The following is a 42,577-nucleotide window of genomic DNA, read 5'->3' on the forward strand; positions in this document are numbered from 1 at the left end:
CTTACATCAACCACTCCCGCAGGAGGATTAAACGGGCCAACCCCGTCCTTGTACTGCGGAAGGGCGGTTGCGCGCTTCATGAACTGTGCCCAGATTGGCGCGGCCGTTTTTGAGCCTTCCAGCTTCAGATCGCTGTAATCGTCATAGCCAACCCAAACAATGCACAACAAATTCGTGGTATAGCCGGCGAACCAAGCGTCGTGTGACGTACCGGTCTTTCCGGCCGCGGGGGCGGTGAAGCCGTCACGGCCGCGAACTGCGGCAGCAGTACCGTAGTTGAGCACACCTTCCATCATCGTGGTGGTTACATAGGCCACGCGTGGATCGAGCACCTGACGACTATCCGTAGTGAAGTCCTGCAGGATGTCACCTTTCGCATCCCGAACCGAGGAGACGAAGATGGGAGAGATGCGCGTGCCGTTATTAGCGAAAATCGTGTATGCCCCAGCCATATCCATCGGCGTGGCATCGTAGGAGCCGATAGCCATCGCCGGTGTCGCGCGGACCGATTTGATTCCTGCCGAACGGGCAAGAGCGACAACCTTGTCGTAGCCGATCATCTCCGCAACTTTTATGGTCGCGTTGTTCAGCGAATGCGCGAGGGCGAAGCTGGCGCTTACGGGCCCGTAGTACTTGTCTTCAAAATTCTTGGGTGTATAGACCTTGTCTTCATATTGGAAGACGGTCGGTGAATCGTCGACGATGGTGGCCGGAGTGAAGACAGGCTGTCCTCCACTGAGCGCGGTGTTGACGGCTGTCGCGAAGACGAAGGGCTTGAAGATAGATCCCGTCGGACGACTCGCCACAGAGTGATTCAACTGGCTCATGCCGTAATTGCGTCCACCGGAAAGCGCGAGCACGGCTCCGGTATGGGGATCGATGCACACCAACGCGACTTGAGCGTCGGGTCCTGGCCGGACGGTGGTGACTATCTTCGCGTTCTTGCCCTTCCCTTCTCGAACTTTTTTCGTGCGCTGCTTGCGGACCAATTCGTCCACCTGCTTCATGCCAATATCAATGGCCTCAGCTGCAGCGTGTTGCAGATCCAGATCAAGCGTGGTGTAAATGCGGTAACCGTTTCCGTTCAGTTCAGTATCTTTGTACTGCGAGAGCAGCGACTCGCGAACCATGTCGACGAAGTAAGGCGCGTCGCTAGCTTCCACGTTTGGAGGAGCCAGCTTCAGTGGCGCAGCCTTGGCGGCATCTGCCTGTGCTTGAGAGATCACTTCATTGTCGACCATCGCCTGCAGCACGATGTTGCGACGCTCCACAGCACGGTCAGGGTGACGATATGGCGAGAAGTAAGTTGGGCCATTGACGATCCCAGCCAGCAGCGCCGCTTCGTGAAGAGTGAGGTCCCCGATATCTTTCCCGAAATAGGCTTGGGACGCTTCGCCGAATCCTTTGATGGTGAAGGACCCGCGCTGGCCCATGTCCACTTGATTAACGTAGAGCTCGAGAATCTGCTTCTTGGTGAGACGCTGCTCCAGCTCGGTGGCAATCAGCATCTCCGTCAACTTGCGCTTTATCGTTTGTTGGGGCGTTAGGAAGAAGCCGCGCGCCAATTGCATGGTCAGCGTCGATCCGCCCTGCTTGTGCCGGGAACGCAGATCGATCAAGACTGCTTCGATAAAGCGTAGGTAGTTAACACCACCATGCTGGAAGAACCTGCGATCCTCGATGGAGAGGATCGCGTTCACCAGAATGGACGGCATATCCTCGTAGGTGATGAGCCGGCGCTTGGATCGGTTCTCGCGATCGAACAGGCCGGTAACGAGCTGAGGCTCAAGTTCGTAAGCGTCAAGCCCGCCGCCATTCTTCTGCGTGATGCGATCTATCTTGCCGTCGCTGACATGAATGGTCGCGGATTCAGGCGTGTGATACGACTCCGGGCCAGGGTTTACCTCGATATAAGAAGCGCCCTCCTTGTAGGTGCCTACACGCGAGCCGTTGCGGTCGCTCTCTTCAGTGTACCCAGCGCGGCGAAGGTCGACGGCAATGCTGCTGACCTTGAGCGCCTCGCCTACCTTTACCGTCTCAGCGGCAGCGTAGATCTTCGCCGAGTTGGCAAAGATCGGTCCACTCAGGCGCTTATCAATGATTTTCTGATATTTGACGTAGTAGTACGCGAAGACGCCAAACAGAACGGTGCACACGACGATAAATGCCGCTACCGACGCCTTGACTATCGGGTGCGAAAGACGAGCGTGAATGCCTGTCCCGCGGGGGATTTTTAGCTTGATGGCCAATGTAAAGAAAACTTCTACCTACATAGATTAGACGAAAGCTGGCCGATGATGGCTATGGAGAACCGGCTATGTTCCATTAGACGCAAAACAAAGCTACTTAGCTGCCCCTAGGGAATTACACGGTTAGGGATCGGATCAATCTTCGTTCCGTTCTTGGCTGCGGGATGGAAGTCCATGTCGAAAGGACGAATCATGGCATCAACATGAACCGTATAGTTCACGCCGATGATGCAGTCTCCTCCACCCTTCGCAATCGAGACAAGTTCCGGATTCACCGGTACTCCGATCTCGGCGATCTGTTTCTTCACCTCGCCGCGAATCGCGTTTTCGTCCAGCGGAGAGTACTCGTTGTTACGCGAGATGCTCTGCAGCTCCTCCTGGAACTGATATGCCTGAATATATGGCGGCATCATCTTCCATAGCAGGTAGACGACCGCGACTACAACAAAGACGCCGAAGAGCGATTTGAGTCTCGCCATTGCTTAGAAATCAGAGAGCCAGAGCCTGATTTATTGCGTAATTTGCCGCAATTTTTCAGTAATTTCGCTCATGCTAGCATCCACGGATTGGCGTGTCGAGCGTTGTACCAGCTCAACTTTCCCCTCGGAAACCTTCTTGCCAACATTAACTCGATATGGGATTCCCACCAGGTCAGCATCCTTGAACTTTACCCCGGCCCGGTCCTCCCGATCGTCAAGCAACACGTCAAATCCTGCAGCGGCGAGCTTGGCAGAAACCTCTTCCCCCGCGCCGCGAATGATTGAATCACTGACATTGGTCGGCGTCACCACCACGTCGAAAGGAGCAATCCTGCGGGGAAGCCAGAATCCATCGTTGTCATTGCTCTGCTCGATCGCCGAGGTAAGAATCCGTTCTATGCCAATGCCGTAACTGCCCATGATCGGCGCAACCTCCTTCCCAGCCTGATCGAGCACTCGCGCACCCATCGACTCGGAATACTTGTAGCCAAGCTTGAAGATATGTCCAATCTCGACGGCTTTTGCCACTACGATCGGCGTTCCGCAGTTCGGACAGGCTTCGCCGGGCTCCACGTTTCGCACGTCTGCGTATTGTTTTACCGCGAAATCACGACCGGGAGTTACGTTACGCAGGTGATAGTCCTCTTTGTTAGCTCCTGCAACGAGGTTGGTGCGGCCCTCGAGGGCCTTATCAACGACCAATTCCAAGCCATTGACGCCGATAGGACCTAGGTATCCCGCAGGCGATTTGAAGGCGCTCTCGATCTCTTCCGCATGCATTGGGCGCACTTCGCGCGCTCCAAGCACGGCGAGAAGTTTGGCTTCGTTCAGCATGTGGTCACCGCGCACGAATACCGCGACCGGACGATCCGCCTTCTTGCCGTCCTTATCGTCCCATGTACCAACCAGAGCCAGCGTTTTAATCTTCTGTTTGGGAGACACGCCTAAATACCTGGCGACCTCTTCGATGGTCTTCATTCCGGGCGTGTGGACCAATTCGGGAGAGCCGTTGCCCGAGGCCTTCAGATCTTCCACGGGATCGAGCTTCGACGTAGCTTTCTCCAGGTTCGCTGCATAACCACACTTCGGACAGCTCGCGACCATGTCTTCGCCGGCATCGGTGTAGACCATGAATTCGTGCGACTGTGATCCACCCATTGCCCCAGAATGCGCCTCTACGACCACGAATTTCAGCCCGCAGCGGGTGAAGATCGCGCTGTACGTGTCGTAGTGTTTCCGATAGGACAGATCGAGCCCACTCGCGTCGATGTCGAAGGAGTAGGCATCCTTCATGATGAACTGACGCACGCGCAACAATCCCGATTTAGGACGAGGCTCGTCGCGAAACTTCGTCTGAATCTGGTACCAGATTTGAGGAAGTTGCTTGTAGCTGCGCAGTTCCTTGCGGGCGATTTCGGTCATGACCTCTTCGTGCGTCATGCCCAGGCAAAGATCGCGTCCACCGCGGTCTTTCAGGCGGAACATGTTGTCGCCCATTACTGACCAGCGTCCGCTCGATTCCCACAACTCGCGCGGATGCAGCGCCGGCAGAAGGAATTCCTGTCCGATTTTGTCCATCTCATCGCGAACGATGGAGATGATCTTGTTGACCGAGCGCTGTCCCAGAAAAAGATAGGAATAAATACCGGAGGCGAGCTGGCGAATGTATCCAGCGCGAACGAGAAATTTGTGGCTGGCGACCTCGGCCTCGGCAGGCGCTTCGCGCAGCGTGGGAATAAACAGTTGAGACCAGCGATGCATGTGGCTCCGTGAGCTGTAAGGTAAAAGATTTATTGTAGCGAAGGAATACGATTCAACGTGGTTCCGGCCGCCCTCGACCGGGTGTTTGCAGAACCGGCGTCGGTAGCGGCTGCGTGCGTTCCTAGTCGGCTATTTCGCGAGCTTGCCCAAAATCTGCTTGGCCAATTTCAGCGCTTCCCCGAAGTGCTTCTGGTATTCGGTGAACTGCCTATTCAACTCTAGCGACTGATCGGGCGCGAGCCCGGCGTGGAAGAGCATGTCACGGACTTTGACGGGATTGGGAAGTAGGGTTTCGTCGTTCAAGTCTTCCAGTGCCTGGCGCGGATCGGGGGCAGACATGGTTCTTTCCTTTTCTTGTGCTTGCGAATTGTGCGCATTCACCCACCCGCTACTGCGGGCGGTACTGACCTAAATCGACTCTGTTCCCCAAAGATCGTGCAGATGCAGGACGCCCAACAGACGCGAATCCTCTGCGGTGATAACTAAGGAGGTAATCTTGCGTTCTTCCATCAGATTCAAGGCAGTCATCGCGAAAGTGGATGCAGGCACGGTAACCGGGGTACGCGTCATGCATTCGCCCGCCTTCAGGTCCATCGCATCCTTACCACGGTGCTCCAGCAATCGTCGCAAATCGCCATCACTGATCACACCTAGCAACTTCCCATTTTGGGCGACTGTGGTCATGCCCAGCTTCTTGCGTGACATTTCGTAGATTACCTCATGCATGGAGGTGTCAGGAGCAACGCGCGGGAGGGCGTCGCCGGCGTGCATCAGCTCGGAGACGCGCATCAGTTGCTTGCCCAGCTTCCCACCCGGATGCAATTCGGCGAAGTCTTCTTCTTTGAATCCGCGCTTTTCCGCCAGTGCGACGGCGACAGCGTCCCCCAGAGCAAGCATCGTCGTCGTGCTGGCCGTAGGAGCGAGTCCAAGATTGCATCCTTCGCGGGGGACGGAACAATCGAGTACTACATCCGAAGCCTGTGCCAGCGTTGACTGCAAATCGCAGGTGAAGCAGATGAGGGCGTCGCCGATCCGTTTGATCTTGGCGAGCAATTTAAGCAACTCTTCGGTCTCGCCGCTGGAAGAGAGCGCGATAACTACGTCTCCGGTGGCGACCATCCCAAGATCTCCGTGTAGAGCCTCCGCCGGGTGCATGAAGAGCGATGGAGTGCCGGTGGAGCTGAGTGTCGCCGCGATTTTTTGCGCGATGATTCCACTCTTACCCATTCCAGTGACTACAACGCGAGCTGTGCATCGATGCAGCAGATCCACTGCCCGCTCAAAGCTCTCCTTCATAGGACCAGCGAGGCGCTCGGCCAGGGCCACGAGCGCTTCCGCTTCAATGCGGACTACGTTTTCCCCAGTAGAGGACATGGATGGTGAGATGGTAACAAAGCTATAGGGATTCCTTCGCTGCGCTCGGAATGACAAGAACGTAAGGTGGCGTTACTCCCACTCAATCGTTCCCGGCGGCTTTGAAGTAATGTCGTACACCACACGGTTAATTCCACGAACTTCGTTCACGATGCGGCTCGAGATCGTGCGCAGCACTTCGTAGGGCAGCGGGACCCAATCAGCAGTCATGCCATCCTCAGAATGAACAGCGCGGATCGCGCACGTGTACGCGTAGGTGCGATAGTCGCCCATCACTCCCACCGACATCACCGGGAGCAGCACGGCAAACGATTGCCAGATCTGATTGTAGAGTCCGGCCGACTTGATTTCAGACACCACGATGTCGTCTGCATCCTGAAGCAGCTTCACACGCTCAGGAGTGACTTCCCCGAGAATGCGCACGGCGAGTCCCGGACCGGGAAACGGCTGACGCTGAAGGATCTCCTCCGGCATACGCAGATCGCGTCCGATGCGGCGCACTTCGTCTTTGAAAAGATCTTTGAGAGGCTCGATCAGCTTCAGATTCATCTTCTCCGGCAGTCCGCCGACGTTGTGATGAGTCTTGATCGTTTGCGACGGACCGCGAACCGAGCGGGACTCGATTACATCGGGGTACAACGTTCCTTGCACCAGGAACTCCGCTTTTTTCGCACCGCGGCCGTTCGAAGCCTTCTCCTGCTGATGTCTTCGAATCAACTTTTCGGCCTCATCGTCGAAGACCGCGATGAATTCGTTGCCGATGATCTTGCGCTTCTTCTCGGGATCGGTAACTCCGGCGAGCTTCGACAAGAACCGATCACTGGCATCGACCGCCACGAGATTCATGCCCAATCTGTCGCGAAGGTTGGCTTGAACCTTCTGAAACTCATCTTTGCGCAGTACGCCGTTGTTAACGAAGACGCACGTGAGTCGATCGCCAATGGCGCGGTGCACCAGGACTGCAGCAACGGAGGAATCGACGCCGCCTGACAGCGCGCAGATTGCGTGTCCATCGCCTACGGTCTCCTTGATAGAAGCCACGGTTTCATCGATAAATCGTTGTGGGGTCCAGTTGGGCTCGGCATGGCAAATGTCGAAGACGAAATTGCGCAGCAGATCGGTACCGAGTTTGGTGTGATGGACTTCAGGATGGAACTGTACCGCCCACGTCTTCCGTTGCGGATTCTCGATTGCTGCTAGTGCGCTGGAACTTTTCGCTACGACTCGGAAGCCCGATGGCAGTTCGCGCGCTTCATCTCCGTGCGACATCCATACCGAAAGCGATGCCGGCAAATTGCGAAAGAGCGAAGACTCAGGTTCGAGGACCTCGACCTGCGCATGTCCATACTCGCGCTTCGGGCCGGGAACAACCTTTCCCCCGAGCTTATGAGTGATGAAATGGAGTCCGTAACAAATGCCCAAAACGGGAAGGCCGAGCGAGAGCACGCGCTCGTCCGCCGGCGGAGCATCATCGTCATAAACCGAGCATGGCCCGCCCGAAAGAATGATTCCCGCAGGGCGATAGCTTTGGATTTCATCAAGCGTGGCCGTGCAAGGAAGAACGACAGAGAAGACGCGCTGTTCGCGAATTCTGCGCGCGATAAGCTGCGTGTACTGCGAGCCAAAGTCGAGAATGACAATGGACTGGGGTTCCATGATTGAGTGTCGCAGAACCTGGACTTCTATTCAACCTACGCGGGAGAGGCGAACACGAAGGGCGCGAGGATAAAGAAAAGGTCACGAAGAAAATTGAGAGCACTGCTGCATTCCTACCGCAGTCTTTGTGACCTTATTGTGTTGCCTTCCTGCCCTTCGTGTTCGCCTTTCTGGTTCAATCGTAACGTAACGCCTGAACGGGATCGAGGCGAGCCGCGCGCGCTGCAGGATACAGCCCGGCAACTAAACTCACCACCAGCGAAAATCCAATTGCACCCAAGACCAGCCACAGCGGCACTAACCACACATCGTCTGGAGTGAACTGTTGCTGGCGCTGCATATAGACGCGAGTGCCAAAGTTAATAACGCGGCCGATGATCCATCCAAGCAATACCCCGAGCGTTCCCCCGAAAATGCCCATAGCGCCAGCTTCTGCGAAGAAGAGCTTCTGCACATCGCCGTCGCTGGCTCCAATTGCCTTCATGATGCCAATCTCGCGGCGGCGCTCGAGGATCGACATCACCAGCGTGTTGATGATCCCCAGCGACGCGACGGCTAGTGCGAGGCTGCCGAAGATACCGAGGAACATGTCAAGGATGGCAAAGAACTTCCGCAGGCTGCGGGTAGCATCGAGCAGCGAAAACGTGTTGTAGCCGAGCTGCTTAATCTTGTCTTCCACTGGTTCCACTTGGGCAGACCGGCCCACTCGCACGATCAGCGCCTGATAACTGTTCGAGACGGGATCGCGATCGCCCGCCAGGCGAACCTGCGTCATCTGCATCGGCTCAAGTTGCTGCGCGAAGGAGACGGGAACATAAGCCCCGGCGCTGCCCGCGCCACGTATTCCGGCATCGGCCTTCGACTCAACCAGTCCAACGACCTTCAGCTTCCGTTCCACTGGCGTCACCGCATAGACACTCAATTCGCTGGCGGGGCCGAATTCAGAAGCGCCGGAGGACGCGGCCTCATTGTCTTTGAGCAAGTGCCGAGAGGCATAACGAAGCACAATGTCTTTGCCGATCAAGTCTTCCGGCTTGTCGCTCAGACTTTTGGCCTCGTCGGCTTGCAGAATTACTTCGGCAGCGTCTGGAGCAGAGAAGTATTTGCCCTTCATGTTGTCGAAAGTCTCGAGTTGCCGGGCCGACATCGGGAGCCCGCTGACCAACTGGTACTCGCGCGTTCTGCCGCGCTCACCGGATTCGTTAGATTCTGGCGAAGCTGATTTCGTTGTGGGCGGCTCCTGCGCCGGAGGATCTTGAACGGTGCTGGCAGAGTCCAGTCTTACTTCCGCAGGAAAGCGAATGTCCGGATAGACCTCGGAGACCTCGGAAAAACTCGCCATCTTCTGGCGTGCTGGCTCATCCAGCGCAGGGGGCGGCCCCTTCCTTCTTTCCATGCGGCCGTTCGGTCCCTGCACACGTCTGCCGGAAGTCACGTAGATACTGTCGAACAATCCTGACTTTGCGAGCCGCGAGGCGGCGAGACGTTGCAGTCCTATGCCCAGCGAAAGCATCGCTACTAGTGATGCCACTCCGACGGAGATGCCAACCGTCGTGAGCGAATTGCGAAGCACCGACTCGCGCAGATTGCGCGTGGCGAGCTCGACCAGGTCGCCGGTCTTCATGCGGGCACCTCGGAGGGATCCTCGACGAGTTTCCCGTCGCGCAGAAAGATGAAGCGCGAAGCGTATCGCTCTGCCAGAGAACGCTCATGCGTGACCATCAACACGGTCGTGCCCTCGCCATGGATGGTGTGAATCAAATCCATGATTTCGCTTCCCGTGCGGCTATCGAGGTTGCCGGTGGGTTCATCTGCGAGCAACAACTGTGGAGAATTCACCAGCGCTCGCGCTAAGGAAGCTCGCTGCTGCTCGCCTCCAGAAAGTTCTGAGGGACGATGGTCCAGGCGGTGGCCAAGTCCCACACGCTCGAGAGCAGTCCGCGCGCGACTCAGGCGTTGCTCGCGGGGCACTTCAGCAAAGCGCATGGGGAGTTCCACATTCTCCAGCACAGTCATCGCGGCGACGAGATTGAATGCTTGGAAGACCATGCCAACCGTGCTGCGGCGATAGCGAGCGAGTTCCTCTCGAGACATCCGAGCAAGATCGCGCCCGGCAACTGCAACTGAACCTGTTGTTGGAGTGTCGAGTCCGGCGATGAGGTTCAGCAAGGAAGACTTGCCTGATCCGGAAGTACCCAGCAATGCGACGAACTCCCCTGCCGCGATCGAGAAGCTCACGTCGTTTACTGCGCGAATCTCTGATTCGCCCATGCGGTAGTTGCGGGAGAGCTTCTGCGCCTGGATGTCGGCGCCTGTCTTATTTTCTGTCGGCATCAAGATTTATGACTGCTGGCGAACCTTGTTATTACGCCCGCGCGAGCGCAGAAGTTGCAAGCGGCAGTTATGGTGCAGCCACAGAGAATCATGGTGAGAGCTCTCGTTTAGTAACCCGATTCTGCCTGTTGACTTTGCAATTAGCAGCGAATTATTCTGTGCTTACACGGGAAAGGAGGGCGATCCAACATATATGAAAAGTTCTGATGGTAGTAGTAATAAACGTGAGGTGGCTGAGGCTTAGGGCGTTCAGCTCTAAAGACCTGGCGAACTCCGCTACACATTGGAGGTTTGCAGAGGCCATTCGCATAGAGTGACCGCCTCAAGCCAATCCCAACAGCTTACCGGCGACCCGCTGCGGTGAATAACCCGCGCGGGTCGTGTCGTTTTGGGACGAATCTTTTTCCTGCTTCCGTACACTGCAAAATCGATTTTTCCTAGCGTTTGCAACCACATCCGTAGTTATCGAAGTAACCGGTATTCTGGCCGTCACGGGCTCGTAATTAGCCGGATTCAAGAGCGATCGAAATCGTCCGGATAAACTAAACCCTTTTAGCTGAATCACTTACGGCATCTACGATTGGCCATAGCGGATTTTACCCTCTCTCCCACTAAAGTCGACGTTACCTGAGCGTACCCTCGCGTTACGTTGACCCCTTCATAGGGCCGTCATAATCTCGCCACATCACACCCGAAGTACATAGTCCTTTCGGCACCTTCTCGGTACCAGAATGGGAATGTTGGCGGGTTGGATAGTCCGGCAGGGCGACTGGAAAGAAGATTTCCTACGCTGACTCCCCACTGTGGATTTCGGCCCTTGAAATTTGCACTTGTTTTTCCCCTAAATCCACGCGACGAAGTCGAGTGGCAACAGGGACTTCAAGAGGAGAAAGAAAATCATGAAACGCATGACACTGGCGATCTTCGCAGCCCTGTTGATGGCATCGACATCCTTCGCTGCGACACAGGCCGCAAATACCAACACCGTTGCACCGACACTTCAAATTTCGGCGACGATACAAAAAGCGGTATCACTGACGCTCGCGACCGGCACGACCGGTGGCGTGACTCACTGCGCCGTTGTTGCCACTGGCGCCGCACCGGACTACACAATGAACTTCGGCACAGTGGACGCCCTCGGCATCAATGGCGGCAACTGCAGTAAGTTCAATCCTGCGACTCCAGGCGTTACCGACGCGATCTACTGGACCGACTATCAAGTGACGCCAGTATTCACGTCGCACACCGCTGTCTCGGGCACGACCGTCACGGCGCAAGTGACCACGGATTTCGCTGCTCCACACAACATCTTTGTGGTCCGCGACACTGCTAACTCGAACACTGTGCCAGCCGGAGTAGGCAGCTTTTCGGCAATGGGCACAAGCTCAGCAGACACGATTGGTGCAGCCGGTGTCGCCAGCGGAACTGCGTTGACCCGCTTCATCGGTGTGGGCGTAAAGCCCGATAACGGTGCGACCGTGTTACAGGGCGCGCAGACCGCAACCGTGACGTTCACCTTAACTGTTCAGTAAGGCATGGGGTTCCCGGTTCCCCAAAAACCGGAACCACTAAAATGCCAGCAACGTTTCATGATCACGAGAACGCCACGCACGCACCTGCCAGAGAGATCGGTAGGGAGCGGCGTGGCTTTTCTTTTAGCTGGCTTCTTGCCGTAATTCTCACTTTCGCGCTCACGCCTTCCATGTGGGCGGCTGCCAAACTTAAGCTCGCATCTTCCGGTACCGGTTTTACGGTTGCGGGCGCATCCCCAACATATACAGCCTCATTTGGGACCATGAACGCGCTCGCGTTTGGCACACCGGCTACAAACGTGACTGCAACAGCTTTGTCGAACGGTGCGCTCTATTTCACGACATTGAACGTTAGTGTTCAGGCCATAGGCGGCGGGAACACTGGGGTTGTCAAGGCGTACGTCAGCACTAATTTCCTCGGCAACGCCTCCTCCGCAATGATTGTGTATGGGTGTGCGGCTCCGTCGGCTTGCACAAGCGCCGGTCAATTTTCCGCATTGGGAACTTCACAAGCCGGCGCAACAACTCTGGCATCGGGACTGAACAGCGGTTCTCCTTCTGCCAATGCAGGCCTGGCGATCTTCCTCCCAGATAACAACGGCGCGACGGCATTCACTGGGTTGTCGGCGTTGGGTTGCACGGTAACTTTCGATCTTTATCTCAACGGAAGTACTACCTCAACCGATACGGTTACGCTGGCCCTCCTAAACGAGACCGTGCAGAGCGCTGTACAGCTCACGGTGGGCAGCGCCGCTGGTGGTCTAGCGATTGGCAATTCTGGCGGCCCATTAGTCGACCCGTTCTCCATGAGTTTTGGGAACGTAAACGCTCTTGGTATCGGGCCGGGCGCCGGGCTGACTACAGTGGCCCAGGCGGGTGGGATCATCTACAAAACACCCTACAACGTCTTGCCGGTTTTTACCGATATGAGTCAGACGAGCGCGAGCGTGAAAGCATGCGTGAGTACTACGTTCACGCACTCCCTGGTCCTTTCGTTAAACGATTCCGCGACCGGCTCCGCGGGTTCCTTTTCCAATATCTCTACAAATTGCGGTGCGGCCACATCGCTGACTACCACGGCTGGGAATCGCTCGACGGTTGCAAGATACCTGGGCCTTTTTGTCTCGAACGTGAACGGTGCCACGGCCTTCACTGGACTCGATAACGCAACCCTTACTTATACCCTGACGGTGCCATAGTAATGAGAACCTCTCCCAAAGTTGCACTCTGCGCCCTCCTCACATTCGCCACAACAATTGTTTCCGCGCAGTCGATCGGATTGGCCCCCGCTCAGATCATCAGCGACTTCAAACCTGGAGTGGCCTTCGAACAAGAATTGAGTGTCGCGAACAACGGTGGTGAAGCCGTCGAGTTGCACGTCCAGATCACAGATTTCTGGTACAACGACAAGAACGAAAAGGTCTTCGGCGCACCCGGAACTTCGCCGCGTTCAGCGGCGAATTGGATTCAGTTCGTTCCCGAGAAGTTCACGGTTCCGGCCGGCAAGTCGCAAAAGATGAAGGCGATCATTACGCCTCCTGCGGATGCTCGCGGCGGATACTACGCCGTCCTGTTTGTGGAATCGAAACCGGTACTCACCAACAAGCAGACTGAAGACGGTAAGCGCGTCTTTACCAACATGAGGCTTGGTTGCCTCGTTTTGCTCACCGCTAAGAACAGTGAAGCTTTCAACGTGAGCGTGAACGAATTGAAACTCATCCCGCCCAGCAATAATCAGGCACTCACCTTGACATTCGTAGTCGACAACGAGAGCAATACACATGTCTTTCCGCAGGCGCGATTGGCGATTTTGAATCCTGATCACAAGCTGGTGGCGAAATCAGAGAGTGAACTGAAGCGCTTTCTGCCCGGGCAGAAAGACTCGATGAAAGTTGAATGGAACGGCGACTTGAATCCCGGAGATTACACCGGGGTGCTCTCGCTTGTGTATGGCGGCACTCACGTGGAGACACGGCAGATTGCGTTTACGGTTGCAGCGAGGACAGCAAGTAGCGGCAAATGACGGTTGCAAGGAGGACGCGTAGTACCGCGACAGCAGTGTGCCTGCTGCTCGCTGGGCTATTCGTGTGTGCTCCAAAGTCACTTGCCCTTGAACCGACAGTTCTATCCAGCGTCGATGTGTACTGGCAGTCCACGCGCACGATCGCGGCTCCCGGAGTAACCAGCGTCATTGTCCTCGATGAGGAGATTGCCCACGTCCAGCTTGGCAATGACACCATCGAATTTGCCGGTCTAACACGTGGCGAGACGGTTGCGTTGGCTTATATTGATGGAAAGCCCTTCAGCATTGTTGTTCATGTTATCCCGCATCCATTAAAGGTTGTTCCGCCAAGCCTGCAGCGCCGTGAATCTGAGTTCGCACATGGAGTTGTTGGTTCGGATGTTCAGCTCTCAAGCGTTCAGAACACCTCTCACGTGACGTGGCTCAGCAGCCTGGGATGGTCGCAGCAGGTGGGCGATCATTATCTGGATTTCAGCAGCCAGGTTGAGGACAACACGCAGTTCGGTGGGCACGAGGCTAATCTAAGAACTGCCTCGATCAATTATCGGACTCCACATCTCACGGTAAACGCGATTGATTTCAATCAGAGCCTCAGCGGTTCGTTGGGCGAAGACCGTGTCAATAACTTCTCGACGCCGAGCATCATGCAATTGCGCGGGGGAGCAGTCACACTAGGCAGCGGCAAAAACGAGTTCTCACTTTTTGCTGGCTCAACGATTCCCTACTACTTTCTCTCTTTAAACGCCACGCGCGACGTCGCCGGCTTTAGCTTCCATCGCAGACAGACGAGCAAGCTGAATTTCTTTGGCAGCACGAGTTATGTGAATATCCCGACCACACTAACCACAGGAACCGTTCAACGGCGCGAATACGCGATGCAGAACCTCGGGCTGAGCTACCGGCTTGGGCAGCACTTCCTCGTGGGAGCGCAAGGTGGTGCGAGTAATCGCGGCGGCATGGTTCGCGGAGACCTTTCCTACAGCTCCTTCCGATTTTCCGGGTATGCGAGCGTCATCTCCGCTTCACAAACGTTTCCGTTGAATCAACTGCAATCACTTTTCTCCGGAACCTCTGCAGTAAAGGGCGGGTTGAGTTATCGATGGAACTCGAGATTCACCCAGGGACTCTACGTGGATCACTCGACGATCACTCCTGGACTGATCTATCGCGTACCGGGACGCAATGATTACGTGAGTCCCTCAGCTGCGTTCACCCTCTCGCGAGGAGAGACGCTCAATTTTTCTTACACGTATAGCCGAAACACTGGAGGCTTCACCCCAGCCACCACCACGGGAAATCGTTACGATGTCTCGTTGAACTCTCAGTTGGCGCCAAGGGTAGCTAATACTGCTCAAGTCACAATTGGCTCCGTGCAAGATCCGCTACAGATTAGTTCGCAGGACCAATTCAGTGTTCGCGACTCGCTTAGCATTCCCATCAAGGGAAAATCTCTGCTCCTTGGAGTCGAGCATGATAGGGTGAATCCATCGCTGATTACCAAATTGAACCAAGAATTGAATTTGCTATCACCGCAGTTGCAAGCTCAATTCCTGGCCGATCCCGTGGCATTTGTGGACTCCACGAACTTTCCCCCTGAGGTTAAGGCACTACTGTTGGCCCAGCAGCCGATCGGAACAACGGTTTCGGCCTCCACGACGATCGTATTGAAATCGAAACTTCGGTTCAGTCCAAATGTTTCGGCAACCTATGGATCGAACGGGGCCCTTGCGAACAATTGGACGCAGTCATTCGGCTATTCACTGATCTATCAATTTCGTCCGGACCTGCAATTTCGATCTTCGCTAAACAATGTCCTGCTTTGGGACACACGCCAGAACAGCACGCTACGCACCACGATTCTCTCTGTGGGGTTCCAGAAAACCTTCACTGCGGCTCCGGGAACGCTGCCGTTCCTCCACCGGGGGCGCATCATCGAAGGCCATGTCTTTCGCGATAACAACATCAATGGCGCGTTCAATACCAACGAGCCCGGACTGCCTGGAATAGAAGTGCGGCTCGAAGATGGACAAACAGCAACCACAGACGAGCAAGGTCGATATCGCTTTAGCGGTTTGTCCGCAGACGAACATCAGGTCTCTCTTGATCTCACACAATTCCGGCAGCCTGTCCGTATGACCACTCGGGGAGAACTCACCGCCGACCTGGTCCAGCAGCACATCGTCGTTGAGAACTTCGGAATTCTCGACTTCGCACGCGTAATGGGAAACATATTCAACGATCTGCGCTTCGAAAATCGACGCCAGCCTGATTCGAAAGGCTTGCAGGGAATTGGGCTGATGCTCGAAGGCGGCAAAGAACCGAGAACAATACAGACAATCGCTTCCGGTGATTTCGAATTCGACAACGTGCCTCCGGGTGATTACAAGCTTTCGTTGGATCCTTCCTCCCTCCCACCGAATTACCTCGGTCCTGTCGATTCGATTTCAGTTCACGTGAGTCCGGTCTCGACAGTGATAGAGGATATTCCGATGCGAGCTCTTCGTTCCATTTCAGGACGAGTACTCCTGAGAGTGCCGGCCGATCTGACGAGTTCGTCTTCGACTTCAGCCAAGCTCAAGCAACCGCGCGTTCCCTTGGTGCAACCTGAAAACGAAGAGCAAGAGATGATCCCGGTGGCCGGAGTCGAGGTGACTGCTGGGCCCACTACAGCGACCACGGACAAAGACGGAAAGTTCCTGCTGCGAAATCTGCCGGCAGGCGATCTGAGCGTTTCTATCAAGCCAGTGAGATCGGTGCCTACAGGAATCAGTATCCCGACGGGCAACGTGAAGTTGCCGCCTGAGCCGGTGCAGATTCAAGGGGCAACGATCGTCGTGACCAACGCAGAGTTGCTCCCCTACCTTACGGACGACATATTAAAGGCACCGACAGGACGTGCGCAGCAAGCGATCGCTTCGGCGTATACCCGGGCGCGTGAGCGAGATAAAGAACAGCCACCCGTGGCTCTTGCAAGTTCGCCTACCGCACAACCTAAAGCAGCGTTGCCTGCGAGGACTGAACCTATCTTGCAGCGTAACCAACCTGCGCCTTCGCAGGTGGCGGCGGTTGTACCGGCTCCTGCTCAACCAATCAACAAGCAGCAGGCATCGACTGCCGCAACGATTGCGCCGCCGGTTGTCGTGCGCAGCGGCGAGAAGGCTATTTCTTACGACGCCGTCAATCGGGCAATCTGTGAATCAATGCCATCGCTTGGCGAGGCGGCTCAATGCTTCAACCAACTCAAGCGGGCCGCAGCTACGAACGCTCAAAAGTAGGCCTGAAGTCTTGAAAAGGCGACCTCACAGGATGCAGAAAAATGCTGAGGACTCGCGGTTTTTGTCAGAGCATCGACTTTCAGAAGTTGCGCAATAAATAACATCATAGTTAGCGGAGCTCCCTGATCGCTCCCTGTTATTTTTCTGAAGCCTCGCGCAAAATAGCACTAAGTCGCTTTGTTGACAGTAGGTTAGAAGGAAATCCACAGAATTCCCTGTTAATTCCCTTCGTTTACGGCAAATTTGTAGATTTTGGGCAGAATTTGATAACTTTAAGGTCTAATTCGAAATAATCGCTCTAATTCTCCTTGTTCTTGTCTTTCTGCGCAGGCAGGTCAGGCAAGATTCTCCGAAAAATTACCCCGGTCTCAGCTAGCAGAAGGGCACGGCGGTGCCGCATCGCGACCAGCCGTCCCCTTCAAAACCACGCTTGTTCTAAATCTATTTCGCACGAGACGGCAGGCTAGTCCTTCAGCGAGACCGTCATGTTGTCGACGTAGACGTGATAAGGAGAGCTGCTTCCATCTAGATCGACCTGAAAAGCATTGGTTAGCTCGAGACCATTTCCCGTGAATAGCGCACTGTGCGTAATGTTGACTGGATACGTGACACCATCCACAGTGATCGAGTCGTGAATGACCTGTGTTCCTGAAGCGTGGTACATGGCGATGATGTGATGCCATGTGTCGGGAGCAAAAGGCTGAAACGCAACACTGGTGGCTTCCCAGTGCTTGGTCGTGTAATTGAACACGCGCCACGTCTTGCTGGCATAGTCAGCCTGCCAAGCGTAGTTGTAGGTGTAGCCATTCGCGTTCTGCTGGCATTCAAATTCCAAGGCCTGCGGTGCGCTGGCGTACTGCGCAGGAATGTACAGATCGAATTCATAGCGCAGGTAGCTCACTGGATTCGGCACTGTGGGCTGCTCGATGAAGTAATACCCACCTGAATAGGCCGGACCACCGGTAATCCAGAAGTCAGCAGAGCTGCCGCTTAGCGCTGGACTCGCAAGTCCCTGGGTCACGTCGTAGACTGGCCCCGGCCCGGTGCCGCCCTCGTTGCCGCAGCCGCCACAGGTCTGCCAGCCTTTCTGATTCTGGATGCTGGAAATAATGATGGCCCCGGCCGGTGAAGCTGGTGCACTGCCGTTGTTGCTGCCGCTCGATCCAGTCAACTGCGTTGTCGTACTAGCGGAAGAAGGCTTAGCGTTCGAAACTCCACAACCAGTAATTGAGAAAATTCCAATCGATAACGTTCCTATGGCGCAGAACCCTTTCAGATTCAATTGCATCAAGGACCTTTCGGTCGGTGGGGGAGCCGACTGTCAGGTCAAAGTAGGGGAGCATCTACTCTGGATATATCCGGAGAGGCTTGTAGGTGGGTTAAAGAATTCACCTTAGCTGCGGTCTAGCACCTTAGACGCAGAAGACAAGAACGCTTACTCTCTCGCGGTTGCATCAAAAGTCTTTGTTCTGCGAGGTCCACAAAAGCTCATGTTTGGCGCGAACGTTGCTTCAGGCGAAGTGGAATTCCGAGTATGGGCTCCGAAGCTGCAGAAGCTCTCGGTGGAGTTAAATGGCTCGGCCTTCGAGCTAAGCCGCAACGATGCGGACATCTTCTCCGGCAGTCTTAAGGCCAAGGCAGGAGACCGCTATTGCTACCTCGTCGGAGACAGGCGTCTGCCTGATCCGGTCTCGCGTCTTCTGCCCGAAGGTGCGCATGGACGTACGGAGATCGTCGATCCCGAGGCCTTCGAGTGGAGCGATGAAAGCTGGACAGGTCTTTCGTTCAATGAGTATGTGCTTTACGAGCTCCATGTTGGGACTTTCTCGCCCGAAGGCACCTTCGACGGCGTGATTAACAGGCTTGACTACTTGCGATCGCTCGGCGTAACTGCGATCGAGATCATGCCGGTTGCTGCTTTTCCTGGCGAGCGCAATTGGGGCTACGACGGAGTGTCTCTCTACGCCGTTCAGGCGAGCTACGGTGAACCGGAGGGTCTGAAGCGTCTGGTGAACGCAGCGCATCACGTCGGGCTCGCTGTCGTGGTCGACGTCGTCTACAACCATCTCGGTGCAGAAGGAAATTATCTACGCGAGTTCGGCCCGTACTTTACCGATCGTTATCACACGGTCTGGGGCGACGCCATCAACTACGACGATGAAGGCAGTCAGCAGGTTCGGAAATATGTAATCGAGAACGCGCTGTACTGGATCCGCGAGTATCACATCGATGGCCTGCGTCTCGATGCCATCCAGGCGATCTACGACAGTTCAAAGACGCACATCATCAAGGAACTCGCGCGCGATGTGCAGGAGTTCGCTCGCGGTGCTAACCGACAAATCGCTGTGATAGCCGAATCAGACCAGAACGATCGCAATCTGATTTTGCCGGCCAATGAAGGTGGATTCGGAGTCGACGCTGTGTGGAGCGACGACTTTCATCACTCTGTTCACACGTTTCTGACGAAGGAAAATCGCGGCTATTACCAAGATTACGGAGAACCGGAGAAGATCGTAAAGGCACTGAACGAAGGATTTGTATTTCAAGGACAGCACTATCGCTTCTGGCGCGCCTCGCGCGGCTCGAGCACAGATGGAATTCCGCTGCTCAGACATGTCTTCTGCATTCAGAACCACGATCAGGTTGGCAATCGCTGCAACGGTGAGCGCCTTGCTCATCTAGTGCCGCGTGGGGCTGTCAAAGCAGCAGCCGCGTTACTGCTACTCGCGCCGGAGACGCCGCTGCTCTTCATGGGCGAAGAGTATGCCGAGCCCGCGCACTTCCAGTTCTTCACCGACTATGGAGATAAGAACCTGCAAGAAGCCGTAGTCGAAGGACGAAAGAAGGAGTTCGAAGACTTCGGCTGGGAGGAGACTCCGAATCCGCAGGATCCAGAAACTTTTGCGCGCTCAAAATTGACGTGGAAGACCGACGACGAGATGCTTGCCTGGTACCGGCAGCTCTTGGAACTTCGCCGCAAGTTCGTGACGCACTCACCTCGAACCTGTCGTGCACGACTATCAGATGGAGCGATCGTGCTCGAGGTCCCAGCTCAAAACTCCGAGTTGATACTCAGAGTGCGATTTCCCGGATCGGGCAAATATGTCGGCGAGAAGGAAGGAGCCGAGCAAGTCTTGTTACGCAGTCAAGAAGATGGATACGAGACCGTGATCATCAAAAGCGAGCGTACACCCCAAGCGGTGCAACCGAACCAAGCGGCTGCCGACTAGGTAGTTAAGCGCTCACTCCGGCCACGTGAGACTCTGCGGATTCGAACACTCGCTCTACCGTAGCGGGACATAGGCTGTTGTAGCCGCAGTTCTTGCAATGGAATCCCGGAGTGGGATTGAAAGCTCCTGCTCGAATTCCGTTGGCAACGTCCAGGACCTTGCTGCGAATCTTCTCTTCGTTGTTTACCCGCTCGGTTTCGGCGGTGCTGTTGTCTTCGAGGTTATAGAAGGCCAGTCTCTGAACAGTGTGACCTTCGAGCCTCGCGGCCATCGCGTAGATACCAAGCTGAACGCTTGTATCCGCATCCATATTGCTTTTGGGAGCTCCGGTCTTATAGTCCAGCACCTGGACCCCGCCTCCTTCGAGCCGGTCAATGCGATCGATGCGGCCGTTGATCATCACGTTCTCAATCCCGAAACGGAACTTTTTCTCAGTGCTGAGGACACTTGGTTTGGGTTCAAGTGCGCGCAGCGCAACAAACTGCCGCAGTTGCTCAGCCCCCTGGCGCTCGTAGAGTTTTCTTTGCAGGGGCTCATCGATCTTTGCCTGCTCGAACTCTCGCAGAAAGATCTCCACACTCTCTTCCGCCGTGCGTTCGATCCCGCGCATGGCGGCATCGTAAAAGTCTTTCAGAGTGGAATGCATTGCGGCTCCATACTGCAGGGCGGCAGAAGGCTCCTCAGGAAGCCGCCAGTGCTTTTGCAATGCATACTTGAGCGGACAAATTGCATACGTCTGGATTGCCGACGCACTTAACTCCACAGTTTGTAACGAGCTCTCAACGGCGATAGCTGCCCACGACGGCAGTTCACGCGCAATCTCCTTGCGAGCTGCGTCGCGAGGATCTCGAATTCGGAGCGCATGTCTTACGGTGGAGTCCTCGCCGAGATCGCGTAAGAATCCCGAAGGAGTTTCCTGCTTGTTTTTGCCGCCGCGCAAACGACCATAAAGCGTGAGCGCATCGCGAGCCCGAGTAATGGCCACGTAGAAGAGCCGTCGTTCCTCCTCGCGATGGATCTCCTCATCGCTCTTTCCGGCAAGAGAGTTCGCACGGCTGAGCTCGCGCGGAAATTCAAAGAGTGTCTCCTTGTAGTTCATTGGGAACGACTGGGAAACTACGCGCAAAACGAAGACATTCTTGAATTCCAGCCCCTTGGAAGCGTGGACTGTCAGCAGCTTTACTGCGTCGCGATTCGTATCGGCACTCTCGGAAGGCACCTGGTGGAATTCATCCTCTGGGCGCTCAGGAGAAGCGAGTGGAAGCGTCCCTCCGCCGGTCTTATAAAGGTCAAGGTACTCGAGAAACTCAGGCAGCCGGCCGGTCTGAGCAATGCGCTTCTCGCGCCACTTAGCGGCGAACTCCCGAAGGCGAACCAGCTCAACCGAGGTGCTGAAGATATTCAGAATCGCGGCTGCCGCATCGATGACTTGCAGCAGATCGCCATTCGCAGCATCGCAGCTCTGGGCAAATTCATGAAGCGAACGCAGCAGCTCCGATCCACCGGGCACATCTTCGAGGATCTGAGCGACCTTCGTGCCGCGTGGTGATGCGGATAATTTCGCGTACAACGTGTTGAGATCGATGCCCGAGTCTGCGCGCAAAGCGAGACGAAAGAAAGCAACATCGTCAGTGCGGGAAATCGCGCAATGCAGCCATGCGACCATGTCGCGCAACGCATCGCTCTCGAATACATCGGTATCCTGCACTTCAAAAGGAATTGATCTGGCGCCAAGCTCCTCTACCAGCCCCTCGGCATTAGAGTGGCTGCGGAACAGCACCGCGGAGTCGCTCCAGCGGGCGCCCTGAGCATGCAAGTCGAGGATACGCTCAGCAATGTCCGAGCACTCCTGCGGATATTCCCGATAAGGAACTATGTCCACGAGTTCGGTTGCGAACAGCAATGCATCTCCGGTTTGGCGATCTTCTTCGTCGCGGGCGGAGAGCAGCCTTTCGCGGTCGAGACTCAGCCGGCTACCCGCTGGGGAAAATCCTGGATTGTGGCGAATGCTGGAGAAACCGCAATCGAGGATGTTCTGCGTAGAACGCTGATTCGCCGCGAGATTGATGATGTTCTTTTGCTCCAGCCCGTCAAAAACGCTGATGAACTCAGTGAAGGCCGCGCTCGAAGCTCCACGAAAATGGTAGATAGCCTGGTCGGGATCGCCGACTGCAAATACATTCTGCTCAGCTCCCGCCAGCACGCGCGTGAGTTCGATCTGCGCGTGGTTTGAGTCTTGAAATTCATCAACGAGCAGGAAGCGGGCTTTGCGACGCTCGCGCGCAAGCAACAATCCGTCGCTTCGCAGCAACTGCGTTGCCCGAGACACGAGCGCGCCAAAAGTTAAGAGGCGATTTGAAGCTAGCAATGTTTCGACTGCAGTAAAGATCGCTGCAATCTCCTGGCAGAGCTCGAGAACCGTCTCGCGGCTCATGGTCTCAGCTTGTTTTTTCTTCGCGACACGTGGTGCAGCGACTTCGCCGGCCCGAACCCGGGCTACGTACGCCGCGTAGGTGCTCGCGTCCACCAACTCGTCAGAACAGCGGTCAAAAAAAGTGAGCAGATCTTTAAGGAAGCGACCCGGATTCGCAGCGCGTAAAAAACGGTTCAGCGGCAGATCGGCAACTCGCTGACGCAGAAATGTCCATAACTCGAATTGGTCGAGCAATTGGAAGTCTTCTCCAGCTTCACGCAGAAGTTGATAGCAATATCCGTGAAACGTGGAGGCGTGCAGTCCAGATGCAGCGATCCCCGCAGAAGACTTGGCTACCCTTGACCTGATCTCCCGCGCAGCCTTATGCGTAAACGTGAATGCTCGAATCTCGTTCGGATGAGCATGCTTCCCTGTGATCAATCGCGATATGCGATGTACAAGGACGCTCGTCTTACCAGTTCCGGCCCCAGCCAGCACCAGCATGGGTCCTTGAGCGTGATTGGCGGCCTGCTTTTGCTTCGGATTGAGCTGCGAATATGAGATTCCCATGAAGCCCGTGAACACCAGCATGCATTATGCGAAAGAAAGGCGAACAAAGCAACGGGAATTTCCTGTGGATGGGAGTGCAAGTGTGGAAGACAAGAAATCCGCTGGCTGCATGAGTGGCACAGCCGCCCTCGGCTGTGTTAGCTGGGGGACCGCTGGAAGGATTGTGCAATTACCAAAGCTGCAATGGCTGCAGTTTCGGCCCGAAGGATGGTCGGGCCGAGAGATGCCCTTAGCCATTCACTCTTGTCGAACAACGAGAGGTCCGATTCAGTCCAGCCACCTTCAGGTCCAATTGCTAGAGACAGCTCCGATGCCGACTCTATCGTCTCCGCCAGCCTATGCTCACGTTCCGTTTCGGCCAGCACGATCCGTTTCCCGGGGGCACGCGAAATTACATCCTCAATCTTTCCGGGATCGGGAATTTCTGGAACAACATCACGGCGGGACTGCTGCGCAGCTTCATGCGCGATTCGACGCCAGCGTTCCACGCGCTTTCGGGCTGCCGATACAAGATGTGAATCCGTGCGGCGCGCGATCACCGGAACAATGCTGCTAACTCCCAGCTCCGTGCTTTTTTCTATAGCCCACTCAAACCGATCAAATTTGAAGACGGCCAAGTACAGGTGAATCGGCGCTGTTTGTGGCCGAGGGTCACCTTGGGGCAGGTCACGCGTAGAAAAGACGACGCGCTCCGACTCGATCTCCACGATCTCGCCCAAGAGCACACCGGAAGGCGTTGCGATCTCGAATTGCTGGCCTATTCGCGCACGCAGAACGCGGGAGAGATGCTCGGCGTTCTTGCCCAACAGGAAGGCGCGGTCGCCCGACACCTCATCGGCAATCCAGCGACGGCGGGTCATGGGAGGTCGTTTACTGTAGGCGCGCCTTCATGCGTTCAAAGAAGCTGCGCTTGTCCTGCTTGTCGTCGATCTGGGTGATAGTCGCCAATTCTTCCAGAAGCTCGCGTTGACGCGGGGAAAGCTTCTTCGGAATCTGCACGTCGACGTGAACGATGAGGTCTCCTCGTCCCCGGCCGCGCAGCACGGGAACACCTTTGTTCCGAATTGGAATTTGCTGGCCACTCTGTGTTCCAGCCGGAATCTTGAGTGTGTGTTCGCCGTCAAAGGTGGGAACGGTAACTTCGGTTCCCAGCGCCGCCTGCGGAAACGCGATCGACACCATGCAGTGCAGATCGTTGCCGTCGCGCGCGTAGAAGGAGTCTTCCCTTAAACCGAGCACAACATAGAGGTCTCCAGGAGGCCCGCCGAAAATACCCGCCTCACCCTCGCCCTGATACCGAATGCGCGTGCCGTCTTCTACTCCGGGCGGAATATCAATCTGCATCTTGTGTTCGCGAATCACGCGACCTTCGCCGCGGCAGGTCTTGCACGGATCGGTGATCACTTGCCCCGTGCCTCCGCACGTTCCGCAGGTGCGTGCCACGCTGAAGAAGCCCTGCTGATAGCGGAGTTGGCCGCGTCCGCCACACGCATTGCAAGTAGTTGGCTGCTTTCCATGAGCAGCACCTGTCCCGCGGCACGTATCGCAGGTCTCGGACTTGCGTACCGGAATCTCGGTGCTCTTGCCGAAGATCGCGTCCTTCAGCTCAATGTTGATGTCGGCACGCAGGTCTGCGCCTCGCTGTGCGCGGCTGCGGCGTCGTCCGCCACCGAAGGCATCGCCAAATCCGAACAGATCGCCGAAGATCTCGCTGAGGTCCTGGAACGACGAAGCATCAAAGCCGCCCCCACCTCCTCCAACCGCCGCATGACCAAAACGGTCGTACTGCGCGCGCTTATCCTCATCCGAAAGGACGCCGTACGCCTCGCTCGCCTCTTTGAATTTCTCTTCCGCCTCTTTGTCACCAGGATTGCGATCCGGGTGAAACTGCATGGCGAGCTTGCGGTAGGAACTCTTCAGCTCCTGCTCGGTGCAACTCCGGCTTACACCTAGAACTTCGTAATAATCCCGCTTCACTTTTGTAGGCAGGTGGATTCTCCGTTATTTGCTGGTTGGATTTGTGGCCACTCGAACCATCGCTGGACGCAGTAGTCGCTCTTTCAGTTTGTATCCGCGCTGCAGCTCGTCGATCACTTCGTGATCCGCGTGGTCTGCGGACTCCACCATCTCGATCGCCTCGTGCACGCGGGGATCGAAGGTACTCCCCTGCGCAGGAATCACCTGCACACCGAGGCGCGACAAAGCATCGTCCATCTGCTTGCGGATGAGTTCGATTCCCGAACGTAGTGCCGGATCTGCGCCTTCACTCTTCTGGCTGCGCAGAGCCAGATCGAAGTTATCCAAAATGGGAAGGAAGTTTTTCACCGCGTCCGCAACTGCGTACTCTCGGAACTCCACTTGTTCGCGTGCATTACGCTTGCGATAGTTCTCGAATTCGGCCTGAAGGCGCGCGAGACGATCGAGCAGAGCGTCTCGCTCCTGGCTCACACGCTCGTATTCCTGACGCGAGACTCCACCTTGAGACTCCTGCGCCAGCTCCTGAGCATCAGCAGGCGGCAGAGATTCGTGCGCACCGTTTTGCTCTCCGTTTTCTTCTGTCTGTACTCTCTGATCCCGTTCTTTATCGAATGCCATGTTTATGATTACTCGTTCTCATTTAAGACCTTGTCAAACAACTGCGCTATGTAAGACACAGCCGTAATCGTGTGCTCGTAATCCATTCTCGTTGGCCCAATCACCGCCAGCGAGCCAACTACTTGCTGGCCCACTCGCGCCGGTGCTCCAATCAGCACCAGGTTGCGCATCTCGGGCAAGCGATCTTCTAAACCAATCACTACACGGACCGCCTCCTGCTTCGTATCAACGTAGCTGGAGAGCAGCTCCACGATGCGCTGCTTCTCTTCCAGAACTCGCAACATTTCGCGCAAACGCTCGCGATCCGTATCTTTGACAATGAGATTGGAGACCCCTTCTACCCATACAGTTTTGGGATCTTCTTCCTGATGCAGCGCTCCACCGCGATAGAGCTGTTCCAGCGAGCTCATCAGCTTGTCGTACTCGCTACGTTCTCGCTCGATTCGGCGCGCCAGCTCCGTGCGAATCAACTCTATCGTCCATCCCTGGAAATTCAGGTTGATGTAGTTCGCGGCATTCTCGAGTTCAGTTTGGGAAACGTCCCGCTCCATCCGCAGAACGCGATCGCGAACGACTCCCGACTTCGTGACAACCACTGCAAGAACTTTGCCGGTGCTTAGCCGCGAGAAGTAAACATGCTCCAACTCATGGCGATCGTGGCCCGGAGACGATATGGCTACACCGACCCCCCGTGAGATGAGAGACAAGACGTGCGAGGTTCGTTCCAGAAACTCCTGAGGATCCCCGATTCCGAGAAACGAACTGGTAATCAGTTCCTGGTCGGCCTGCGAGATCTGCGCCCGGCCTGTGAGCTGCTCGACGTAATACCGATATCCCTGCGGAGAGGGAACCCGCCCCGCTGAGGTGTGCGGCTGCTCCAGCAGTCCGGCATCGGCCAGGTCGGCCATTACGTTCCGGATGGTCGCCGGGCTCAATCCATCCTTGTTGGCGCGAGCGAGCGTGCGTGAGCCAACCGGTTCGCCGGTTGAGATATAAGTCTCGACAATCGCGGTCAGGATCTCCTGTTCCCGCGACCCTATGTTGGAGCTTGGCATACTGCTAAGTTATTGATTCCGCTTGGATAATACCAGAGACCCGAGATACTCCTAGTGATTAGATGATAGGAACCTGAGTGGGATGCTGTCAAGATAGCACTCCGGGTTCGGGAGTGCTAAGCCTGGAAAAGGCGAACACGAAGGGCACGAAGGAGAACATCAAGGTCACAAAGCAAATAAAGTCGTCAAAACTGGTCTTCAAAAACTGATTCTTCCGTGACCTCCTCTTTTTTCCTTCGTGACCTTCGTGTTCGCCTCTCCCTAGGTTACCGGATCTCAATCACGCTCTCAGTCTTGTGCTCGGCAGCGCTCTGCGCGATCTGGCGCGCGAACGCGAAGAATGACTTGGCGTGCGGAGAATCCTCGCCTCCGAGAACTGCTGGTAAACCCGAATCGCCACCTTTGCGGACGTCCGGATCGAGTTCCACCGATCCCAGGTAAGGCACTCCGAATTGTTTCGCCGTGCGCTCTACTCCGCCCTTGGAGAAGATGTCGATCTCGTGGTGGCAGTGCGGACAGAGGAAGGTGCTCATGTTCTCGACCACGCCAAAGACGTCCACCTTCACGCCGCGAAACATTTCGATAGCTTTGCGCGCATCCTGAAGCGAAACATCTGAAGGCGTTGAGACAACAATTGCGCCAGTGAGCGGTACGGTTTGGAACAACGAGATCACCACGTCACCGGTTCCGGGCGGAAGATCGACGATCAGGAAATCCAGTTCCCCCCACTCCACCTGCTGCAGAAACTGTTTGATGATCGAGTGCAGCATCGGTCCGCGCCACACCAGAGGACGATCACCCGGGCTGATGAACCCAACCGAGATCACCTTCACGCCGTGATTGGTGAGAGGCGCAATGCGGTTTTCGCCGAGCACGTCAGGCTGGCGATTCACACCCATCATCAGAGGCACATTCGGTCCGTAGATATCGGCGTCGAGCAGGCCAACCTTGTAGCCCAGCTTGCCTAACGCCACGGCCAGATTCACCGCCACAGTGGTCTTTCCCACCCCGCCCTTACCCGAGCCGACCGCAATTACGTTCTGTACTCCCGGAAGAGGCATTGGCCCTTGCTGCGGCGGGCCGCCACCATGCATGTGTCCCACAGATGTCTCCTTGAAATCTTAATTATACGTTTGTGTCAGTGAATGGACTTCCTTGGTTTGTTCTCCTAGATTGTTAAGGAAAATGGTCGAAGCCTCTACAGTCTTCCCTCGTAAGCCACGGCACAGTTTGCCAGGCTCATGTCCATGTCGTGCTCAGATTCGCACCCACGTAAAACACACAGAACAAACCTGAACTACCCCCAGCAATCCTTTTCTTGGTAACCTGCATCTCACAACCTTAACTTAGCGTCCCAACTTCGCTCATCTGGCCCGTCTGTACTCGCTGACTGCCATTCAGAGATCAAACTGTCTCAGACGACAAAGGATTACAGTCGGAACAGCGATGCGAAACTCCCCCAAACATCCAAACCTTCTCCACGTGAGCCGCAGTGAGTGCGCATGCGCCTAAGTTTTCGGCTGATTTGTGCGCTTGTTGTCGTCCTGACGCTCGTGTCTCTTCTTTTCTCCTACGCCCAGTTCAAAGGAGAGAGACGTGGGCTGCAGCAGGACTTGCAAAGGCGCGCTCAGATCCTCGCCGACAGCCTGCAGGAAAGCGTTGAACCCGCGCTGGAAAAACGTTCGCGACGGACTCTGCAGCAACTCGTGGAACGCTTCGGCAATCGAGAACACCTGGCTGGAATCGCGATTTACGATCAACAAGAAGTTCCCATCGCCATGACCTCCAGCCTGCGGAAGCGTTTTCCTGACGATGCCTTTGCGCCTTCCAAGATCAAGACATACAGTCGGAACGCAAGGGAATTTCTGTGGCTCAACTCTGTCTATCTGAACGTTCACGCTGTTCCTTTGGATACGGATCAAGGCCCTGCCGGCACGCTGGTCGTGGTCCACGATGCCGACTACATCAACGCGCAAAACTCGAAGTTCTGGAAGCGGGTTTCCCTGCGCATGATAGTAGAGATCTTCCTGATCGGCATTACCGCGCTGCTGATTATTCGCTGGACGATTGAAGGGCCAGCCGCCAGGACACTCCAGTGGATCAGGGCCTCGCGCGCGGGCAAGGTTTCTTCTCAGCCCGATTTATCCGATCGTGATCTGTTCATGCCGTTAAGGAACGAAGTGACCACACTCGTGCAGAGCCTGGCAGCGGCACGCGAGTCAGCGGAAAAAGAGGCGCAGCTGCGGGAAGCCGGGGAATCCACCTGGACCGCTGAAAGGCTTGCAGTACACGTTCGCAGCAAGCTCAATAGCAGCCGGCTGTTTGTTGTTTCCAACCGTGAACCCTACATGCATTCCCGCGAGGGCAAGTCGCTCAAGGTTCTTATACCAGCCAGCGGGCTGGTCACCGCACTAGAGCCAATTCTGCAAGCCTGTGACGGGACCTGGATCGCTCATGGCAGCGGCGATGCCGACCGCGAGACCGTTGACCAGAATGATCGGCTGGCGGTCCCACCCGACGAACCAAAATACACGTTGCGGCGGGTATGGCTCAGCAAAGAGGAAGAAGAAGGCTACTACTACGGCTTTGCCAATGAGGGTCTATGGCCGCTTTGCCATATCGCGCATACCCGGCCGCTGTTTAGGTCGCTGGACTGGGAACGCTATGAGCAGGTGAACAAAAAGTTTGCCAAGGCGGTGCTCGAGGAGATGGCAGGCACGAAGCAGCCGGCGCTGCTCATCCAGGATTATCACTTCGCCCTGCTGCCAAAACTAATCAAGAAGGAGCGGCCCGATGCTCGCGTCGCAATCTTCTGGCACATTCCCTGGCCGAATCCGGAGGCATTCAGCATCTGTCCGTGGCAACGCGAGCTTCTCGATGGACTTCTTGGAGCAGATTTGGTCGGTTTTCATATTCAGTCTCATTGCGACAATTTTCTGGAGACCGTGAATCGCGCCCTGGAATCGCGCGTGGAATGGGAGCATTTCTCGGTGAACCGTGAAGACCACGTAACCGCAGTCAAACCTTTTCCCATCAGTGTCGCGCCCAATATGGAACCGTCCAAACAACCTGTGGACTGGCGGGTAGCCAGCGCGGAGCGGGACGCCTTGCTCAAGGAATTGGGAGTCGATGCTCTTTATCTCGGCGTCGGCGTTGACCGAGTGGATTATACGAAGGGCATCTTGGAACGGTTTCTAGCGGTGGAGAGATTCCTGGAACGCTATCCACACTATGAGGGAAAATTCACATTCATCCAGATTGGAGCACCCAGCCGCACTCACATCCGACGTTACCACGAATTTCTCGCGGAGGTGGAAGCCGAGGCAGAGCGAATCAACTGGCGATTCCGCGCGGAGAGATGGAAGCCGATTGTGTTTCGCAAGCGCCACCACAGCCACGAGGAGATCTCCCGCTTCTACCGGGCAGCGGACCTCTGCCTGGTCACCTCATTGCACGACGGCATGAACCTTGTGGCCAAGGAGTTTGTGTCGTCGCGCGACGATGAGGGTGGCGTGCTCATGCTGAGCCGTTTTACCGGCGCCAGCCGCGAACTGCGCGACGCGCTGATCGTGAACCCCTACGACACCGAGGAGATGTCGGAGGCAATCCATTTTGGGCTGGAAATGGACTCCAAAGAGCGGCGCGCACGAATGCAACGCATGCGGCAGACGGTGAAAGAGCAGAACATCTACCGCTGGGCGGGCACTCTGATTGCGGAACTTTGCCAGGTACGGCTCGACACCGGAGGAGAGGGAAAAAAGGGAAAGGCCAACGCGAACAGCGCCGCATGAACCCAGTCCTTCCCATTCTGGCCCTGGCCTCCGACTATGATGCAACTTTGGCCTTCGAGGGCAAGATTGCTCCGCACACGCGCGATGCGCTCGCGCGCCTGAAGGCCTCGACCCGCAAGCTGCTCCTGGTAACTGGGCGGGAACTCGAAGACTTGCTCGCGATTGCCCCGGAAATTGCGCTCTTCGATTGCACGGTGGCTGAAAACGGTGCGGTCCTATACTGGCCTTCGCGCCGCCACATCGAATCGATTGCTCCTCCACCACCTAAGCAGTTTCTGGAAAAGCTGCGCCAACGAGGAGTACAACCCGTGTCCGTGGGCCGCTCCATTGTCTCCACAAAGCAGCCGAACGCCGGTACTGTGCAAGAGACGATTGCTGACATGGGACTGGCACTCGACATCATCTTTAACCGCGACTCGGTGATGGTGCTTCCTGCAGGCGTCAACAAAGCGACTGGTCTGACTCGCGCACTGAGGGAATTGGGAGTGCCGGCAGCGCAGGTGGTCGCCGTGGGCGATGCGGAAAACGATGAGGCTTTTCTCAGGTTATGCGGATTTTCTGTAGCCGTAGCCAATGCGATCCCGAGGATCAAGCAACTGGCGGATATGACCACAGAGCAGGAACACGGTCCCGGAGTGGTTGAGCTAGTGGAGAAAATCCTGGCTGGCGAACCACTCCGTCAGCCTTCCCCGCGCAATCCTCTTTGTGGCGTTTCGTCCACGCACTTGGAGAAGTGAATGTACCGCCCCTCCCAGGGCTCAGGATCTTAAAGACGCATACCCGGCACCGTGTGCGGGGCTCATGTCACTTTGTGCCGCGAAACGCGGCACACAAGCAAAGGCGAACAACATCAGTCACACCAGTTGGAAAACCTCGTGCCGCATTCACATCGCAGCAAGCCTCGTGCAGCGTTTCGCAGGATTCGAAATGAGCCCGGCATCCCATGCCGGGTAGGCGGCCCGCAGATCCCGAGCCCCGGAGGGGCAGCACCTATCTTCACGCGCGGGAATTCTTAATCCATGTTCGATCACACAGGGGCGGACCCATCATTTCCCCATCAATTCCAATAACTCCGTGACCTCCGTCTGGATCGCGGTCCTTAACGTCGGCTGAAAATCAGGAGCAAACAGTGCCGAGTGCAAGGACGGCAATTGCGCACCCGATTGCTGCGCATCCGCGAACTTCTGAGGATTGACGGCGCCGACGTGGAACATCGCTTCGGGAATACCGTCCTGAGCGTAGTAACTGAAATCCTCGCTTACCATTTTGGGCGACACTTCAACCACGTTGCCATCGCCCATGGAACGACGTAACGATCCCACCAGCCGCTCTGTAAGCTTGGGATCGTTATAAACCGCGATCGTGCCCTCAGTGATTTTCACTTCAGGAGCGCGGGGAGCCCCGGCGAGCTCCGCCTCGGCTTTGGCCACGCGCTCGATGCCCTTTAGCACGCGCTCGCGAACTTCCTTCTTGTAAGTGCGCACAGAGAGGCCAAGCATTACCTGATCGGGAATAATGTTGTTCTTAGTTCCACCATGAATCTGGCCCACGGTGACCACAACTGGATCAAGCGGATTGTTTTGCCGAGAGACCAGCGTTTGGAGTCCGCTAACGATGCGAGCAGCGATGACGATGGGATCGATTGTCATCTGTGGCTGCGCTCCATGTCCTCCTTTGCCAAAAACCGTGATGTCGATCGAATCGGAGTTGGCGAGCGCGTAGCCGGGGGTATAACCGACTTTCCCTGCCGGTAGATTATCGGCATCATGCACGGCCAGCGCGAAGTTCGGTTTTGGAAATCGCGTATATAAACCATCGGCTAGCATTGCGCGCGCGCCTTTGACTACCTCCTCGGCGGGCTGCGCGATCATGATGAGCGTCCCGCTCCATTGCTGCTTGTGCGAAGCCATCCACTTGGCGGTTCCGATCCATGCAGTCATATGCAGATCGTGGCCGCACGCATGCATCACCGGCGTCCCGTCCGTGCTATGCACCTTGCTGGCAAAGGGAAGCCCGGTCTTTTCTTCGACAGGAAGCGCGTCCGTGTCAGTTCGCAGCAAAACATTTGGCCCCGCGCCGTTTGGGAGCACTGCCACCACACCATATCCACCCACCCCCGGCGTAACGTCGTATCCAAGTGGCTTGAGCTCCGAGACCAGCTTTGCCGCAGTCCTTTCTTCGTGAAGCGATAATTCCGGAGCCTGATGAAGGTCAACGTAGAGCTTTTCTAGATTGGGATAGAGCTGATCGAAGTCGGTGGATGAGACTGGTGGATTGGCCGAAAACGCCGTTGGGTTACTTAGTGAAACGGCTAGCAGAAGAGCGCGCAAACGCATTAGTTGGAATCTCCCGGAGGGTGAGTATACGGGACGAAGAGGTGTGAGGCGGCGTTTAGCGTGAGTCAGTCAAATGTGGACAAGGTGAAGGAATATGTAAGTGATCAGGAGAAGCACCACCAAAGGGTGTTGTTCGCAGAAGAATGGAATGCCCCGTTGAAGAAGCACGTGAGATCGTTAAGTCGCGCGGCGTAGCATGTGCCGCACTACGAGGTTCCGGAAATGAGGATGTCATGCCTTTAACAGAAGTAACACTAATTACCGAGGCCAGCCTTGCGATCAGATTGCCTTGGGTAAAGCTCAATTACGTTGGTTCGAGGCTCCGACGGATCGGCAGCAACCTCAAATCGGTAATTTCCCAGCGTGATCAATTCAGGCCTTTGAGTAATAAGCGTTGCAGAGTCAGAACGGGAATTCGTCTCTTCATTATCGGTAGGAAAAACTTTCAATGCGAAATACGCCATGAGTAGGAAGCCGGAGAATATCCAAGCCAACTGCAACCAGAAGAGAGCGTCGACTACTCTTTCCCACAAGCTAGGATGCAATCGCGCACCTCTCTAAAAACGAGCGGAGATGATCAGGCCATCATCTCCGCCCATGTCGCCGAGGGACGACCAGGAGAGACTTTACGGAAACTTGATATTTTCGCCCCTAGAGCGTTCTTGGTTTCACCGCAGCAACCTGCGCTATCGGCCCAACCAACAAAGTCACTTCTAATAGACCACTTCGGCGCAGGAATTGACCTTAAGACGTGCAGTTCCGGTGTAAAGAAAGGTAAATCGGCAGGTTTTGGACGGCGGAAACGTGACACAATTCTGCTATCGCTCGTATTAGATTGAGATGTTGGAAAAGATCCTGATTATCGACGATGACGCCGAACTCTGCGAAATGCTGTCGGAGTATCTGCGAAAAGAAGGTTTTGAAGTCGAGACCGTTCAGCACGGCGGGAGAGGTCTGGAGCGGGCGCGCGAAGGCGGTCACCATATAATCGTCCTCGACGTGATGCTTCCTGGGATGAACGGATTCGATCTGCTGCGCGAGTTACGCACCTCCTCTGATATTCCAGTATTGCTTCTGACTGCACGTGGCGATGAACTTGATCGTATCGTCGGCCTCGAAATAGGAGCCGATGACTATCTTTCCAAGCCGTTCAATGCACGAGAGTTGCTCGCGCGTATCCGAGCGATTGGGCGGCGTAACGCGAGGGAGCAGCGTGCAAGCAGCATGCCCAAGCAGCCTGTGCAGGTAGGTGATGTGGACCTTGATCCGGGATCACGGACCATCACCCTCAATGGGAAGATTCTAGAAACGACAACGGTCGAGTTCAATTTGCTCGAAGTTCTGCTACGATCTGCCGGCAACGTCGTAAGCCGGGACGAGATTGCCTCTGTGGTACTCGGACGGGAACTTAGCCCGTTTGACCGGAGCATCGACGTACACATCAGCAAGCTTCGTAAGAAGCTGGGGAGTCTGCCGAGCGGGCGGGAACGCATTAAGACGATTCGCAATACCGGTTATATGTACGTTTCAACCGTGAACTCGCCAGTACGAGAGAAGCAGCTTAGGTAACATGCGCAGCCTTTTCTTCAAGATTTTTGCCTTCTTCTGGCTTTCCACGGCTCTCATTGTGGGTGTGTTCGTCGCCACGGCGAATCGCCCGACGGAGGACGAGATCCGAACTGCGGTTCACAGGGGACTCACTCCGGCCATCCTTACGAATGCCGAGATTCTGATCCACTCTTACGAGAGCGGTGGCTGCCAGGCAGTTCTGGAAAGCAAGAAGTCGGTTGAGCCGGGACGAATGCCACTCGATCTTTTGGATGGCAACGCAAATTTTCTTTGCGAGAACAAGCGCCGCAAGATGAATTTGGGAACTCTGCCCGTCCCAGGAGGTGTTGAGTTCCGCACCATCGACAACCAGCGCTTTGGGGTGACCGGCCTGCTACACGGCCAGTCTGCTAGTTATCTCGCGATTCTTGAATTGCGCCGCATCGAACTTCCTCTGGTTCGAGGAAATCTTTTCAAACGATTAAGTCTCTCGCTCATCATCTCCGGTTTGATTTGTGCTTTACTCGCGCGTTACCTAACACGGCCCATCACGCGCCTGCGAACTGCCGCCCAAAAGATTGCTGCGGGGGATCTCAAGGCTCGCGCGGGCACGAGCTCCATTCAGCTCGATGAAGTGGGACAGTTGGTCCAGGACTTTGACCTGATGGCTGAGCGACTTGAAGTTCTGATTGGCGCGCAGCAGCGCCTAATCAGTGACGTCTCTCACGAGCTGCGATCGCCTCTCACGCGGCTAAAGCTGGCTCTAGACCTTGCTCGCAGCGACTCCGGAATAGAGCACTCCCCCGCGCTCGATCGAATTGAACGCGAAGCAGAAAGACTCAGCGGTCTGGTGGGCATGTTACTCACGCTCTCGCGACTGGAATCAGGCGACTCGGTGCCGACGAGCACCATGGTTCACATTCCCGATCTATTGGCAGAGATCGCCGCGGATGTTGAGATTGAGGCGCTGTCGCGAGGATGTTCAGTCACGCTGGACCGGATGCAGGAATGCTGGATCGAAGGAGATCAAGAATTACTGCGCAGTGCCTTTGAAAACGTGGTCCGGAACGCGATCCGTTATACCGAGCCTGGTACGGCCGTTCAGATCAGTATCAAATGTGAAACTAGCGATGTGAGGATTCTTGTCCGTGACCACGGACCTGGAGTGCCTGAATCCGAACTGGACAACGTATTCAAGCCCTTTTATCGAGTGGATACTTCGCGTGAGCGTCGAACCGGTGGCGCGGGACTTGGTCTCGCGATTGCAGAGCGGGCGATAAAACTTCACAACGGCAAAATTGGCGCCGGCAATCTCAAAGAGGGCGGATTCCAGATCGAAATCTCTCTCCCGATGGCCGTGGTAACCGTCTAATCTGGGCTCGTGATTTATCATGCGAGCCCATGAAAATTCTTGCCCGGTCTATCGGTCTCCTGTGCCTTCTGGGTTGTACTTGTGTTGCGCAAACTTCTGCCTCTGCACAGCAAGCTCCACCCCAGACAACTGATCCTGATCTCGAACGGCTCGTCTCTCAACTTCAGCGTGCGAACCTAGCCCTCAACGACTGGCCGAATCTCGGCCGCTATCGTGATGCAAACGCTAACACCCCACAGCCCGCACCCGGCGAGAACCGAGTTGTGTTCATGGGTGATTCCATTACAGATGGTTGGGGCAAAGGTAAGGCCCAATTCTTTCCCGGAAAACCTTACATCAATCGCGGCATAAGCGGTCAAACAACGCCGCAAATGTTGGTCCGCTTTCGGCCCGATGTGATCAGTCTCAAACCCAAATTGGTAGTGACGCTGGCCGGCACCAATGACATTGCCGGTAACACGGGTCCAGAGACATTGCAAAATATTGAGGACAATCTCATCTCAATGTCCGAGTTGGCGAGAGCGAATGGCATCCGCGTCGTCATTGCGTCGGTAATGCCCGTTTGTGATTCACTCAAGGCTCAGAGCGGGCGGCGACCTCCGCCGCAAATCGTCGCTCTCAATGAATGGATCAAGAACTACACGGCTAAAAACGGATTTGGCTATCTCGACTACTACTCGGCGATGGTCGATGGCTCAGGCATGCTGAAGAAGGAACTCACATACGACTGTTTACATCCGAATGACTCCGGTTACGCAGTAATGCAGCCGCTAGCGGAGCAGGCGATCGCGGACGCCTTCAAGAAATAGACCAATGTCCGACGACTCATCCGTTGCGGCAACGCAGAACTTGGCCGATCGCGCTAACCAGCGCAATGCGCTCATTGCAGGATTTCTTGGCTGGACGTTGGACGCCTTCGACTTCTTCGTTCTCACGTATGTGTTGAACGACGTTGCTCGTGACTTCCATCGTACCCGGCCTGACATCGCGCTAACGCTGACTGCCAGCCTCGCCATGAGACCCGTGGGCGCGCTGATCTTTGGATTGCTCGCCGACCGCTACGGAAGACGATTGCCGCTGATGCTGGACGTTATCTTCTACTCCATCATTGAGGTTCTCTCCGGTTTTGCGACTAGTTACAACGTTTTCCTGCTCCTGCGATTGCTGTACGGCATCGGCATGGGAGGTGAGTGGGGAGTGGGAGCATCTCTCACACTTGAGTCAGTTCCCGCGCGCTGGCGCGGTCTAGTTTCAGGACTTCTGCAGGAAGGTTATGCGCTCGGCAACATACTCGCCGCCGTTGCTTATTTCACGATCTTCCCCCGGTTTGGATGGAGAGCACTTTTCTTTGTCGGCGGCCTGCCTGCGCTGCTATCGCTCTTTATTCGTGCCAAAGTGAAAGAATCGGAGGCGTGGCATTCAACGCGTACCGACTGGCAGACATATTGGACTGTCGTTCGACACAATTGGCGTCGCTTCTTGTATCTCGTGCTGCTGATGACCATGATGAGCTTCATGTCACACGGCACTCAGGACCTGTATCCGACATTTCTGAGTGTGCAACGCGGATATGCACCCCGTGCAGTTGCGGTAATCAGCATCATCGCAATGATCGGAGCTATCTGCGGTGGACTGGCATTCGGGGCTTATTCCGATCGCAAGGGTCGCAGGCGAGCCATGATCACCGCCGCGCTGCTCGGCTTGGCCGCAATCCCACTTTGGATCCTCTCGCCGACCACGGCACTGCTGATCGCCGGTGGATTTACGATGCAGTTCATGGTGCAAGGAGCATGGGGAGTGATTCCAGCGCACATCAACGAACTTTCACCAGGCGGGCTCCGCGGATTCTTTCCGGGATTCGCCTACCAGCTTGGAGTGCTCTGCGCATCGACGATCAGCTACATCGAGCCTGTGCTCGGAGAGCGATTTTCTTACACGCAGTCAATGGGGATTCTTGCCGCGGCATTCCTTAGCTTGGCTGCGCTCGTGATCTATCTCGGACCCGAGGCCAAAGGCGTGCACTTCGGTGCTCCGCAGAGCATACCTTAGTGTTGTCTGTTTAGTGGCGAGGTTATGGTTAGCAATTGATTCGATACGCCAGAATCGAGAGACTTGATGCGTGTCAACCGTCACGTCGTCACTCCAAACTCAGCGCATGACCAACTCAATTCGAACTCAGCGCTGGGCCATCTTCTTCGTCGGCTTTCTCCTTCGATTCGGATTCGTGTTATGGCGAAAGACCTATGTCCAATTACCGGGGCGACCCTATCCATTTGCTCTGGAAATATCGAGTATCGCCGCCCACCTGGCGCGAGGGCTGGGGTTCAGTTCGCCCTTTCTCATCGACACTGGGCCAACGGCTTGGGTTGCTCCGGTATATCCAATCCTGGTTGCAGCAGTCTTCAAGATCTTTGGCGTTTATTCAAACAGATCGGCGCTGGTGATTCTTGGATTGCAATGCATTATGGCAGCTGCTACCGGAATTGCCATATACGCACTGGGTAGGCGTACGTTCGGCGAGAAGATCGGAATCTGGGCTGCATGGATCTGGACGGTGAGCCCCATCTTCTTCAGATGGCCCACCTCGTGGATTTGGGATTTCGCGGCCAGCGGCCTGCTATTAACAACGACTCTGGTTCTAACCCTCGATGTCGCTGAGAAGGGAGAACGACAGCTTTGGCTTCAATTAGGTGGGTTATGGGGACTTACAGCTCTCACAAATCCCGCGTTGCTCAGCATTCTCCCCTTCAGCTTTCTCTACGCGATGCTGGCGAGCGATTACGATCGAGGTAAGCGGATTAGAAATGCTGCAATCTCAATGATCGTATGTCTGATGATCATCTCTCCATGGGCGATCAGGAATATGAAGGTGTTTGGTCATCCCATTGTTCTTCGTAGCAACTTTTGGTTTGAGTTTCATCTCGGGAACTACCATTATTCGAATGGAATGGGCTATGCCGGACTTCATCCTGGAGGGAACCCTCGGGAATTACGGAAATATGCTGAACTCGGTGAACAGGGCTACATTCAATCAGCCAAGAATGCAGCACTCAGCTTTGTTCGGAGTTACCCACGCGAGTTCATCGATCTCAGCCTTGATCGCACTCTTTGGTTTTGGGATGGTACTCCACTCCTCTATCAGGGAGAGGAATGGTGGCGACCGTGGAAATTCTGGCCTTTGTCTATTACCGCATGGGCAGGGATGATCTTTCTGCTCACTCGCAGACCCCGAGGCTGGCTACTCTATGCCGCATGCCTTGTGGCCTATCCGCTTCCCTATTATCTCGTTTACCCGATAGCGAAATACCGTTATGCGATTGAACCGGAGATGCTCTTGCTCTCGGTCTATTTGGCGAGTGTGCTCTGGTCGGAGTTTAGAATCCTTCGTCCGTCTGCGCAAAGGGAGGCTTAGAACGCGTGGACTATCTGATCGATTTCCCCATCAATAGACCATCTAGCTGCCCCGGATAATATCTCCGCAGTGTCTTCCAAACCGAGTAACCGTGCTTCTTATAGAAAGCGAGAGCCGGGCCATTGTTCACTGCTACCTCGAGAAATACTGAGCTACACCCCACGGACGCAAACTTTGCTTCAAGCGCCTTCATCAAATCCGATCCCAGACCGGCGCGACGAGCAGATGAATCTACGTCGAGAGTGATGACATGCCCGAACCCACGAGCTTCAGGATGGCCAAGGATGAATCCACATAGCCGTTTTTGTTCCCACGCTACCAGGCAGATAGCGGATTTGTGGCGCATGTAGTACGCAAGTTCCTGTCGCGAGTAAGCGATTTCCGGTGAAAAGCATTGTTGATCCAAAGCCCACAATTGCTCGAAATCTTCCGGACAGCAATTGCGCAACTCAGTCATCAAGAACTATTCGGGCTTTCCTTTTTGTATGAAAGGCAGTTTCTTCCAATCAGCAACGACGACATGCCCGTCATTGCGAAGCACATAGACCGCACCAGTGGGATCGTGCGGTATCGAATGGAGCAATCCGGAAGCGATTAGTTCTCTCCAGGACGACGGATGGTGCCCCGTGCGGCCGGCAAATTCTGAGACTACGGATTCCAGTTGGGGAATCTCCTGATCGACAACCAGAGACGCAAGATGAAGCTCAGCGTTTCTCTTGAGACCTTTGTCGGTCGATTCGTTGTAGATGTTTTGCCACATGTAACGTGCTGTCTCCAAACTGCCAGCTTCCGTGAGCATCTTCGCCGCCATCAGCTTTAGCCACGGGCGGGCGCCTGGGACCCTGGATCCTTCCTCGAACGTTTTGGCCGCCCCAAGATAGTCGTGCTGCCCGAGGTACTGTATGAATCCTAAAGTGAAATACAGATGCCACTCGTCGGGGTTGTTGCGAATACCTTTCCTGATGAGTGCTATAGCAGCGGCGTCGTCACCAGCGCCACTAGGCGGCGGTTGATCCAGAAATGTGGATCCCCACTCGTAAGCAACCACGAGATTAGGATCCAGAGTGGTCGTAATATCCAGTAAAGGTGCCAGCGCCTTGTATTCTGTCGAATCGCGCTGGTGTTGCCTGCCAAAGTACTGCACCACACGCATCCAGTAAATGTCGGCGAGCAGCCCTGAATAGCCAAGGCTGGCGCGTTTCACGAACTCCGGAGAGGACATAAACAAGACGTCTTCCATCGGCGAGAAGGGAAAAGCGTGCGCGATTCTGCCCACCAGAATGAAACTGGCTGTGATCGAAACGACGAGCACGGCCACAACCAGCATTGTCGAGCGGCGACTCATTTCAGATCCCGACGCGAAAAAATCAGTACAGCGCCGCTGATCGTCGCCGCGGCATACAGAGCCGTATACAGGGTGTTGTAACCAACAAGGCTTGCCGGTATGAGTTGATCGTGCGATACCCGTGTGATCACATTCAGCGAGGCAAGGTTAGGAACTACATAGGACGCAGCCCTCGCCAGCCAACGTTCGGGTCCATGGCCCATCGCAGCAAAGGCCCGAAGGTCTCCCGCGAAGGTACCCGCAACAAACATCGACAGAGCAAAAAGTGCCGAGAGCAATGGGGAAGAGAAAGACGAGAAAAACAATGCGAGCCCGATGATCACGACGAATTGCAGGAAAAGAAAGTAAATGGCGATGAGGATGTTGGCGTCAGCGCGACTAAAGCTTCGCGTCATTAGCAGTAATGCCAAATAGAAGCCGGTCGTCATCGCGGCAGTGTTGACGAGTAGAGTCCCGGCCAAGCCACAATACTTTCCAAAAATGAACTCGCCGCGTCCAACCGGACGAGAGAGCACCGGATACAGAGTGCGTCTTTCAATTTCTTTTGAAACGAGACTAATACCAACGAAGATCGAGATTACAATCCCGAAAATCGAAATCGCGCTCAGACTTAGATTGATAAGCAGCACGCGCTGAACGCCAATCGAGATCTCTCCCAATAATGGCGACATGGCCACGAGCAGCAAAGCAAAGAAAACCAGGTTGTAAAGCACCCGATCGCGTACCGCTTCCCTGAAGGTATTGAAGGCAATGGCTCGTATGCGGCTTGTCATCGCGGCACCTCAGCCGGCTCACCGAGCTTCTGCAGGAAATACTCTTCAAGAGATCCACCCACTGGATTCACGGAGATCAGCCTTGCAGACTGATTCTTGAGGGTCTCCAGAGCGGGCTGCAGTTGATCCTCGCTTACAGTTGAGCGTGCAACGTCTCCCGCTACGTGAGTCTCGTTCCCAAAGATCCGCATCGCAGGTATCGCCGACGTACCCTGCCAGACCACCTCGAACCGGCTACGATTCTTGGCTACAAGGTCAGGCACGACGCCAACACCGCGAAGTTCCCCCTTGTTTAGCACGGCAACCCGGTGACAGAGAGCTTCTGCGTCGGCCAAAATATGAGTGGAAAAAAAGACAGTCTTGCCTTCTCGGTTTAGCGACTGGATGAAATCTCGCATTTCCCGCCGCCCCAGCGGATCGAGTCCTGACATAGGCTCATCGAGAAACACCACTTCGGGCTCATGCAGTACTGCTTGGGCAATCCCAACGCGTTGTAGCATTCCTTTGGAGAACTTGCGTAGTTGGGTGCGCGCCTGCTCGGCCAGTCCCACTCGTTCCAAGAGTTTGGGAATCCGTGATTGCCGATCGGAAGCCGAAACACCCGAAAGCGTTCCATAGTAGTCGAGCAATTCGAGGGGAGTGAGATAATCGTAGAAGTACGGCTGCTCTGGAAGAAATCCAATCCTGGCCCGAACGGCAGGATCGCGCCACGGTTGGTTCAGGATTCGTGCTGTGCCGGCGGTCGGGAAAATCAGGCCCATCAAAAGCTTTAACGTCGTTGTCTTACCCGCACCGTTCGGTCCAAGAAAGCCGAAGACTTCCCCTTGTGGTATCTCAAGATGCAAACTCTTGAGGCCAACCTTCTGCTTCTTATGCCAAAACCCGACTTTGTAGATCTTTTCTAATCCAAGAATCTCGACGGCCAGCATATTTCCTATATTTGCAAATGTTGGAGGATAGCGTAAACCATCTTCGCTAACTCGGCGGAAGCTCTATATTGCCAGCGCAATGCGGAATATGACGATAACTACTAGAGTTCATTGGCGCCCTCAGGGATCAAGAGGTGAAGCGTTAAGGGCTCTAACAGTACTTTTTCCGCTGGGCCTCACCTGTATTTCCGAAGATTGGTTCCCTAATAAAGCAGGGGAACCCTTTGCGAGGGCTCCCCTGAACATCAGACTGAAAACAACTTACTACTGAAGCGGAGTGTCTGTGCTGGCGGCCGTTCCAGCAGGATTGAAGCGGATCACACCGCTCGCGTCTGCGTAGAAGTAGCGGTTGCCGGTTTGTCCTTGAGAAGCCGGATTGCCGTTCAGTGCGAAACTGATATTGGTGAAATTAGAGACAGCATCCGCTTGTGGCGTATACGCGAAGGTATATCCACTCTTCGGACTGCCTGTGGCAGCCCCGGCGAGAACCGCGTCAATTAGACAAGTTTGCGTCGAAGTCGGCAC

The 42,577-nt window shown here is 55.4% G+C and carries 33 protein-coding genes (1 of these 33 cut by a window edge); 12 read left to right on the forward strand and 21 right to left on the reverse strand.

The annotated features are described in order from the left end of the window. The 8 genes from VNX88_00700 to VNX88_00735 form a co-directional block, all read right to left on the reverse strand. Window positions 1–2,249, reverse strand: partial view of a PBP1A family penicillin-binding protein gene (locus VNX88_00700; GenBank protein HWY67146.1) — the 5' portion only. Its footprint begins 367 nt before the window's first position; the window shows 2,249 of its 2,616 coding nt (coding positions 1–2,249); it begins with the start codon at window positions 2,247–2,249; its stop codon lies beyond the left edge, outside the window. Between the two features lie 107 nt (window positions 2,250–2,356). Beyond that, complete coding sequence (locus VNX88_00705; GenBank protein ID HWY67147.1) at window positions 2,357–2,728, reverse strand: hypothetical protein; 372 nt, start codon at window positions 2,726–2,728, stop codon at window positions 2,357–2,359. Between the two features lie 30 nt (window positions 2,729–2,758). Then, window positions 2,759–4,489 carry a proline--tRNA ligase gene (locus tag VNX88_00710; protein ID HWY67148.1) on the reverse strand — a complete coding sequence of 577 codons (1,731 nt, stop codon included), beginning with the start codon at window positions 4,487–4,489 and terminating at the stop codon, window positions 2,759–2,761. Between the two features lie 129 nt (window positions 4,490–4,618). After that, complete coding sequence (locus VNX88_00715) at window positions 4,619–4,828, reverse strand: hypothetical protein (GenBank protein HWY67149.1); 210 nt, start codon at window positions 4,826–4,828, stop codon at window positions 4,619–4,621. A 69-nt stretch (window positions 4,829–4,897) separates the two neighbouring features. Beyond that, on the reverse strand, window positions 4,898–5,863 hold the full coding sequence (locus tag VNX88_00720; protein ID HWY67150.1) for a KpsF/GutQ family sugar-phosphate isomerase: 966 nt from the start codon (window positions 5,861–5,863) through the stop codon (window positions 4,898–4,900). Between the two features lie 72 nt (window positions 5,864–5,935). Continuing rightward, the gene (guaA, locus tag VNX88_00725) at window positions 5,936–7,519 is read right to left on the reverse strand and encodes a glutamine-hydrolyzing GMP synthase (protein ID HWY67151.1); all 1,584 of its coding nucleotides are present in this window, start codon (window positions 7,517–7,519) and stop codon (window positions 5,936–5,938) included. Between the two features lie 175 nt (window positions 7,520–7,694). Further along, a complete protein-coding gene (locus VNX88_00730) occupies window positions 7,695–9,143 on the reverse strand; it encodes an FtsX-like permease family protein (GenBank protein ID HWY67152.1) in 1,449 nt (482 codons plus the stop codon). Then, window positions 9,140–9,853 (reverse strand): ABC transporter ATP-binding protein, encoded by a 714-nt coding sequence (locus tag VNX88_00735; protein ID HWY67153.1) that lies wholly within the window; start codon window positions 9,851–9,853, stop codon window positions 9,140–9,142. The genes VNX88_00730 and VNX88_00735 overlap by 4 nt, the downstream gene beginning before the upstream one ends. 899 nt (window positions 9,854–10,752) lie before the next feature. Here VNX88_00735 and VNX88_00740 point away from each other — a divergent pair. The 4 genes from VNX88_00740 to VNX88_00755 are packed head-to-tail and all read left to right on the forward strand — an operon-like array spanning window position 10,753 to window position 16,683. Further along, window positions 10,753–11,385: a hypothetical protein gene (locus VNX88_00740; protein HWY67154.1), complete on the forward strand. Its 633-nt coding sequence runs from the start codon at window positions 10,753–10,755 to the stop codon at window positions 11,383–11,385. Window positions 11,386–11,426: 41 nt separating this feature from the next. Further along, the gene (locus tag VNX88_00745; protein ID HWY67155.1) at window positions 11,427–12,584 is read left to right on the forward strand and encodes a hypothetical protein; all 1,158 of its coding nucleotides are present in this window, start codon (window positions 11,427–11,429) and stop codon (window positions 12,582–12,584) included. A gap of 2 nt (window positions 12,585–12,586) precedes the next feature. Further along, window positions 12,587–13,408, forward strand: a complete 822-nt coding sequence (locus VNX88_00750; protein HWY67156.1) for a hypothetical protein — start codon at window positions 12,587–12,589, stop codon at window positions 13,406–13,408. After that, the gene (locus VNX88_00755) at window positions 13,405–16,683 is read left to right on the forward strand and encodes an SdrD B-like domain-containing protein (GenBank protein HWY67157.1); all 3,279 of its coding nucleotides are present in this window, start codon (window positions 13,405–13,407) and stop codon (window positions 16,681–16,683) included. Before VNX88_00750 ends, VNX88_00755 begins: the two co-directional genes overlap by 4 nt. A gap of 463 nt (window positions 16,684–17,146) precedes the next feature. Here the strand turns inward: VNX88_00755 and VNX88_00760 are convergent, their stop codons facing one another. Next, complete coding sequence (locus VNX88_00760) at window positions 17,147–17,971, reverse strand: hypothetical protein (protein HWY67158.1); 825 nt, start codon at window positions 17,969–17,971, stop codon at window positions 17,147–17,149. A 202-nt stretch (window positions 17,972–18,173) separates the two neighbouring features. Between VNX88_00760 and treZ the strand changes: the two genes are divergently transcribed. Beyond that, window positions 18,174–19,913: a malto-oligosyltrehalose trehalohydrolase gene (gene treZ / locus VNX88_00765; protein ID HWY67159.1), complete on the forward strand. Its 1,740-nt coding sequence runs from the start codon at window positions 18,174–18,176 to the stop codon at window positions 19,911–19,913. Window positions 19,914–19,917: 4 nt separating this feature from the next. Here treZ and VNX88_00770 read toward each other — a convergent pair whose 3' ends face one another. The 6 genes from VNX88_00770 to VNX88_00795 form a co-directional block, all read right to left on the reverse strand. Further along, window positions 19,918–22,917: an ATP-dependent DNA helicase gene (locus tag VNX88_00770; protein HWY67160.1), complete on the reverse strand. Its 3,000-nt coding sequence runs from the start codon at window positions 22,915–22,917 to the stop codon at window positions 19,918–19,920. Between the two features lie 116 nt (window positions 22,918–23,033). Then, window positions 23,034–23,756 (reverse strand): RsmE family RNA methyltransferase, encoded by a 723-nt coding sequence (locus VNX88_00775; GenBank protein ID HWY67161.1) that lies wholly within the window; start codon window positions 23,754–23,756, stop codon window positions 23,034–23,036. A gap of 10 nt (window positions 23,757–23,766) precedes the next feature. Further along, a complete protein-coding gene (dnaJ, locus tag VNX88_00780; GenBank protein HWY67162.1) occupies window positions 23,767–24,873 on the reverse strand; it encodes a molecular chaperone DnaJ in 1,107 nt (368 codons plus the stop codon). Between the two features lie 24 nt (window positions 24,874–24,897). Next, the gene (gene grpE, locus VNX88_00785) at window positions 24,898–25,491 is read right to left on the reverse strand and encodes a nucleotide exchange factor GrpE (protein HWY67163.1); all 594 of its coding nucleotides are present in this window, start codon (window positions 25,489–25,491) and stop codon (window positions 24,898–24,900) included. Between the two features lie 8 nt (window positions 25,492–25,499). Further along, window positions 25,500–26,546: a heat-inducible transcriptional repressor HrcA gene (hrcA, locus tag VNX88_00790; GenBank protein HWY67164.1), complete on the reverse strand. Its 1,047-nt coding sequence runs from the start codon at window positions 26,544–26,546 to the stop codon at window positions 25,500–25,502. A 266-nt stretch (window positions 26,547–26,812) separates the two neighbouring features. Further along, a complete protein-coding gene (locus VNX88_00795; GenBank protein HWY67165.1) occupies window positions 26,813–27,640 on the reverse strand; it encodes an Mrp/NBP35 family ATP-binding protein in 828 nt (275 codons plus the stop codon). 408 nt (window positions 27,641–28,048) lie between these two features. Between VNX88_00795 and VNX88_00800 the strand changes: the two genes are divergently transcribed. Next, window positions 28,049–30,337, forward strand: coding sequence for a trehalose-6-phosphate synthase (locus VNX88_00800; protein HWY67166.1), 2,289 nt, complete (start codon window positions 28,049–28,051; stop codon window positions 30,335–30,337). Then, window positions 30,334–31,074, forward strand: a complete 741-nt coding sequence (locus tag VNX88_00805) for an HAD family hydrolase (protein HWY67167.1) — start codon at window positions 30,334–30,336, stop codon at window positions 31,072–31,074. The genes VNX88_00800 and VNX88_00805 overlap by 4 nt, the downstream gene beginning before the upstream one ends. Before the next feature lie 309 nt (window positions 31,075–31,383). Here VNX88_00805 and VNX88_00810 read toward each other — a convergent pair whose 3' ends face one another. Continuing rightward, window positions 31,384–32,673 (reverse strand): amidohydrolase, encoded by a 1,290-nt coding sequence (locus VNX88_00810; protein HWY67168.1) that lies wholly within the window; start codon window positions 32,671–32,673, stop codon window positions 31,384–31,386. 840 nt (window positions 32,674–33,513) lie between these two features. Here VNX88_00810 and VNX88_00815 point away from each other — a divergent pair. From VNX88_00815 to VNX88_00835, 5 genes are all read left to right on the forward strand, one after another. Next, entirely contained in the window at window positions 33,514–34,242 is a 729-nt protein-coding gene (locus VNX88_00815; GenBank protein HWY67169.1) for a response regulator transcription factor, read from the forward strand. Between the two features lies 1 nt (window position 34,243). Continuing rightward, complete coding sequence (locus tag VNX88_00820; protein ID HWY67170.1) at window positions 34,244–35,593, forward strand: ATP-binding protein; 1,350 nt, start codon at window positions 34,244–34,246, stop codon at window positions 35,591–35,593. 29 nt (window positions 35,594–35,622) lie between these two features. Further along, a complete protein-coding gene (locus tag VNX88_00825) occupies window positions 35,623–36,402 on the forward strand; it encodes an SGNH/GDSL hydrolase family protein (GenBank protein ID HWY67171.1) in 780 nt (259 codons plus the stop codon). 4 nt (window positions 36,403–36,406) lie between these two features. Continuing rightward, window positions 36,407–37,642 (forward strand): MFS transporter, encoded by a 1,236-nt coding sequence (locus tag VNX88_00830; GenBank protein ID HWY67172.1) that lies wholly within the window; start codon window positions 36,407–36,409, stop codon window positions 37,640–37,642. 106 nt (window positions 37,643–37,748) lie between these two features. Next, window positions 37,749–39,005 carry a glycosyltransferase family 39 protein gene (locus VNX88_00835; protein HWY67173.1) on the forward strand — a complete coding sequence of 419 codons (1,257 nt, stop codon included), beginning with the start codon at window positions 37,749–37,751 and terminating at the stop codon, window positions 39,003–39,005. Window positions 39,006–39,015: 10 nt separating this feature from the next. On the opposite strand, the gene VNX88_00840 is transcribed toward VNX88_00835, so the two are convergent. From VNX88_00840 to VNX88_00860, 5 genes are all read right to left on the reverse strand, one after another. Next, window positions 39,016–39,462 (reverse strand): N-acetyltransferase, encoded by a 447-nt coding sequence (locus VNX88_00840; GenBank protein ID HWY67174.1) that lies wholly within the window; start codon window positions 39,460–39,462, stop codon window positions 39,016–39,018. A 6-nt stretch (window positions 39,463–39,468) separates the two neighbouring features. Then, window positions 39,469–40,350 (reverse strand): hypothetical protein, encoded by an 882-nt coding sequence (locus tag VNX88_00845; protein ID HWY67175.1) that lies wholly within the window; start codon window positions 40,348–40,350, stop codon window positions 39,469–39,471. Then, on the reverse strand, window positions 40,347–41,123 hold the full coding sequence (locus tag VNX88_00850) for an ABC transporter permease subunit (protein HWY67176.1): 777 nt from the start codon (window positions 41,121–41,123) through the stop codon (window positions 40,347–40,349). The genes VNX88_00845 and VNX88_00850 overlap by 4 nt, the downstream gene beginning before the upstream one ends. After that, window positions 41,120–42,052, reverse strand: a complete 933-nt coding sequence (locus VNX88_00855; protein HWY67177.1) for an ABC transporter ATP-binding protein — start codon at window positions 42,050–42,052, stop codon at window positions 41,120–41,122. Before VNX88_00855 ends, VNX88_00850 begins: the two co-directional genes overlap by 4 nt. Before the next feature lie 264 nt (window positions 42,053–42,316). Beyond that, on the reverse strand, window positions 42,317–42,577 hold a 261-nt coding region (locus tag VNX88_00860; protein ID HWY67178.1), incomplete at its 5' end, for a hypothetical protein.

The sequence above is a fragment of the Terriglobales bacterium genome (genome assembly GCA_035567895.1).
Taxonomy (GTDB): domain Bacteria; phylum Acidobacteriota; class Terriglobia; order Terriglobales; family Acidobacteriaceae; genus Gp1-AA112.

Coding starts and splice junctions, on each gene's coding strand:
- VNX88_00705 (HWY67147.1), bottom strand. CDS start 2,728: ATGGCGAGACTCAAATCGCTCTTCGGCGTCTTTGTTGTAGTCGCGGTC.
- VNX88_00710 (HWY67148.1), bottom strand. CDS start 4,489: ATGCATCGCTGGTCTCAACTGTTTATTCCCACGCTGCGCGAAGCGCCT.
- VNX88_00715 (HWY67149.1), bottom strand. CDS start 4,828: ATGTCTGCCCCCGATCCGCGCCAGGCACTGGAAGACTTGAACGACGAA.
- VNX88_00720 (HWY67150.1), bottom strand. CDS start 5,863: ATGTCCTCTACTGGGGAAAACGTAGTCCGCATTGAAGCGGAAGCGCTC.
- guaA (HWY67151.1), bottom strand. CDS start 7,519: ATGGAACCCCAGTCCATTGTCATTCTCGACTTTGGCTCGCAGTACACG.
- VNX88_00730 (HWY67152.1), bottom strand. CDS start 9,143: ATGAAGACCGGCGACCTGGTCGAGCTCGCCACGCGCAATCTGCGCGAG.
- VNX88_00735 (HWY67153.1), bottom strand. CDS start 9,853: ATGCCGACAGAAAATAAGACAGGCGCCGACATCCAGGCGCAGAAGCTC.
- VNX88_00740 (HWY67154.1), top strand. CDS start 10,753: ATGAAACGCATGACACTGGCGATCTTCGCAGCCCTGTTGATGGCATCG.
- VNX88_00745 (HWY67155.1), top strand. CDS start 11,427: ATGCCAGCAACGTTTCATGATCACGAGAACGCCACGCACGCACCTGCC.
- VNX88_00750 (HWY67156.1), top strand. CDS start 12,587: ATGAGAACCTCTCCCAAAGTTGCACTCTGCGCCCTCCTCACATTCGCC.
- VNX88_00755 (HWY67157.1), top strand. CDS start 13,405: ATGACGGTTGCAAGGAGGACGCGTAGTACCGCGACAGCAGTGTGCCTG.
- VNX88_00760 (HWY67158.1), bottom strand. CDS start 17,971: ATGCAATTGAATCTGAAAGGGTTCTGCGCCATAGGAACGTTATCGATT.
- treZ (HWY67159.1), top strand. CDS start 18,174: ATGTTTGGCGCGAACGTTGCTTCAGGCGAAGTGGAATTCCGAGTATGG.
- VNX88_00770 (HWY67160.1), bottom strand. CDS start 22,917: ATGCTGGTGTTCACGGGCTTCATGGGAATCTCATATTCGCAGCTCAAT.
- VNX88_00775 (HWY67161.1), bottom strand. CDS start 23,756: ATGACCCGCCGTCGCTGGATTGCCGATGAGGTGTCGGGCGACCGCGCC.
- grpE (HWY67163.1), bottom strand. CDS start 25,491: ATGGCATTCGATAAAGAACGGGATCAGAGAGTACAGACAGAAGAAAAC.
- hrcA (HWY67164.1), bottom strand. CDS start 26,546: ATGCCAAGCTCCAACATAGGGTCGCGGGAACAGGAGATCCTGACCGCG.
- VNX88_00795 (HWY67165.1), bottom strand. CDS start 27,640: ATGCATGGTGGCGGCCCGCCGCAGCAAGGGCCAATGCCTCTTCCGGGA.
- VNX88_00800 (HWY67166.1), top strand. CDS start 28,049: ATGCGCCTAAGTTTTCGGCTGATTTGTGCGCTTGTTGTCGTCCTGACG.
- VNX88_00805 (HWY67167.1), top strand. CDS start 30,334: ATGAACCCAGTCCTTCCCATTCTGGCCCTGGCCTCCGACTATGATGCA.
- VNX88_00810 (HWY67168.1), bottom strand. CDS start 32,673: ATGCGTTTGCGCGCTCTTCTGCTAGCCGTTTCACTAAGTAACCCAACG.
- VNX88_00815 (HWY67169.1), top strand. CDS start 33,514: ATGTTGGAAAAGATCCTGATTATCGACGATGACGCCGAACTCTGCGAA.
- VNX88_00820 (HWY67170.1), top strand. CDS start 34,244: ATGCGCAGCCTTTTCTTCAAGATTTTTGCCTTCTTCTGGCTTTCCACG.
- VNX88_00825 (HWY67171.1), top strand. CDS start 35,623: ATGAAAATTCTTGCCCGGTCTATCGGTCTCCTGTGCCTTCTGGGTTGT.
- VNX88_00830 (HWY67172.1), top strand. CDS start 36,407: ATGTCCGACGACTCATCCGTTGCGGCAACGCAGAACTTGGCCGATCGC.
- VNX88_00835 (HWY67173.1), top strand. CDS start 37,749: ATGACCAACTCAATTCGAACTCAGCGCTGGGCCATCTTCTTCGTCGGC.
- VNX88_00840 (HWY67174.1), bottom strand. CDS start 39,462: ATGACTGAGTTGCGCAATTGCTGTCCGGAAGATTTCGAGCAATTGTGG.
- VNX88_00845 (HWY67175.1), bottom strand. CDS start 40,350: ATGAGTCGCCGCTCGACAATGCTGGTTGTGGCCGTGCTCGTCGTTTCG.
- VNX88_00850 (HWY67176.1), bottom strand. CDS start 41,123: ATGACAAGCCGCATACGAGCCATTGCCTTCAATACCTTCAGGGAAGCG.
- VNX88_00855 (HWY67177.1), bottom strand. CDS start 42,052: ATGCTGGCCGTCGAGATTCTTGGATTAGAAAAGATCTACAAAGTCGGG.